Source organism: Nocardia sp. CDC153, assembly GCF_035818515.1.
In the GTDB taxonomy this organism is placed as follows: domain Bacteria; phylum Actinomycetota; class Actinomycetes; order Mycobacteriales; family Mycobacteriaceae; genus Nocardia.
The window spans coordinates 1-56275 of sequence record NZ_JAYKYU010000011.1; the positions used below are offsets into that span (position 1 = coordinate 1).

Annotated in this window: 57 protein-coding genes and 1 rRNA gene (1 of these 58 cut by a window edge); 23 read left to right on the forward strand and 35 right to left on the reverse strand. The window is 67.0% G+C overall.

Features of this window, described 5'->3' with window-relative positions; genetic code table 11:
• The 4 genes from VMT65_RS37865 to VMT65_RS37880 all read right to left on the reverse strand — a co-directional run.
• Window positions 1-120: ribosomal RNA gene (locus tag VMT65_RS37865) — 16S ribosomal RNA — on the reverse strand; the annotation flags it as partial.
• 546 nt (window positions 121-666) lie between these two features.
• Window positions 667-1950, reverse strand: coding sequence for a tyrosine--tRNA ligase (gene tyrS / locus VMT65_RS37870; RefSeq protein ID WP_326313574.1), 1284 nt, complete (start codon window positions 1948-1950; stop codon window positions 667-669).
• 188 nt (window positions 1951-2138) lie between these two features.
• Window positions 2139-2567 carry a DoxX family protein gene (locus tag VMT65_RS37875; protein WP_326313575.1) on the reverse strand — a complete coding sequence of 143 codons (429 nt, stop codon included), beginning with the start codon at window positions 2565-2567 and terminating at the stop codon, window positions 2139-2141.
• Window positions 2568-2670: 103 nt separating this feature from the next.
• Window positions 2671-3342, reverse strand: coding sequence for a FadR/GntR family transcriptional regulator (locus VMT65_RS37880; protein ID WP_326313576.1), 672 nt, complete (start codon window positions 3340-3342; stop codon window positions 2671-2673).
• Between the two features lie 219 nt (window positions 3343-3561).
• Between VMT65_RS37880 and VMT65_RS37885 the strand changes: the two genes are divergently transcribed.
• Window positions 3562-5184 (forward strand): 2-isopropylmalate synthase, encoded by a 1623-nt coding sequence (locus VMT65_RS37885; protein WP_326313657.1) that lies wholly within the window; start codon window positions 3562-3564, stop codon window positions 5182-5184.
• Window positions 5185-5367: 183 nt separating this feature from the next.
• Here VMT65_RS37885 and VMT65_RS37890 read toward each other — a convergent pair whose 3' ends face one another.
• From VMT65_RS37890 to VMT65_RS37910, 5 genes are all read right to left on the reverse strand, one after another.
• The gene (locus tag VMT65_RS37890) at window positions 5368-5937 is read right to left on the reverse strand and encodes a Clp protease N-terminal domain-containing protein (protein WP_442790394.1); all 570 of its coding nucleotides are present in this window, start codon (window positions 5935-5937) and stop codon (window positions 5368-5370) included.
• A 140-nt stretch (window positions 5938-6077) separates the two neighbouring features.
• Window positions 6078-6701, reverse strand: a complete 624-nt coding sequence (locus tag VMT65_RS37895; protein ID WP_326313577.1) for a DNA-3-methyladenine glycosylase — start codon at window positions 6699-6701, stop codon at window positions 6078-6080.
• Between the two features lie 70 nt (window positions 6702-6771).
• Window positions 6772-7041 carry a DUF3761 domain-containing protein gene (locus tag VMT65_RS37900; RefSeq protein ID WP_326313578.1) on the reverse strand — a complete coding sequence of 90 codons (270 nt, stop codon included), beginning with the start codon at window positions 7039-7041 and terminating at the stop codon, window positions 6772-6774.
• 122 nt (window positions 7042-7163) lie between these two features.
• Window positions 7164-8096 carry an RNA polymerase sigma-70 factor gene (locus VMT65_RS37905; protein ID WP_326313579.1) on the reverse strand — a complete coding sequence of 311 codons (933 nt, stop codon included), beginning with the start codon at window positions 8094-8096 and terminating at the stop codon, window positions 7164-7166.
• 17 nt (window positions 8097-8113) lie between these two features.
• Complete coding sequence (locus tag VMT65_RS37910; RefSeq protein WP_326313580.1) at window positions 8114-9307, reverse strand: NAD(P)/FAD-dependent oxidoreductase; 1194 nt, start codon at window positions 9305-9307, stop codon at window positions 8114-8116.
• Window positions 9308-9483: 176 nt separating this feature from the next.
• Between VMT65_RS37910 and VMT65_RS37915 the strand changes: the two genes are divergently transcribed.
• Entirely contained in the window at window positions 9484-10203 is a 720-nt protein-coding gene (locus VMT65_RS37915; RefSeq protein ID WP_326313581.1) for a DsbA family oxidoreductase, read from the forward strand.
• A 39-nt stretch (window positions 10204-10242) separates the two neighbouring features.
• Here VMT65_RS37915 and VMT65_RS37920 read toward each other — a convergent pair whose 3' ends face one another.
• Window positions 10243-11478 carry a low temperature requirement protein A gene (locus tag VMT65_RS37920; protein WP_326313582.1) on the reverse strand — a complete coding sequence of 412 codons (1236 nt, stop codon included), beginning with the start codon at window positions 11476-11478 and terminating at the stop codon, window positions 10243-10245.
• Between the two features lie 263 nt (window positions 11479-11741).
• Here VMT65_RS37920 and VMT65_RS37925 point away from each other — a divergent pair, with 263 nt between their 5' ends.
• Together VMT65_RS37925 and VMT65_RS37930 are read left to right on the forward strand one after the other, a co-directional pair.
• The gene (locus tag VMT65_RS37925) at window positions 11742-12476 is read left to right on the forward strand and encodes a response regulator transcription factor (RefSeq protein ID WP_326313583.1); all 735 of its coding nucleotides are present in this window, start codon (window positions 11742-11744) and stop codon (window positions 12474-12476) included.
• The gene (locus VMT65_RS37930; protein WP_326313584.1) at window positions 12466-13500 is read left to right on the forward strand and encodes a sensor histidine kinase; all 1035 of its coding nucleotides are present in this window, start codon (window positions 12466-12468) and stop codon (window positions 13498-13500) included. Before VMT65_RS37925 ends, VMT65_RS37930 begins: the two co-directional genes overlap by 11 nt.
• Here the strand turns inward: VMT65_RS37930 and VMT65_RS37935 are convergent.
• From VMT65_RS37935 to VMT65_RS37950, 4 genes are all read right to left on the reverse strand, one after another.
• On the reverse strand, window positions 13424-13879 hold the full coding sequence (locus tag VMT65_RS37935; protein ID WP_326313585.1) for a hypothetical protein: 456 nt from the start codon (window positions 13877-13879) through the stop codon (window positions 13424-13426). The genes VMT65_RS37930 and VMT65_RS37935 overlap by 77 nt on opposite strands.
• Window positions 13876-15000 (reverse strand): molybdopterin-dependent oxidoreductase, encoded by a 1125-nt coding sequence (locus tag VMT65_RS37940; protein ID WP_326313658.1) that lies wholly within the window; start codon window positions 14998-15000, stop codon window positions 13876-13878. The genes VMT65_RS37935 and VMT65_RS37940 overlap by 4 nt, the downstream gene beginning before the upstream one ends.
• Window positions 15001-15119: 119 nt before the next feature.
• Entirely contained in the window at window positions 15120-15842 is a 723-nt protein-coding gene (locus VMT65_RS37945) for a TIGR04282 family arsenosugar biosynthesis glycosyltransferase (RefSeq protein ID WP_442790399.1), read from the reverse strand.
• 23 nt (window positions 15843-15865) lie between these two features.
• Window positions 15866-16531 (reverse strand): glycosyltransferase family 2 protein, encoded by a 666-nt coding sequence (locus VMT65_RS37950; RefSeq protein ID WP_326313587.1) that lies wholly within the window; start codon window positions 16529-16531, stop codon window positions 15866-15868.
• A 124-nt stretch (window positions 16532-16655) separates the two neighbouring features.
• On the opposite strand from VMT65_RS37950, the gene VMT65_RS37955 reads away from it, so the two are divergent.
• Window positions 16656-18041, forward strand: coding sequence for a hypothetical protein (locus tag VMT65_RS37955; RefSeq protein WP_326313588.1), 1386 nt, complete (start codon window positions 16656-16658; stop codon window positions 18039-18041).
• A 39-nt stretch (window positions 18042-18080) separates the two neighbouring features.
• Here the strand turns inward: VMT65_RS37955 and VMT65_RS37960 are convergent, their stop codons facing one another.
• Window positions 18081-19139 (reverse strand): NAD-dependent epimerase/dehydratase family protein, encoded by a 1059-nt coding sequence (locus VMT65_RS37960; protein ID WP_442790395.1) that lies wholly within the window; start codon window positions 19137-19139, stop codon window positions 18081-18083.
• Between the two features lie 199 nt (window positions 19140-19338).
• Here VMT65_RS37960 and VMT65_RS37965 point away from each other — a divergent pair, with 199 nt between their 5' ends.
• The 4 genes from VMT65_RS37965 to VMT65_RS37980 all read left to right on the forward strand — a co-directional run bounded on the left by VMT65_RS37965 (window position 19339) and on the right by VMT65_RS37980 (window position 22412).
• Window positions 19339-20073: an ABC transporter ATP-binding protein gene (locus VMT65_RS37965; protein WP_326313589.1), complete on the forward strand. Its 735-nt coding sequence runs from the start codon at window positions 19339-19341 to the stop codon at window positions 20071-20073.
• Between the two features lie 50 nt (window positions 20074-20123).
• Complete coding sequence (locus tag VMT65_RS37970; protein WP_326313660.1) at window positions 20124-20873, forward strand: ABC transporter permease; 750 nt, start codon at window positions 20124-20126, stop codon at window positions 20871-20873.
• The gene (locus VMT65_RS37975; protein WP_326313590.1) at window positions 20870-21481 is read left to right on the forward strand and encodes a TetR/AcrR family transcriptional regulator; all 612 of its coding nucleotides are present in this window, start codon (window positions 20870-20872) and stop codon (window positions 21479-21481) included. Before VMT65_RS37970 ends, VMT65_RS37975 begins: the two co-directional genes overlap by 4 nt.
• Window positions 21482-22076: 595 nt before the next feature.
• The gene (locus tag VMT65_RS37980) at window positions 22077-22412 is read left to right on the forward strand and encodes a hypothetical protein (RefSeq protein WP_326313591.1); all 336 of its coding nucleotides are present in this window, start codon (window positions 22077-22079) and stop codon (window positions 22410-22412) included.
• Window positions 22413-22697: 285 nt separating this feature from the next.
• On the opposite strand, the gene VMT65_RS37985 is transcribed toward VMT65_RS37980, so the two are convergent.
• Genes VMT65_RS37985 through VMT65_RS37995 form a run of 3 tightly spaced genes read right to left on the reverse strand, consistent with a single transcriptional unit; the run spans window position 22698 to window position 25631 of the window.
• Entirely contained in the window at window positions 22698-22919 is a 222-nt protein-coding gene (locus tag VMT65_RS37985; protein WP_326313592.1) for a Trm112 family protein, read from the reverse strand.
• A gap of 10 nt (window positions 22920-22929) precedes the next feature.
• Window positions 22930-23433, reverse strand: a complete 504-nt coding sequence (locus VMT65_RS37990; RefSeq protein WP_326313593.1) for a GtrA family protein — start codon at window positions 23431-23433, stop codon at window positions 22930-22932.
• On the reverse strand, window positions 23430-25631 hold the full coding sequence (locus tag VMT65_RS37995) for a hypothetical protein (protein ID WP_326313661.1): 2202 nt from the start codon (window positions 25629-25631) through the stop codon (window positions 23430-23432). The genes VMT65_RS37990 and VMT65_RS37995 overlap by 4 nt, the downstream gene beginning before the upstream one ends.
• A gap of 409 nt (window positions 25632-26040) precedes the next feature.
• Here VMT65_RS37995 and VMT65_RS38000 point away from each other — a divergent pair, with 409 nt between their 5' ends.
• A complete protein-coding gene (locus tag VMT65_RS38000; protein WP_326313662.1) occupies window positions 26041-27075 on the forward strand; it encodes a glycosyltransferase in 1035 nt (344 codons plus the stop codon).
• Window positions 27065-28204: a dTDP-4-amino-4,6-dideoxygalactose transaminase gene (gene rffA, locus VMT65_RS38005; RefSeq protein ID WP_326313594.1), complete on the forward strand. Its 1140-nt coding sequence runs from the start codon at window positions 27065-27067 to the stop codon at window positions 28202-28204. Before VMT65_RS38000 ends, rffA begins: the two co-directional genes overlap by 11 nt.
• 43 nt (window positions 28205-28247) lie before the next feature.
• Here the strand turns inward: rffA and VMT65_RS38010 are convergent, their stop codons facing one another.
• From VMT65_RS38010 to VMT65_RS38020, 3 genes are all read right to left on the reverse strand, one after another.
• Entirely contained in the window at window positions 28248-29012 is a 765-nt protein-coding gene (locus tag VMT65_RS38010; RefSeq protein WP_326313595.1) for an aquaporin, read from the reverse strand.
• Window positions 29013-29362: 350 nt separating this feature from the next.
• Window positions 29363-29932, reverse strand: a complete 570-nt coding sequence (locus VMT65_RS38015) for a flavoprotein (RefSeq protein ID WP_326313596.1) — start codon at window positions 29930-29932, stop codon at window positions 29363-29365.
• 37 nt (window positions 29933-29969) lie between these two features.
• Entirely contained in the window at window positions 29970-31130 is a 1161-nt protein-coding gene (locus tag VMT65_RS38020; protein WP_326313597.1) for a helix-turn-helix domain-containing protein, read from the reverse strand.
• 208 nt (window positions 31131-31338) lie between these two features.
• On the opposite strand from VMT65_RS38020, the gene VMT65_RS38025 reads away from it, so the two are divergent.
• Both VMT65_RS38025 and VMT65_RS38030 read left to right on the forward strand, forming a co-directional pair.
• On the forward strand, window positions 31339-31572 hold the full coding sequence (locus VMT65_RS38025) for a hypothetical protein (RefSeq protein WP_326313598.1): 234 nt from the start codon (window positions 31339-31341) through the stop codon (window positions 31570-31572).
• Window positions 31573-32072: 500 nt separating this feature from the next.
• Window positions 32073-32441 carry a hypothetical protein gene (locus VMT65_RS38030; protein ID WP_326313599.1) on the forward strand — a complete coding sequence of 123 codons (369 nt, stop codon included), beginning with the start codon at window positions 32073-32075 and terminating at the stop codon, window positions 32439-32441.
• A gap of 269 nt (window positions 32442-32710) precedes the next feature.
• Here the strand turns inward: VMT65_RS38030 and VMT65_RS38035 are convergent, their stop codons facing one another.
• Window positions 32711-32920: a hypothetical protein gene (locus VMT65_RS38035; RefSeq protein ID WP_326313600.1), complete on the reverse strand. Its 210-nt coding sequence runs from the start codon at window positions 32918-32920 to the stop codon at window positions 32711-32713.
• Window positions 32921-33067: 147 nt separating this feature from the next.
• Window positions 33068-33475 carry a hypothetical protein gene (locus tag VMT65_RS38040; RefSeq protein ID WP_326313601.1) on the reverse strand — a complete coding sequence of 136 codons (408 nt, stop codon included), beginning with the start codon at window positions 33473-33475 and terminating at the stop codon, window positions 33068-33070.
• 824 nt (window positions 33476-34299) lie between these two features.
• On the opposite strand from VMT65_RS38040, the gene VMT65_RS38045 reads away from it, so the two are divergent.
• Window positions 34300-34797 (forward strand): hypothetical protein, encoded by a 498-nt coding sequence (locus VMT65_RS38045; RefSeq protein WP_326313602.1) that lies wholly within the window; start codon window positions 34300-34302, stop codon window positions 34795-34797.
• Window positions 34798-34936: 139 nt separating this feature from the next.
• Complete coding sequence (locus tag VMT65_RS38050; RefSeq protein WP_326313603.1) at window positions 34937-35512, forward strand: hypothetical protein; 576 nt, start codon at window positions 34937-34939, stop codon at window positions 35510-35512.
• A gap of 450 nt (window positions 35513-35962) precedes the next feature.
• On the opposite strand, the gene VMT65_RS38055 is transcribed toward VMT65_RS38050, so the two are convergent.
• The 9 genes from VMT65_RS38055 to VMT65_RS38095 form a co-directional block, all read right to left on the reverse strand.
• A complete protein-coding gene (locus VMT65_RS38055; protein WP_326313604.1) occupies window positions 35963-36172 on the reverse strand; it encodes a hypothetical protein in 210 nt (69 codons plus the stop codon).
• Between the two features lie 21 nt (window positions 36173-36193).
• Window positions 36194-36637 (reverse strand): hypothetical protein, encoded by a 444-nt coding sequence (locus tag VMT65_RS38060; RefSeq protein WP_326313605.1) that lies wholly within the window; start codon window positions 36635-36637, stop codon window positions 36194-36196.
• 360 nt (window positions 36638-36997) lie between these two features.
• Window positions 36998-37783, reverse strand: coding sequence for a MerR family transcriptional regulator (locus VMT65_RS38065; RefSeq protein WP_326313606.1), 786 nt, complete (start codon window positions 37781-37783; stop codon window positions 36998-37000).
• 19 nt (window positions 37784-37802) lie between these two features.
• The gene (locus tag VMT65_RS38070; protein ID WP_326313607.1) at window positions 37803-38597 is read right to left on the reverse strand and encodes a CPBP family intramembrane glutamic endopeptidase; all 795 of its coding nucleotides are present in this window, start codon (window positions 38595-38597) and stop codon (window positions 37803-37805) included.
• A gap of 142 nt (window positions 38598-38739) precedes the next feature.
• Window positions 38740-40269 (reverse strand): serine hydrolase domain-containing protein, encoded by a 1530-nt coding sequence (locus tag VMT65_RS38075; protein ID WP_326313608.1) that lies wholly within the window; start codon window positions 40267-40269, stop codon window positions 38740-38742.
• Between the two features lie 383 nt (window positions 40270-40652).
• Window positions 40653-41171 carry a hypothetical protein gene (locus tag VMT65_RS38080; protein WP_326313609.1) on the reverse strand — a complete coding sequence of 173 codons (519 nt, stop codon included), beginning with the start codon at window positions 41169-41171 and terminating at the stop codon, window positions 40653-40655.
• Window positions 41172-41395: 224 nt separating this feature from the next.
• A complete protein-coding gene (locus tag VMT65_RS38085; RefSeq protein WP_442790396.1) occupies window positions 41396-41773 on the reverse strand; it encodes a GNAT family N-acetyltransferase in 378 nt (125 codons plus the stop codon).
• 420 nt (window positions 41774-42193) lie between these two features.
• On the reverse strand, window positions 42194-42616 hold the full coding sequence (locus VMT65_RS38090) for a hypothetical protein (RefSeq protein WP_326313610.1): 423 nt from the start codon (window positions 42614-42616) through the stop codon (window positions 42194-42196).
• Between the two features lie 116 nt (window positions 42617-42732).
• Window positions 42733-43827 (reverse strand): serine hydrolase domain-containing protein, encoded by a 1095-nt coding sequence (locus tag VMT65_RS38095; RefSeq protein ID WP_326313611.1) that lies wholly within the window; start codon window positions 43825-43827, stop codon window positions 42733-42735.
• A 223-nt stretch (window positions 43828-44050) separates the two neighbouring features.
• Here VMT65_RS38095 and VMT65_RS38100 point away from each other — a divergent pair, with 223 nt between their 5' ends.
• A complete protein-coding gene (locus tag VMT65_RS38100) occupies window positions 44051-44752 on the forward strand; it encodes a GbsR/MarR family transcriptional regulator (RefSeq protein WP_326313612.1) in 702 nt (233 codons plus the stop codon).
• 197 nt (window positions 44753-44949) lie between these two features.
• Here VMT65_RS38100 and VMT65_RS38105 read toward each other — a convergent pair whose 3' ends face one another.
• Window positions 44950-45495 (reverse strand): hypothetical protein, encoded by a 546-nt coding sequence (locus VMT65_RS38105; protein WP_326313613.1) that lies wholly within the window; start codon window positions 45493-45495, stop codon window positions 44950-44952.
• Window positions 45496-45713: 218 nt separating this feature from the next.
• Between VMT65_RS38105 and VMT65_RS38110 the strand changes: the two genes are divergently transcribed.
• Genes VMT65_RS38110 through VMT65_RS38120 form a run of 3 tightly spaced genes read left to right on the forward strand, consistent with a single transcriptional unit; the run spans window position 45714 to window position 47417 of the window.
• A complete protein-coding gene (locus tag VMT65_RS38110; RefSeq protein WP_326313614.1) occupies window positions 45714-46070 on the forward strand; it encodes a hypothetical protein in 357 nt (118 codons plus the stop codon).
• Entirely contained in the window at window positions 46051-46578 is a 528-nt protein-coding gene (locus VMT65_RS38115; protein ID WP_326313615.1) for a DUF6879 family protein, read from the forward strand. The genes VMT65_RS38110 and VMT65_RS38115 overlap by 20 nt, the downstream gene beginning before the upstream one ends.
• Window positions 46575-47417: a helix-turn-helix domain-containing protein gene (locus VMT65_RS38120; RefSeq protein ID WP_326313616.1), complete on the forward strand. Its 843-nt coding sequence runs from the start codon at window positions 46575-46577 to the stop codon at window positions 47415-47417. The genes VMT65_RS38115 and VMT65_RS38120 overlap by 4 nt, the downstream gene beginning before the upstream one ends.
• Here the strand turns inward: VMT65_RS38120 and VMT65_RS38125 are convergent.
• The gene (locus tag VMT65_RS38125; RefSeq protein ID WP_326313617.1) at window positions 47414-47947 is read right to left on the reverse strand and encodes a GtrA family protein; all 534 of its coding nucleotides are present in this window, start codon (window positions 47945-47947) and stop codon (window positions 47414-47416) included. The genes VMT65_RS38120 and VMT65_RS38125 overlap by 4 nt on opposite strands.
• A gap of 171 nt (window positions 47948-48118) precedes the next feature.
• Between VMT65_RS38125 and VMT65_RS38130 the strand changes: the two genes are divergently transcribed.
• Window positions 48119-49537 carry an FAD-binding oxidoreductase gene (locus VMT65_RS38130; protein ID WP_326313618.1) on the forward strand — a complete coding sequence of 473 codons (1419 nt, stop codon included), beginning with the start codon at window positions 48119-48121 and terminating at the stop codon, window positions 49535-49537.
• 70 nt (window positions 49538-49607) lie between these two features.
• Here VMT65_RS38130 and VMT65_RS38135 read toward each other — a convergent pair whose 3' ends face one another.
• Entirely contained in the window at window positions 49608-52553 is a 2946-nt protein-coding gene (locus VMT65_RS38135; protein WP_326313619.1) for an AMP-binding protein, read from the reverse strand.
• A gap of 398 nt (window positions 52554-52951) precedes the next feature.
• Here VMT65_RS38135 and VMT65_RS38140 point away from each other — a divergent pair, with 398 nt between their 5' ends.
• From VMT65_RS38140 to VMT65_RS38150, 3 genes are all read left to right on the forward strand, one after another.
• Window positions 52952-54358 carry a family 2B encapsulin nanocompartment shell protein gene (locus VMT65_RS38140; RefSeq protein ID WP_326313620.1) on the forward strand — a complete coding sequence of 469 codons (1407 nt, stop codon included), beginning with the start codon at window positions 52952-52954 and terminating at the stop codon, window positions 54356-54358.
• Between the two features lie 15 nt (window positions 54359-54373).
• Window positions 54374-56107: a family 2 encapsulin nanocompartment cargo protein terpene cyclase gene (locus VMT65_RS38145; RefSeq protein ID WP_326313621.1), complete on the forward strand. Its 1734-nt coding sequence runs from the start codon at window positions 54374-54376 to the stop codon at window positions 56105-56107.
• A gap of 67 nt (window positions 56108-56174) precedes the next feature.
• On the forward strand, window positions 56175-56275 hold the beginning of the coding sequence (locus tag VMT65_RS38150) for a geranyl diphosphate 2-C-methyltransferase (protein ID WP_326313622.1). The gene runs 772 nt beyond the window's last position; 101 of the gene's 873 nt are visible here — the first part of the coding sequence; it begins with the start codon at window positions 56175-56177; its stop codon lies beyond the right edge, outside the window.

Here is a 56275-nt window from a genome sequence, read left to right on the forward strand (position 1 = left end):
CACCCACGTGTTACTCACCCGTTCGCCGCTCGTGTACCCCGAAGGGCCTTACCGCTCGACTTGCATGTGTTAAGCACGCCGCCAGCGTTCGTCCTGAGCCAGGATCAAACTCTCCGTTGAAGACTCTCAATCCAACTGCCGAAGCAGCGAATCGGAAGAATTAACCAGAGTCCGAAAACCTTGGCAAGAAAACGCCAGCTCGGAAATTAAGCTGACTAAAAATGTCCAACCACCCTCACGGGGGTGAGAATGATTGGAACCAAATAAAATATTTGGCACTGACATTCATCGACACACTATTGAGTTCTCAAAGAACACACGCACACACCATCGATCCGAGTTGATCGGATGTCCAGTGAGGCAACTTTTCCAGCCTAGCCCCGGGTCTCCGCAGAGTCAAGGACCAGTTTTCGGCTGGAGTGTTCGTGTCCGGCGCTCCTCGTCCAACCTCGTATCCGCTTCCGATTTCCAGCCTCTGAGCTGGGGGTTTCGGTCCCGGTCGGTGTCCGTGTCGCTCTGACCTGGAATAAGTTACGCGCCGGATAACGCGAGGTCAAATCCGCTGGTCGCCAAGGCGTTTGCGCTGGTCAGCCGGTTGGGAAACCGACCGATCGGCCGCCTGGACCACGGGGTTGTGGCCCAGGTCATGCCGATCTTGTTTGCCTATCAGGCTTTTGCGCGCCGGACGCCCGCGAAGTTCTTCTTGCCGCGCCGCAGTACCAGCCAGCTGCCGTGCAGGAAGTCGGCTTCCGAGGGCGTCCATTCGAGGTCGGACACCTTCTCGTTGTTCACCGATGCGCCACCCTCATTGACGGCACGCCGTGCGGCACCGCGGCTTTCACACAGACCCGACTCGACCAGCAGGTCGACGATGGTCGTAGCCGACGTCGCCTCCGCGATCTTGCCGTCGACCGCGGCTTCGGTGAGCGCCGCAGCCAGCGTCGACTCGTTCAGCTCGCGCAGTTCACCGCGACCGAACAGCGCCTGGCTGGCCAGCTGCACCGAGCGGGTGTGCTCCTCGCCGTGCACCAGCGTCGTCATCTCCGCGGCCAAACGCTTCTGCGCCTCGCGGGCGTGCGGGCGCTCGGCGGTCGCCTTTTCCAACTCGTCCAGTTCCTCCCGCGAGAGGAAGGTGAACCAGCGCAGGTAGCGGACCACGTCGGCGTCGGCCGTGTTCACGAAGTACTGGTACCAGGCGTAGGGGCTGGTCATCTCCGGGTCCAGCCAGAGGCTGCCGCCGCCGGTGGACTTGCCGAACTTCTTGCCGTCGGCCGAGGTCACCAGCGGCACGGTCAGCGCATGCACGTGCTCGCCGTCGACGCGGCGGTTGAGTTCCACGCCCGCGATGATGTTGCCCCACTGGTCGGAGCCGCCGACCTGCAGCGTGCAGCCGTATTCGCGGCGCAGCTGCAGGAAGTCGTTGGCCTGCAACAGCATGTAGCTGAACTCGGTGTAGGACATGCCGTCCGACTCCAGGCGGCGCTTGACCGTGTCCCGGGCCAGCATGACGTTCACCGAGAAGTGCTTGCCGATATCGCGCAGGAACGAGACCGTGCTCAGATTGCCGGTCCAGTCCATGTTGTTGGCGATGATGGCCGCGTTGGGGGCGTCGCCGAGGTCGACGAAGCGCTCGAGCTGGGACCGAATGCGGCCCGCCCACTCGGCGACGGTGTCGGTGGAGTTCATGGTGCGCTCGCCGACATCGCGGGGGTCACCGATGAGACCGGTCGCGCCACCCGCGAGCACGATCGGACGGTGTCCGGCCCGCTGGAAGCGCTTGAGCGCCAGCAGGGGGACCAAGTGTCCGGCGTGCAGGGAGGCCGCGGTCGGGTCGAAACCGGCATAGAGGGTGATCGGTCCCTTGGCCGCGGACGCGCGCAGGGCATCCAGGTCGGTGGACTGCGCGATCAGTCCGCGCCAGGTCAGTTCATCAATGATGTCGCCGCTCACGCTTCCCTATCTTTCCGCACGTGAATGAGTAGGTTGCACAGGCCCGGGGTAGTGGAGAACGACTCCGGCCCGCCGATCGGAGGATCGGCGGGCCGGGCAGCGAATTCGAGTGGATGACCACCGAACGCCCCGAGGCCCACTGCCGAGTGTCATCGGCAGCGGGCTGGGGGTCTAGCGAATATCGGCGCTCACTTCACCAGGTTGGTGAAGGTGGAGAAGGAGGCGCGGCGCTCGTAGGCGATCCAGGCGAAGACGCCGACCAGGATCAGCGGGAAGGGGGCCAGGGCCGGAGCGCCGAGGATGAAGGCCTGGGTGGCGGCGGCGCAGACCATGGTGACCGACAGGCCCGCGGCGGCCGGGCCGGTCAGGCGGCGAACCATGAGGCCGATGCCGCCGGAGACCTCGACCAGGCCGGTGAAGTACATGAACCAGTCACCGAAGCCGATCTGGTGGAAGATGCGGACGGCGTCGGCCTGACCCATGAACTTCGGCAGGCCCGAGGCGAAGATGAAGAAGAGGCCGAGGACGATCTGCAGGGTCCACAGGACGCGGTTGCGGACCTTGCCGGGGGTGGCGGTGGTGGTGGCGACGGTCTGGGTGGCGGCGATGGCGGTCATCTGAATGTCCTTTCGGGGCTTGTCTGTTCGGTGTCGAACTCGCTTGCTCCATAGGACGGGGGCCGTCGCGGAAACTCATCGCCGGTGCGGAGAAGTTTTCGGGCTAGCGGTCGAAGGCGGCCTTCAGCGAGGTCAGGTGCACTCGGCTGGCGGTGGCGGCGGCCTCGGGGTCGCGGCCGCGGATGGCGTTGTAGAGGTCTTCGTGCGCGCCGTGGTCGGCGGCCGGGGCGCGCATGGGGCGGATGCGCAGCATGTCGATCATGGCGTGCCGCGAGCGCGGGACGAAGGCGTTGAACAGCTCGAGCAGGATGTCATTGTGGGCGGCGGCCACGACGGTGCGGTGGAAGGCGGTGTCGGCGTCGACCAAACCCTCGACGGAATCACCGCTTTCGGCGCGGGCAGCCAGGGCGCGCAGCATCGAACGCAGGTCCGCGGGAGTCCGGCGGCGGGCGGCCAAGGCCGCGCCCTCGGCCTCGATGGCAATGCGGGCCTCGATGACGGTGACGATGTCGCTGCGGCGCAGGACGGTGTCCCAGTCCTCGGCGGCGTCCAGGGCGGTGACGAAAACGCCCGCGCCCTGGCGACTTTCGAGGACGCCCTTGCCCGCGAGTTCGCGAATGGCCTCGCGCAGCGTGGAGCGGCCGACGCCGAGCTGCGCGGCGAGGGTGGTCTCACCCGGGAGACGGTGGCCGAGTTCCCACTCCCCCTCCCGAATTCGGGTCAGCAGGACCTCGGCGGCCTGCGCGGCGAGCGGGTGCCGCTGTACCTGCGCCACTTTTCGTCGACCTCTCTACTTGTCTGAGGAGTGAATCCCCTCTAGTCTAGTCCACATGCTTACGGGTGCCCTGCTTCTCCTTCGCCGCCGCGGCGGGGTCTGACCAGACCGGCACCCCGCTAGCGGGCTCGCTGTGCTGCGCCGGTCACACCCTTCCGACGCGAAAGCGAAATCGCCGTGAGCACTCCCTCGAACTGGAATCGTCAACAGCCCTCCGTCATGCCGTCGCATCGGTATCGCGATGTGTACCAACGGGTTTCGGTCCCGCTGACCGAACGTGAATGGCCGACCGAGCGAATCACCGCCGCACCCTTGTGGGTGCCGGTGGACTTGCGGGACGGCAATCAGGCCCTGGCCGAGCCGATGGATCCCGCGCGCAAGCGACGGTTCTTCGACATGTTGGTGGCCATGGGCTACAAGGAGATCGAGGTCGGCTACCCCAGCGCCTCGCAGACCGACTTCGACTTCGTGCGGCTGATCGGATCGGAGCGACTGGCTCCCGCCGACGTCACCATCGTCGTATTCACGCCCGCGCGACGGGATTTGATCGAGCGGACGGTGGAATCGATTCGCGGGATTCCCAATGACGTGGTCATCCACATGTACACCGCCACCGCGCCGACCTGGCGGAATGTGGTGCTGGGCAAGACGCGTGAGGAGCTGGCCGAGCTGATCACCGCGGGCGGGCGGGACGTGCTGGAACTGGCCGGAGACATGCCGAATGTGCGATTCCAGTTCTCGCCCGAGGTCTTCATGCTGACCGAGCCGGACTACGTGCTGGACATCTGCGATCGCATGACCACGCTGTGGGATGCCACACCCGAACGCCCGGTGACCTTGAACCTGCCCGCGACCGTCGAGGTGGCGACGCCCAATGTCTATGCCGACCAGATCGAATACATGCACCGCAATCTGGCCCGCCGCGACAGCGTGATCCTGTCGGTGCACCCGCACAATGACCGCGGCACCGGCGTGGCCTGCGCGGAATTGGCGGTGCTGGCCGGGGCCCAGCGGGTAGAGGGTTGCGTCTTCGGCAATGGCGAGCGCACCGGCAATGTCGATCTGGCGACGCTGGCCTTGAATCTGCATGCGCAGGGCGTGGATCCGATGATCGACTTCTCCGATATCGACGCCATTCGCCGCACCGTCGAATACTGCACCCGCCTGCCGATTCCGGATCGCCACCCCTACGCCGGTGATCTGGTCTACACCGCCTACTCTGGCACCCATCAGGACGCGATCAAGAAGGGCTTCGCCGAACACCGCGAGCGCGCCGCCCGCCTGGGTCGGCCCGAGCGCGAAGTCCCTTGGGAGGTCCCGTATCTGCCCATCGATCCGGCCGATGTGGGCCGCTCCTACGATGCCGTCATCCGCGTGAACTCCCAGTCCGGCAAGGGCGGCATCGCGTATCTGTTGGAATCCGAATACGGCCTGACCCTGCCGCGTCGCCTGCAGATCGACTTCGCCCGCCATGTGCAGCGGCACACGGACACCACGGGGACCGAGGTGTCGGCGAAAGCGCTGCGGGAGCTGTTCATCGCCACCTATGCGGGCACGAACCCGGAGGACGTGACCGACGTGGAGATTCCTTCGGTGGCAACGGCAGAGGAGATGACCGCGTTCCTGGTCGAACAGGGCTACCCGATCGAGGTGCTGTCGGTGACCACCCAGACCCCGGCCCCGACCTCCGATTCCGACCCGACTGTCATGACCGCGTACCTGGAGTACCGCAGTCCCGACGGAGTGGCCTGGGCCTTCGGCGAGGGCGAAACCGCCTCCCGCGCAACAATTGCCGCGATTCACCGCGCTGCCACTCGAGCACGAGCAACCGTCCCGGCCTGAGCGATTCACGACACCCCCGACCCGTCGCCCCGCCGCATGAGCATGGGCGCGATCAAGATCAGGGAGTTCCTGACGCGGAGATTGCCCGAATTCCCTCCCTGGGAGCTCCTTGATCTTGATTAGTTGGGGGATGCGCTGGGCGTCGTGGCGAGAGCGCAAGGTGGAGAACTGTCGGCTGGGCGGTCAGCCGAAGACGTCGCCGGGGGTGGTGCCGGTGTCGGGGCCGAGGCGGCGTTCCAGTTCCGCCACTCGCGCTTCGAGGGTCGAGAGGCGTTGGTAGAGGTTGGCTTCGGACGGGGGTGGCGGGTCGTCGCCGGGGGCGTTGCCGAGGGCGGAGATGCGGGCGCGGACGGCGGCGGGTTCGGCGCCGAGACTGATGAGGATTTGCGGGGCGATGCCCTCGCCCTCCGCCACCAGGGCCAGGAGAATGTGTTCGGGGCCGATGTAGTTGTGGCGCAGGCGCATTGCCTCGCGCAGGGACATCTCCAGGACCTTCTTGGAGCGCGGGGTGAAGGGGATGTGGCCGCTGGGCGGGAGCTTGTCGTGTTCACCGACGGCCTGGCGGATGCGTTCGCGCACACCGGAGACATCGAGGCCGAGGTCGCCCAGGGCGCGGGCGGCCACCGGGTCGTCGCCGACGAAAACCCCTAGCAGCAGGTGTTCGGTGCCGATCCAATCGTGGCCGAGCAGGCGGGCTTCCTCCTGCGCCAGGACGATGGCGCGGCGGGCGGTGTCGGTGAACCGTTCGAACATGGGGCTTCCACCTTGGGGAGAGCAGTCGATTCACCCACCGTAGTCCTCGCGGCGCACGCGGCAGGCGTTCTCGTCGGGCCGGATCTTGGGCGCGAGGTGGATTCCGGCCACAAGCATGCCGGAATGACGGTGGAGCGAGGCTATGCGGGGCGATCGAGTTTCGGGGCTCGGGGGCTGCGGCGGTAGGCGGAGACGGCCGGGGAGTCCGGGAGCCACAGTCGCCAGGGGCGGTCGGCGGCCAGGCTGACGCCGACGCGGGGGCCGGCGGAAATGGCTGCGACGTCGGTGATTTCGGGGGCCAGCTCGAGGCGGATAGGGGATTTCGCGGCGAAGAGGTGGGTTCCGTAGTCGTTCAGGGTGATTCCGAGGGCGCTGCCGACATTGCCTGGGCCGCGGGCGAGGTCGGCGTCGGTTTTGGCCGCGGGGCGGCGGGCCCGGGCGATGTCGAGGCCGTCGGTGATTTCCCCGGCGCGGATGAGGACGGCGCTGGCGGTGCCGTCGGGTCCGCTGGTGACGTTCACGCAGGTGTGCATGCCGTAGCTGAAGTAGACGTAGAGAACGCCGGGCGGTCCGAACATCACGCTGTTGCGGGGCGTGGGTCCGCGGTGGGAGTGGGCGGCCGGGTCGGGCCAGGGGCCGGCCGGATCGCCGCCGTAGGCCTCGACCTCCACAATGCGCATACCGACCGCGCCGGACCACAGGGTGCCGCCGAGCAGTCTGCGCGCGGCGCGCAATGGTTCGACGGCAAGTTCTTCGGCACCCACGCCGACCCATTCTTCCGGAACGCCCGCCCGCCGACGGCGGCGGGAGGGCGCCCGGGTCAAGAGGACACGGTCACAGCCATTCGGCGACGCCGCCGTGGCCCGAGCAGGTGCCGCGCCGGTGCTGGCTGAAACTCCAGGTGCCGTCCTTGCAGTGGGCGGTGGCCCCGTCGGGCGCGACGGGCGACTGTTCCGGGCGCGGCACGCAGTTCCCGTCGACGTTCTCGTATTCGCTTGCACCGCAAGCGGTATGCAGCACGGGGACGGCGGTGGCCGGGCCCGCGAGCGCGGTGCTCGCACCGATGAAGGCCGCGGCGGCCCAGGGCAGGATATGTAGCGCCATCCGGCGCGTTGTCTGGCCGATCAATTCGAAATCCCTTGCAGAAAAACGATGCTGAATCGGAAGCGAACGCCCCCGACGAGCGCCGAATACTACGGGACCACCAGTGGCTCAACGCCGAATTCCTATCCGCCGACCGATTCGGCGGCCGATTCACCACCGACCCGCCGCTGAATACCGGCCAGTTTGTCTGGATTGACTTGGAAGCGAATGTTTTCGATGTGGCCGTCACGAATGTCGAAAGTGAGCGCGCCGACCCGGTAGTCGCCAATAATGGCGAGCACGCCGAGTTCGCCATTGATGGAGGCGGATTCGAGACGGATGCCCGCGCTGATCGGTTTCGCCATCGCACCCAGCAGCCACCGCGCCACGTGGTCCGGCCCGTACAGCGGTCGCCGCGCCGCGGTCACCTTGCCGCCGCCGTCGTTCCACAGCGTCACCTCGGGGGCCAGCAATTCCATGAGCGCGTTGACATCTCCGCCCTGGGCGGCGGCCATGAATTTCTCGGTGACCTCCGTCCGAATAGACGGGTCGGTATCGAATCGCGGCCGCCGCGAATGCACGTGATTCTTGGCGCGATGCGAGATCTGGCGGACGGTCGCCTCGGGTTTGTCCAGGAACCCGGCGATCTCGGCGTGCGAGTAGCCGAAGACCTCGCGCAGCACGAACACGGCGCGCTCGACGGGGTTCAGGGTCTCGAGGACGACCAGCATGGCGGTCGACACGGTGTCGGCCATTTCGGTCTCCTGTGCTGCGTCGGTCGCGGTGGTGAGCAGGGGCTCGGGCAACCAGGGCCCGACATAGGTCTCGCGGGTGGCGCGGGGCGAGGTGAGGCGGTTGAGCGCCAGATTGGTGACGGTGCGGACCAGGTAGGACTTGGGGTGGGTGACCGAATCCCGGTCCACCTCATGCCATTTGATCCAGGCGTCCTGCAGGACGTCCTCGGCGTCGGTGACGGTGCCGAGCATCTGGTACGCGGTGCCGAACAGCAGTCTGCGATGCGCGACGAAGGGATCGATGTCGCGCTCATCGGCGAGCGTCGGGTCGTGGTCCTGCATGGGACTCATTCCTACCGTCAATCGCGTCGTGCGGTCTCGCGGGTGGCGCGGCCACCGTTCGACAGCTGGGCCCGCATGGTCATGTGCTTGCTCATCTTGAAGGTCGGGACCGGGCTGCCGCTCACCATCGCCTTGTACGCGCAGGCCGCCTTGCCCTTCAGGTACCAGCGGTTCGGGGTGTCGTCGGCATGGGTGAACTGGATGACGGCGTCGCGGCGGCCCAGGCTGACCGGCTGGTGGAAGTAGCCGATCCGGAAGGGCCGCACGGCCTTTCCGCGCAGCCGCTCGGCCAGGGTGTCGGCGGCGTAGGCGGCGCTGGCCATGCCGGTCTGGCAGGTGCCGTGCACCTGACCCCACGCCATGCGGATGGCGGCGGCGTCGCCGATAGCGTAGATCTCCGGGTGCGAGACCGAGCGCAGGGTGGGGTCGGTGACGATGAGTCCGCGCTCGTCGACCGCGATTCCGGCCTGCGCGGCCAGCGGCGCGACCTTCACCCCGGTGGTCCACAGGGTCAGATCCGAGGCAAGGATCTCGCCGGTGTCCAGGCGCACCGCGTCGGGCAGCACCTTGGTGACCCGCACGCCGACCTTGCGCACGATGCGCAGCCGATCGAAGGCGCGCTCCATGTGGGCGCGGGCCTTGTCGCCCATCATCGCGCCCGGCTGCTGCGCGCTGACCAGGGTGACGGTCAGGTTCGGGTGCGCTTCGGCGATCTCGGTGGCGGCCTCGATGCCGGTCAGTCCGCCGCCGACCACGGTGACCGTGCCCGCGGCCGTGGCGATTTCGGTCAGCCGCTCCGAGAAGCGGTGCGCCAGACGGGGATCGTTGAGGGTCCAGGCGTGCTGGTCCGCGCCGGGGACGATCGAGGTGTCGGTGCTGCTGCCCAGCGCGTAGACCAGGTTGTCGTAGGCCAGTTCGGTGGCGTCGTCGAGGGTGACGACGCGGGCCGCGGTGTCGATGGCGACCGCGGCGGCCCGGCGGAAGACCACGCCCGAGCCGTCGAGGATGGCCGGGATGCGGTAGTCGGCCAGTTCCTGCCCGGCGGCGATCTGGTGCATGCGCAGCCGCTCGGTGAAGCGGTCCGAGGGGTTCACCAGGGTGATCTTCACGTCCTGCTTGCGGGTGCGCCGGGCCAGGCGGATGGCGGCGAGCATGCCGGTGTAACCCGCGCCCAGAACGACGATCCGCTGAGTGGTGGTGTTGGCGTTCATCTTTGGCTCCGAAGGCTTGTTCCTTGGTGGTCGGGCATGAGACAGGACAGCCCCCGCGAACGTGACAGCTCGCCATTGTGAACTGGATCACAGCGGAACATTCGGGGCCGGCTACCGGCTGGCATCAGGGTGGCCGGGCCCTCCGGCCTGCGAAAACAGCGTCGGAGTGAGGTGTGATGGCCGTACAGGTCGAGATCTGGACCGATATCAACTGCCCGTTCTGCTATCTGGGCAAGCGGCGATTCGAGGAGGCCCTCGCGGCGTTCCCGCATCGCGACGAGGTGACGGTCGTGCACAAGTCCTTCGAATTGGACCCGACCCTGCCGCGCGACCACAGCGACGCGGTGGTGCCGCACATCGCGGAGAAGTACGGGATCAGCGAGGCGCAGGCCGCGGCCAATGAGCGCGGCATCGGGGCGCAGGCCGAGGCGATGGGGTTGACCTATCTGACCTCCGGCCGCGACTTCGGCAATAGCTTCGACATGCATCGGCTGCTGCACTTCGCGCACGAGCAGGGCAAGCAGGAGCAACTGCTGGACGCGTTGTACGCGGCCAACTTCGCCCAGGAAGAGCCGCTGTTCGGCGACGCCGAGCGGTTGGTTCGGGTGGCGGTGTCGGCCGGATTCGAGGAGTCGGCCGTGCGGGCGGTCCTCGACGACCCGAACGCCTACGCCGACGCGGTGCGCGCCGACGAGGCCGAGGCCGCGCAGCTGGGTGCGCGAGGTGTGCCGTTCTTCGTGCTCGACCGCAAGTACGGGGTGTCGGGCGCGCAACCGTCGGAGGTGTTCGCGCAAGCCCTCGCCCAGGCGTGGAGCGACCACGCGCCCAAGCTGGAGATCGTGGCCGACGGCGACGCCTGCGGTCCGGACGGATGCGAACTGCCGCAACGGAATTGACGAGTCACCCGCCGCCTTGCCGTGGCGGCGGGAGTCGCGCTACGACTGCTGGTTTCCAGTGACGCTACCGTTTCGGTACCGGGCCAGCAGGCGGCCGAACGGCGACTCGGCGGGGATCACGTACCAGCTGTCCTCACCGGTTCGGATGGAGATCACATCGTCGGCGATGACGAAGCCGTACGCCACCACGATCAGTACAACGAGCTGCCCCCATGCCACCCAGGCGATTCCGACGGGCGCGGTGGCGAGGACGCAGGCCGCGGCGACCAATCGCCACCACGGGCGGGGCAGGCGCAGCGCCAGACGGAATGCGCACTGGCCCAACAAGAACAGGGCCACGCCGCCCGAAAGCGACAGTGCCGCAGCCTTGCTCGCGGGCTGGTCGCCGTGCGCGATGGTCATGGCGAGCCCCGCGGCGGTCAGGATGATGCCCAGCAGCAGCACGATGAGCGCGTAGCCGTAGGCGAGCACCGCGGGCCGCACGCGCTGCGCCTCCGGCAGCGCCGCGAGCGCGTGTTCGCCGCGTTCGTCATCGAAGCCGAAATAGGCCCACCACAGGACGTATCCGAGGGTCAGGCCGAGCGCCACGATCGCGACCAGGCCCACCGTCAGGTCCTGACCGCTCAGATTTGCGCCGATGGCGACCACCGATTCGCCCAGCGCGATGATGACGACCAGGCCGTGCCGTTCACAGAAGTGGCTGGGGCGCACCACGAATCCCTCGGTCCGGACCAGGTTCGGCGAGAGTACCTGGGTGAGGACCGCGATCACCCACAGCAGCGTGCGCATCCGATCCTCGGCGAGGCCTCCGGCCATCACCAGGAGGGCGGAGAGCAGGTTCAACGGCGCGAGACGCAGGATCGCCGAGGTGGCCCCGGCCGAACCCGAGGTCGCGAACATGGCGGTGTGGACCGTGTTCACCAGGAAGTAGGCGAGACCGAACGCCAGCCCGGAGCCCTGGAACGCGCCCGGAATGGAGATGGCCAGGACGAAGAACCCGAACATCCCGACCAGCAGAAACGTGCGGCGGGAGGTGCTCTTCGGCGCGACCTCATTGGTGAGGTACACGAACCCGCTGTACATCCACCAGATGATCACGAACATCAGTGCCACATGGCCGAGTTCGACCCAGCCGGGATGGTGGGTGAAGACATGGGTGAGCTGTGTGATGGTGAAGACGAACACGAGATCGAAGAACAGTTCCAGGGTCGAAACCCGGACCTGCCCGCCCTCCGCTGCCATCTCCGCCGTCGAACCGGACATATCGCTGGTCACGTCCAGAGCGTAGAGCCGACACCGCTCTCGCACCGCATGCGCCGCGCCCGCGCCCGCCCCCTCGCGCACTCGCCCCCCCCGCATTCGCACCCGCCAATCCCGCGCGCTCGCGGCCGTGCCGACCGATCCGAACGCGGGCGCAAGCCGATCCGTCCGTGGTGCGGGCCGATCTTGGGCCCGGGCGCGATGACAAATCTGTGACGGGGTGCGAGGGAAGGGCCCGGACCAGGCGATTCGGGCACGGTGGCGCATAGGGTGGGTTGATGCGGATTCTCGTGGCCGATGACGATCCGGTCGTGCGTGAAGTGGTGCGGCGGTACTTGGAGCGCGATGGGCTCGAGGTGGTGGAGACCGCCGACGGGCCCGCGACCGCGGCGGCGCTGGCGCGCAATGACATCGATCTGGCCGTGTTGGACGTGATGATGCCCGCGCCGGACGGGATCGAATTGACGCGGGCGGTGCGGGCGGGGGCGCATCCGGAGACGCCGATCATTCTGCTGACGGCGCTCGGTGAGGAGGACGACCGGGTGATCGGATTGCAGGCCGGGGCGGACGATTACGTGACCAAGCCGTTCAGCCCGCGCGAGCTGGCGCTGCGGGTGGCCTCGGTGCTGCGGCGCGCGCATCCGCCGCAACCGGTCGCCGAGGAGGTGTTGCGCGGGGACGGTGTCGAGGTGAATCGGGCCGCGCGGACCGTGGTGGCGGCGGGGATGCCGGTGGAGTTGACCGCGCGGGAGTTCGATCTGCTGGCGTTTCTGCTGGCGCATCCGCGGCGGGTGTTCAGCCGCCAAGAGTTGCTGGCCGAGGTGTGGGGCTGGAATTTCGGGGATCTGTCGACGGTCACCGTGCACGTGAAGCGTTTGCGCGCCAAGCTGGGTGCCGCGCACCGGATCGAGACGGTGTGGGGACGCGGCTACGCGTGGGGTCGGGCCGAACCCGACAGAGATGCCGTACCCGAGAGAGAAGCGACAGCGGAGGAGGCGACCGGTGCCGACTGATACGTCCGGGCTGATCGGATATGCCCTGGCGAGCACCCTGCCGGTGGTGGCGGTCGGCGCGCTGCTGTTGCGCTACACCCGCAATCGCGCCGTCACCACGAGTCTGGCCGTGCTGGTGTTGATTCCGACACTGGCCACCCTGTGCGGGGTGGTGGCGGTCAGCGGGCTCATGTTCGGGGCCGAATTCGAGCGCACGGCCGTGGTTTTGGCGGTGGTCACCGCGGTCACCGTGCCCGCCGCCATTCTGTTGGGCCGGGCGCAGGCGCGGGCCATGGTGTGGGAACGGGAGATGCTCGAACAAGAGCGTGCCGCGGAGCGGTCGCGGCGGGAGCTGGTGGCGTGGGTCAGCCATGATCTGCGCACGCCGCTGGCCGGTATTCGGGCCATGGGTGAGGCCCTGGTGGACGGGGTGGTGGCGGAGCCGGGCGAGGTGCAGCGGTACGCGGAACGGATTGTGCGCGAGACGAATCGGCTCTCCTCGATGGTGGACGACCTGTTCGAGATGTCGAAGATCAATTCGGGGGCGCTGCGGCTGGAGCTGGAGCCGGTGGATCTGCGCGAGGTCGTCGACGAGGTGCTGGCCGCCAATCAGCCCACCGCCGAGCGGGCCGGAATCACCCTGGCCGCAACACAACCCGAGGACAAGCTGCTGGTGGCCGGGAGCGACCGGGCGCTCGGGCGGGTGCTGACCAATCTGGTGGCCAACGCCATCGCGCACACCCCGCCGGGCGGGCGCATCGATATCTCGGCCGGATCGGCGGACGGGTGGGCGTGGGCTCGCGTCGATGACACCGGGCCCGGTATCGCGGAAGCCGATCTGCCGAGGATTTTCGAGGTCGCCTATCGCGGGAGCGCGGCCCGCTCCCCCGGCGCGGGTGAACTCGGCAGCAGCAGCGGAATGGGGTTGGCCATCGCCTCCGGATTGGTGGCCGCGCAGCACGGGGAGATCAGTGCCCGGAACCGTTCGGACGGTGCGCGTTTCGAGGTGCGGCTGCCACTGCTGGAGTCCGGCGAGCGGTCGTGAGCAGGTAGGCGGCCACCCCGGCCCAGACCACGGCCAGGCAGATGAGCAGGCCCACAGCGTAATTGCGGTCCAGGATGGTCTCGTTGCCCGGGACCGCGCCCTCCCGGCCGAGCACGGGGATCGCGATGAGTACCAGTGCGAGACTGCAGAACCCGCCGACCGCGTAGGCGGACCACCAGCGCGGCGGGAGCACGGCGTGGCCGAGCGTACCCAGCAGGGCGGCGGCCGGTCCGAAGAGGAGGTTCTCGGCGAGGATCGCGCCGATGAACCAGGTGGCAACCGATTTCAGATCGGCGGTGCTCATCTTCAGCAGCAGCTCGACACCGTAGGCTGCCAAGCCGATACCCAACGCGCCCAACAGGATTCGAATGAAGGTCATGACAGTTCCTCGATCGACTTCAGCCATTTGGTCTGCAGGACGCCCGGGCGGTTCGGGGCGATCAATCGGCACGGATAGCCATGGTCGAGGGTGAGATCCTCGCCATTGAGACGCAAGGCGATCAGGGTCGAGGAATCGGCCGCGAAGGTGTGCGGCAGCACCGAGGAGCCGTAGATGCCGGTCGTCTCCAGGGAGACGAAACGGACGTCACCGCCGCCGTATTCGCCGGTTCGGGCCAGCAGATCCCGCAGCCGGACACCGGACCAGTGGCCGGTCGCGCTCCAACCCTCGACGCAGGCGATCGGCAGGACGCTGTCGTATTGCGGCATCGCCTCCAGGTCGGCGCGGGAGAAAGCGCGTTGCTGGCCACCGACTTTCACCATCAGTTGGTATTGCGGTGAGCGCGCGGTCTCGGTGACCGCGGCCGCCGCGGCCGTCCGGTTGATCGGAACACCCTGCGGGCCTTCACCACTGCGCGGGGCGAGCAGGGAAACCCAGCGCAGGAAGGGCACCGACTGCCCGGCCACGGCCAGACCCGCGACCACGGCCCCGAGCCCCGCGGCGGCGAGAACCGCACGACGTGAGACACCCGCTCGCGGCTCCTCGGGCTCGCTCACCGGACGTGAAAGCGCCTGTCGCACCACCGGAAGTTTCACCGCCAGGTGCACGACCACCGCGCCGAACGCCACATAGGCCATCGCGTGATGGGTCGTGGTGAAGAAGAACTTCCACGGATAGAACTGCGCCGTATTGAACAGTCCCGTCACGATCTGGAACAGCACCGCGCCGATGAGCACCGCCACCGAGGCGCGCTCCAACGCCTCCGGAAGGGCCCGCCGCACCGACGGTTTCAGGAAGAACCGCGGATACACCGACCACAGTTTCACCAGCAGCAGCGGAATCATCATGACCCCGACCGTCACGTGGGTGCCCTGGGTGACCCGATACAGCCACACGGGATGCGTGGGCCACCAGAACCAGTCGGGCGGATGCTGGATCAGATGGCTGATCAGCCCGGTCACGAACAGGATCGTGATTCCCACCCCGAGCGCGATCCCGACCCGCGCCGCCACCGCGGTGGAGCGGGCCGGGGACAGCCGTTCGGACAGCGGAGGCGGCAGCAACAGGGTGGGCCGCCCGCCCCCTTCGGATGCGGGGTCGGGCGTCTCCACCGTCGTGACGGCGTCCGCGGCTTCGGTGTCTTCGGAGTGCACCGCGGGCTCCTTTCGAGCGTCGAATCTCAGAGTGGTACAGGGGTTTTCGTCGTCACCAGTTCGGTGACGGTGCGGGCGAAGCGGCCTCGGGAGATGGCCGCGACCGCGATGGCGTCGTCGTAGGTGTCGACATCGGTGAGGGTCGGTAGCGCGTGGACCCGGAAACCGGCGTGGCGCAGGGCGGTTTCGGTGAGTTCGCCGGTGCGGTCGGTGGACATCGGAATGTCGGTGAGCAGGTGCGCCGGGCGCGGGTCGGTCAGGCCCAGCGCCCACCAGCCGCCGTCGGTGGCCGGACCGAGCACCGTGTCCCCGGTCGCGGCCAAGCGGACGGCCGAGCGGGTGAGCAGGTCGGCGTCGGCCTGCGGGGTGTCCATGCCGATCTGGAGCACGGGCACACCGAAATCGGCGGCATCCAGGTGGGCGTTCGCGAGACGTTCGCCGAAACTGTCGCCGCGCTGCGGGACCACGGTCACGTCGCGCAGAGCGGCGGAGAGTTCGACGGCGCGTTCGGCGCGGTCGAGGTCGCCGGTCCAGGCCACGATGCGGTGGCGAATACCGCTCTCGCGCACCGCGTCCAGGGTGTCGAGCAGCGCGCAGGCCGCCAGGTAGGCGGCGTCCACGGGCGAGAACTGCGGTGTCAGACGGGTTTTCGCGAAACCCGGGATGGGTGATTTCGCCATGATGAGCAGGGTGGCGGGCACGGTCTCGGCCGCGCCGAGCGGACCGTCGACGCCGGGCCGGGGGAACATGATCTCGGTGGGTTCACCGGATGTCATCGCACGCTCCAGAAGTCGCGGGCGGCACGCAGGGTGCCGCGCCAAGAGCCGGAGACCTTGGACTCGCCGTGAGTCCGCGGCCGATAGGTGATGTCGCGTTCCAGCACCAGCCAGCCCGCCCGGGCCGCGCCGGTCAGCAGGGCCAGCGGGTAGCCGGAGCGGGCGTGCAGGTGGCCGAGCGCCTGCAGGCGGTCGCGGCGGGCCACCCGCATGGCGGCGATATCGTGCACGTTCAGTCCGTAGTGGCGGCGTAGCCGGAAGGCGAAGGCCCAGTTGCCGATTCGCGCGTGCAGCGGCAGCGCGCCGGGCACGGCCGGGCGGCGGCGGCCGACCACCATGTCGACGCCGGGGCCGAATTCGGCCACCAGGCGCGGTAGCTCGCCCGGATCCAGGGAGCCGTCACCGTCGAGCACCGCGACCAGCTCGGTGCGGGCGGCGTCCACCCCGGCGTGCACGGCGCTGCCGTAACCGGGGGTCGACTCGGTCACCACGGTCGCGCCCGCGGCGCGCGCCACCGCGGCGGTGCCGTCGGTGGAACCGTTGTCCACCACGATCACCCGGTATTCCGGGGGAATTGCTGACAGTACGCCGGGTAATGCGTCCGCTTCGTCCCGGCAGGGGATCACCACCGTGACCCCGGGTTCGGAGTCCCACTCGGTCATGGCCTCGACCGTACGGCCAACCGGGGTGTTTCGACCCCGGGACACGCATGACGAAAGTATGACAAGAGCAGGCAGAATGGCGATCCGGACAGTTCCGGCGGGTTCGGGGCCTAGGGTTTCCGGCATGGCGAACGCTTCCGCGACGAGGGTCGCGCGCTACGTCTCCACCCGCGTCGACGGCTACTGCGCCCTCGCGGCCTTCCTCCTCGTGCTCGCGGCCTTCGCGATTCCGCGAATCGAGGGCAAACCATGGCGGGACAAGCTCTACGCCGGGGCCGCACCGATCTTCGGCGGCTGGCTGCCGCACCTCGGGTGGGGCACGATTCCGGCGCTCGCCATCGCGGCGGCCGTGGTGCGGTTCGGACCCGGGCTCGCGCAACGGCTGTCGTGGGGGCGGTTGTTGGCGGCCACCTGGGCGACCGCGGCGGTGTGGGCGTTCGCGCTGGCCATGGTCGACGGCTGGCAGCGCGGCTTCGCGGGGCGGCTCACCACCCGCGACGAGTATCTGCACGAGGTGGGCGGCGTGCACGATATCGGGGCCATGCTGCGCGGATTCTCCGGGCGCATCCTGGATTTCCAGCCCGATTCGTGGACCACGCACGTGTCCGGGCATCCGCCGGGGGCGCTGCTGGTGTTCGTGCTGCTGGACCGGATCGGGTTGGGCGGGGGCGCGTGGGCCGGGCTGCTGTGTCTGCTGGTGGGGACCAGTGCCGCGGCGGCGGTGCCGTTCGCGATTCGGGCGCTCGGGTCGGAGCATCGGGCCCGCGCCGCAACGCCTTTCCTGGCGTTGATGCCCGCGGTCATCTGGATCGCGGTGTCGGCGGACGGGCTGTTCGCGGGGGTGGGTGCGTGGGCGGTGGCGTTGCTGGCGCTGGCGACCCGGTTGGGGCGGGGGTGGATCTTCACCGCGCTGGCCTCCGGGCTGCTGTTCGGGTTCACCCTGTTCCTGAGTTACGGCCTTGTGCTGATGGCGGTTCCGGCCGCCGCGGTGCTGCTGGCGCGCTCGTTCCGGCCGCTACTGCCCGCGCTGGCCGGCGCGCTGGCGGTGGTGGCGGGTTTCGCCGCGGCCGGATTCTGGTGGCTCACCGGCTATCACCTGGTGGTGGAGCGCTACTACCAGGGCATTGCCAGCACGCGGCCGTACTCGTACTGGGTGTGGGGCAATCTCGCGGCGACGGTGTGCGCGGTGGGACTGGCCACCGCCGCGGCGAGCTGCCGGGTGCTGGTCGAGCTGGAGGTGCTGCCCCCGCAGCCGATCCGACACTGGTTGCGGCGCTGGCGCTCCCACGTGGATCCGGCGGCCGTGGTGGCGGCCGCGGGGATCGTGGCCATCCTGGTGGCGGATATCAGCGGGCTGAGCAAGGCCGAGACCGAACGCATCTGGCTGCCGTTCGACGTCTGGGCACTGGCCGCCACCGCCCTGCTCCCCCGCCACAGCGCGCGCTTCTGGCTCGCGGTGCAGGCGGCGGGGGCGCTGCTGATCAATCACCTGATCCTGACGAACTGGTAGCCGCCGCGGGCGAATTCACCGCCAGGTCGGCGCACCGGTTCACCGCCAGGTCGGCGCACCGGCTCCGGCGGTGGTGCGCAGCGGGGCGGTGGCGAACTCCGCCAGGCCGGTGCCGGGGGTGGTCTCGGCGACGAAACCCAGTGTGCGGCGGGCCCGTTCGGGGCTGGCCACGATGTGGCGGACATCGCCCGCGCGGTAGTCGCCCGTGATCACGGGTTGCTTGCCGCCGCACGCGCGCGCCAGGATCGCGGCCACCTCGCCAATGGTGATGGGATTGCCCGAGGCGATATTGAGCGGCGTGAACGCGCCCATCGGGTGTTCGAGGGCGGCGACATTGGCGGCGGCGATATCGCGGACGTGGATGAAATCGCGGGCCTGCGTGCCGTCTTCGAAAACGCGCGGGGACTCCCCCGCCTCGAGCGCGGACCGGAAGATGGCGGCCACCCCGGAATACGGTGTGTCCCTGGGCATATCGGGGCCGTAGACATTGTGGTAGCGCAGCGCCGTGACCGTGCCGCCGGTGGCCGACGCCCAGGCCAGGGCGTAATGCTCCTGCGCCACTTTGGATGCGGCGTAGAGGCTGCGCGGTCGCAGCGGCGCGTCCTCGTCGATCGGTGCCCAGGTCAGCGGGCGGCCGTCGGGGCCGCGGTGATCGAAGCGGCCGTGGTCGAGGTCGTTGCGGGTGCGCGGGGCCGGATCCGTCGGCGCGCCCGAGGAATCCACGTACCGGCCCTCGCCGTAGACCACCATCGACGAGGCCAGCACCAGGTGGCGGCAGTGCGCGCGCTGCATGGCCGCCAGCAGCACGGCCGTGCCCAGGTCATTGTGGCTGGCGTAGGCGGGCGCGTCCTGGGCGCTGACCCCCGCGCCGACCACGGCGGCCTGATGGCAGACCACGTCGATGCCGCGCAGCAGCTCGTCGAGGCGGTCGGGATCGCGCACGTCCACGCGCGCGATGCCGGGCGGGGGCACGGCGGCCGGGCCGTGGGCGGCGGCGAGCATGAGGTCGGCCGCCACGACCTCGTGGCCGACGGCCAGGGCCGCGCGGTGAATGTGCGAGCCGATGAATCCGGCCGCGCCGGTCAGGAGTACACGCATGGGCCCGATTCTGGGCGTCCGCGCCCCCGAACACGCCCGGACCGGCCGAGCTCGTCCGGTTCGTCATGGTTTCGTCAGACGCCACTCGACCGGATCGGCCCGCCGGAGCGCGACACGCACCCGGGTCTTGCCTCGGGCGGCGGCGTGGCGCACAATTCATCACGTAGTGAATTCAACACTCGATGAATTGAGGGTGACCGTGACGGCGCCAGCGACAACATCCGATGCCATCGCCATCGAGCACCTCGAGGTGCGGCGCGGTGGGCATCAGGTTCTGCAGGACATCACGCTGACCGTGCCCCGGGGCAGCATCACCGGGCTGCTCGGGCCGTCGGGGTGCGGCAAGACCACGCTCATGCGCAGCATCGTGGGCACGCAGATCATCGAATCCGGGACGGTCAGCGTGCTCGGCGAGACGGCCGGGTCGCGGGGGCTACGGCGGCGGGTCGGGTATGTGACGCAGGCTCCGAGCATCTACGACGATCTGACCGTGGCCGACAATGTCGCGTATTTCGGTGCGCTGTACGGGGCTTCGCCCGACGGGGTCGAAACCGCCTTGGCGGCAGTGGGTCTCACCAGTCATATCGATCACCGGGGCAGCGAGCTGTCCGGTGGCCAGCGCACCCGGGTGTCGCTGGCGTGCGCACTGGTGGCCGATCCGGAGCTGCTGGTGCTCGACGAGCCGACCGTCGGGCTCGATCCGGTGCTGCGTGCCGATCTGTGGGAGCAGTTCCACGCGCTCGCGAAACAGGGTCGGACGCTGTTGGTTTCGAGTCACGTCATGGACGAGGCCGAGCACTGCGATCGGCTGCTGCTCATGCGTGAGGGTCGGCTGCTCGCCCAGCTCTCCCCCGCCGAATTGCGGTCCGACACCGGCGAATCCAGCCTCGAGAACGCCTTCCTCAAGCTCATCCGAATGGGAGAAGAACTGTGACCGCGACCTTTTCGGCACGGCACGCGGCGCGCCCGGCCGGGCCGCGCCCGCTGGGCTGCTACACCGCCACCACCGTGCGCATCCTGAAGCAGTTGCGGGCCGACCGCCGCACGGTCGCCATGATCGTGCTGGTGCCCGCGCTGCTGATGACGCTGCTGTATTTCGTGTACAAGAACTATCCGACCATGCCGCACGCGCCGCGCCTGTTCGACCGGATCGGCATCACCATGCTCGGGATTCTGCCGTTCGTGGTCATGTTCCTCATCACCGCGATCGCCATGCAGCGCGAACGGGTTTCGGGCACCCTCGAACGGCTGATGACCACGCCGCTGGCCAAGCTGGATCTGCTCGCCGGGTACGGGACCGCGTTCTCGATCGCGGCCGCGGTGCAGGCGGGCGTCGCCTGCCTGGTCGCCTTCTGGCTGCTGGGGCTGAACGCGGCGGGCAGTCCGGGTCTGGTCGTGCTGATCGCGGTGGTCGACGCCGTGCTCGGGGTCGCCCTCGGCCTGCTGGCGAGCGCGTTCGCGCGCACCGAGTTCCAGGCCGTACAGTTCATGCCCGTGATCGTGCTGCCGCAATTCTTCCTGTGCGGCCTGCTGGTCCCGCGCGGCCAGCTGCCCGGCTGGCTGGAGGCGATCAGCAATGTGCTGCCGCTGAGCTACGCCGTCGACGCCCTGCAACAGGTCTCCACCCACACCGGAGCCACCGGTCAGATGTGGCGCGACATCCTCATCGTCGCCGTCTTCGCCGCCGTCGCACTGGGTTCGGGCGCGGCCACCCTACGCCGCCGCACCGCATGACCGACACCAACGGCACCCGCAGCGGGCGGCGTCCCGGCAACTCCGGCACCAAGGAGGCCATCCTGGACGCCGCCCGCACGCGGTTCGCCGCGGTCGGGTTCGTCAAGGCCTCGATCCGCTCCATCGCGTCGGCCGCGGGCGTGGATCCCGCCCTGGTGCACCACTATTTCGGCACCAAACACGAATTGTTCGCCGCCGCACTGAAACTGCCCATCGACCCCAACGACATCCTGTCGCGCTTCCGCACGGTCCCGGTCGAGGAGCTCGGCGAAACCATCGTGCGCACGGTCGTCACCATCTGGGACTCCCCCCTCGGCGTCCCCGTCGTGGCGGCCTTCCGCGGCCTCCTCCTCGGCGACGACCCGGCCCTGGCCCGCACCTTCCTGCTGGAAATCGTCCTGAAAGAGATTCAGCCCCGCGTGGATTCGCCCCCGGGCACCGGTGCCAAACGCGCCGCCCTGGCCGCCTCCCAACTGGCGGGCCTGTTCCTCACCCGAAAGATCCTGCACCTGGAACCGATCGCCTCCATGCCCGCCGACGAGCTCGCCGCCACCGTGGGCCCCACCCTTCAGCGCTATTTCACCGGCGATCTCCCCCTCCAGGATTGACCGGCGGCACCCACCCTTGCCGCGGCGGCATCCATCCCTGTTGCTGCGGTGCGCCCAACCCTGCGGCGCGACGCCCATCGGCTGCCATCCCGGATGCTGTTGCGCGGCAGGCGTGTACGGGGTGCGATAGCGCGGGGCGGATGCGAATGCGGCCATCGCCAGCACCGTCGCGAGCAGGGCCAGGACAGTCGCGGCGAAGATCAGCCAGGTGCCCACGCCCAGGTCGCCGAGGCTGACGGGGCCGAACAGTTCCTGGTCCACGGTATCCAGGGACAGGAGCAGCCCGATCGCGAAAAGCGCGGCGGCGCTGGCGGATCCCGCCGCCTTACCGTGCCCCACGAACAGCAGAATCGCGGCGATCAACCCCACCACCGCACCTAGAATCAATGGCGCGCCCAGGAATTGGAACTTCTCGCTGTAGCTCCGCCACATGGTCGTGCCGCCGAGCTGGTGGCAGAACGACGCCGCCACCAGCAACCCAGCGAGGGGAATCAGCAACAGCCCCACCGCGATATCGAGTCCGCCGGTCCGGCGGCGCAGGGGTCGCCCGTAACCGTCCAACGGCACCGCGGAACCCGTGCCCTTCCCACCGGCCATGGCACCGACCAGCGCGACCACGCCGGCGATCAGGGCGATCACGAAGATCCAGAAGGCCGGTCCCACAGTCGTGGAAACGGTGCTGTCCGTGCTCAGTAGTGCCGACCAGACGTCGATCACCACGGTCACCGCCAAGCCGACCGACATACCCGCGCCCACCACCGCGATCGCGCGAACCAATCGGGACCGGGTCCCGAAACCGGACAGCAGCAGCACGCCGCCGAGCGCGGCCAGCACCGCCACCACGATCATGGCGATGCCGAGCAGCTGCTGGGTATCGGACGTGCCCACGATGTCGGAGGTGAATGTCCATGCACGCCACTGCTCGTGGTAGGTGGGGAGGCCGAGCGAGGCATCGCCCGTGGACCGGAAGTCCGCCAGATTCAGGAACGACCCGACCACGAAGAGCACCGCGATGAGGATCATCAGACCGCCCGCGACCATGTCGAGGCCGGACCTGGCCGGAATCGGCGAGACTCCCGGCCCGGGTGCCGCCGATGGATTGTTCGAAAAGCCCGCCGGGCCATACGGATTCTGCACGGGCCCTACTCCCCCGAAATTGTTCACCCGGGAACCATAGTGCAGTTCCGGGCGCGCAGCCGCGCGGAGGAGCGGTCGGTCAGGCCTGGCTGAGGTAGAAGGTGTGGTCTTCGTCGGAGACGTCGCGGGCCTCGTCGATGAGCAGGACGGGGATGCCGTTGTCGACGGGGTAGGCGCGGTGCAGGCGGGGGTTGTAGAGGAGGGGGTCGCCGGTGGCGGTGTGCACGAGGTGCAGGGGGCCCTTGTCCTGGGGGCAGGCGAGCAGGCTCAGCAGGGTGGCGTCCAGGGTTTCCTCCGACATGACCGACAACCTACCGGTCGGCGTCCGCGGGGGCGGAATCGGTGCGGCGGAAGCTGATGTGGCGGTGGCCGAAGAAGCTCGCCACCGCGACCAGGCCCATGACGACGACCGCGGCGGGCTTGGCGGGGGCGTGCAGCAGGGAGACCGCCAGCTGCAGCAGCACCATGTTCAAGACCATGCCGACCGCGTTCACGCCGACGAAGGCGACGAAGTCGCGCAGCACGTGGCCGCGGACCCGGAACACCAGGGTGCGGTGCAGCACGAACGCGATCACCATGCCGACCGCGTACGCCAGCGCCACCGACAGCGCGGCGGCCACGTCCTTGGACACCACGCCGTTCAACACGGTGAGCCAGAAGATGGTCAGCGCCATCCCCATCAGCGTGTTGAAGCCGCCGACCAATGCGAAGGCGACCTCCTGGCGACGCACCAGCCGTAAGAGCGGTCCGGCCGGGGCGGTTTCGGGCTGTTCCATGGCCGGGTCCTGGGTCAGCGAGTGGCGCGCCTCGGTCATTTCGCCGAGCCCACCAGTCCGCGATCCGGATCGTCGATCTGTTCGACGGCCGGTGCGCCCCGGCCGCGGCGGCGCGTGCGCAGGTAGAGCCACTCCAGCACCCCGATACCGACGAGTCCGGCCGCGGCACTGCCGATTCCGATCTTCCAGCCCGGCGGACGCCAGCTCAGCTCCAGCTCGGCATTGTCGGTGCCCGCCGGAATGTCCACGGCCACGAAGACTTTCGACACGGTGTGGAACGGGATCGTCTTGCCATCGAGGGTGACGCGGTAGCCGGGCCAGGCCAGTCGCGCGAAGGTGAGCCGCCCGCCGGTCTGCGAGGAAACCCGCACGGTGCTGGTGCTGTCGGTCTCCTCGATCGAGGTGGCGGTGACATCGTGGGCGTCACCGATGCGGCCGTTGACGGTCGAGATGGGGCCGCCGTCGCGTTCGAGCACCCAGATGTACTTCTCATGACCCGGGACGTCCACGAAATGCCAACCCTCGGGCGCGGGTTGGTTGCCCGCGTCGGGGAACATGGCCTTCTGCAACACGACTCGGTCGATGAGCATCAGGTCCGCCAGCGTGCGCCCGGTGGTGGGTTCGGGTGCGAACAGTCTCCGGTAGGAGTCGGGGCAGACACTGGAATCCCATTCCATGCACAGCATCTGCATGAAGTAGAAGTAGCCGTTGGGCGTGTACCCGTTGACGTAGCCGTCGCGTTCCAGGTGTTTGGCGTAGTTGCCCCACACCAGCGACCCGTACGCGCCGTCCAGGCTCTTGTCGGCGGGCTGCAGCAGTCCGCGGTTGGCGAGCTGAAGGGTCGTCCCGCCGTCGAACTTCGGGAACACGGCCATGGCCTCGTTGCGGTTGGCGGGCAGATTCCACGACATCGGGGTGGGCTGCACCCACCACACCTGGAACCAGGCGATGGGCACCATGGCCGCGATCACCAGCGCGGTGGCCGCCGAGACGCCGCGGGTGCGGCCCAGCCACACCACGCCCAGCCCGACCGCGATCACCACCGCCGCGGAACCCAGATGCCAGAGCACATCGTGCGGGTCGGCGGAGAAGGTCCGCACCCACAGCGCCAACACCAGCACCAGCGCCGCGATGACGCGCTTGCGGCGGTCACGCAGGGTGCCGAAGCGGCCCAGCAGCACGCACACCAGCACCAGCAGTCCCAGCGCCAGCATGGGCAGCACGCGGGCGGGCCAGCGCAGCGGGCCGACGGTGCCCGGTCCGGCCGTCCACATCAGGGCCATCAGCGCGAACAGGGCGATGGCGACGAACTGCTTCCAGTGCCGTTGCGCGGCTTTCCAATCCACGAACGCCAGCGCCGGAATCAGGAACCAGGCGATGTAGGTCATGGGCAGCGGCTGGATGTAGCCCCACCAGGAGGTGAAGGCCGGCAGCGTGGTGGGCAGGCTGGGGTTCAGCGATTCCGACCACGGCACCGTCAGGAACTGGTCGTTATTGATCTGCGAGTTGCCCCGCGCGGTCACCTGCGCCGACAGCATCGACGGCAGGAAGGTGAGCAGACCCGCCAGGCCCGCCGACACCGCGGCGGCGATCAGGCGCAGCAGCGGCGCGAAGGACTCGCGCGGCCGCGTCCGCAGCGCGCCGCCCTGGCAGACCAGATATCCGACGGCCACCGCGAGCAGCATGAGCACGGCCTCGACGGCCGGGAACACGTACTGCACCGAGATCGCCAGATACAGGTAGACGAAGACTGGGATCGGCCCGCCCTGCCCGCGCAGATAGCGCTCCGAGGACGCCCAGGCGTGAATCATCCACGCGGTCCCGGCCATGGCGGTGAACCAGCTGGCCTCGTCGAAGAACAGGAAGAATCCGGTGAACGGCATGGCCACACCGGCGACCGCGGCCCACTGCGGGCGCGCGCCGTACACCAGGCACACCCGGTACACGCCGAGCCCGGTGATGATCGCGTAGATCAGCTTCACGATGGTCGCGTACACCACGAGGTTCGGCACCGAGGGCGCGATGAAATCGATCAGCAGCTGCGGCGGGTTGAACAGTCCCGCTTCCTCATTGGTGTAATTGCCCGTCATCCACTGCTCGGGAATCAGCAGCGGGAAGTGGCCGTCGCGGAAGGCCCGGCCGAAGAAGACCCACAGGCCGGTGTACTGGGATTCGGTGTCGTCGGTGAAGAAGTGGCGGGGGTTGGCCAGGATGACGGCGAGGTAGCCGAGGGTCACCCCGATCGCGGTGATGAATCCCCAGCGGTAGACCGCGCGTCGATCGGCGCTCAGGCCGCGCGGGCCTCGCTCCGCCTTCGCGCCCGGTCCGGATTCGGTGGCCCCGACCACCTTGGAAATTGAGCTCTCCACCACGAGTTCCAGACCCTACAGGGCGGCGGTGTCGATGGCACTTACGCGGGCCGTCGGCACAGTTGGGTGATTCGTGACGGACCAGCTGGTTCGGTTGTCGCGTCGAATGCCCGAACCACCAGCGTGTTAGAGTTCAGCGCGGCTCAGGCGCTGTTTTTGGGCACCGAGTTCCGGCACACACCGTCATCGAAAGTACATTCAGCTGATGCCGATTCCGTCCGCACGCACCTCCGCGAGCGACCCGAGCGTGACCTCCGGCCCCGAGCGGGCCGCGCGGGTGCACGCCATCTCCGTCGTGGTGCCCGTGTACCGCGGCGAGGACACGATCGCCTCGCTGGTCAGTGAGCTGGACAAGCTGGGCGAGCCGGTGAGCACACCGGCCGGCGCCACCTTCCGGGTCGAGGAGATCGTGCTCGTGCACGATCACGGTCCCGACCGGTCGGATGTGGTGTTGCAGGAGCTCGCCGAGACCTACCCGCAGGTTCGCGTGGTGTGGTTGAGCCGCAACTACGGGCAGGACGCCGCCACCATCGCGGGCATGGCCGCCGCGCGTGGCGACTGGACGGTCACCATGGACGAGGACGGGCAGCACGATCCGGCCTTCATCGCCGACTTCCTGGACGCCGCCCTGGCGCAGCGCGCCGATCTGGTCTACTCCAAGCCGGTCAACACCCGGCCGCACGGATTCCTGCGCAATATCACCTCGCGCGGGGCCAAGCTGGTGCTGGCGACGCTGTTCGCCTTCCCCGACTCGACCCGGTTCGAGAGCTACCGGCTGATCCGCGGCGACATCGCGCGGCAGCTGGCGCAGGTCGCCTCCAACGGCGTGTACCTGGATGTGGCGCTCACCTGGGTGGTGGGCGAGGTGGCGCAGGTGCCGGTGCAGTTGCGCGCCGAGGGCCGCGAGGAATCCGGCTACAACTATCGGCGGCTGTTCTCGCTGTTCTGGAAGATGGTGCTGTGCAGCGGAACTCGCGGCCTGCGTCTGGTGAGCCTATTAGGCGTGACGCTGGCGCTGGGCGGGCTCGGCATGGCGGGGTGGGTGGTGTACCACGCCCTGACCGACAGCGGCACCGACCCCGAGGGCTGGGCCTCGCTCATGACGGTGCTGCTGCTGTGCTCGGGCGCGGTGCTGTTCTCCCTCGGCCTGATCGCCGAATACCTCGGCGTGGCACTGCATGTGCTGGTCGGCAAGCCACTGTATCTGACCGTTGACACTCCGACGCCGCGGCCGCAGCAGCTGCGCGGCGACGATCGTTACGACTCCGAATTCGAACCGGCAGCCAGGGGGATCTCCGCGCGTGAGCAGTGACCGCATCATCTTCAGCCGCCCCTTCCGCGCCGCGCGCGAGCTGCCGAACATCGAGGCGGTGCTGTCCTCGGACCACTCGCACGGCGACGGGCCGTTCACCGCGTCGGCCACGGCGAAGCTGCGCGAGATCACGGCCGCGCCGTACGCGCTGCTGACCACCTCGTGCACGCACGCGCTCGAAATGGCCGGGCTGCTGCTGGAACTCGGGCCCGAGGACGAGGTCATCGTGCCGAGCTTCGCGTTCACTTCCAGTGCGACGGCCATGGCGCTGCGCGGGGCGACCGTGGTGTTCGCCGATATCGATTCCGAGACCGGCAATCTGGATCCGGAATCGGTGGCGCGGGTGATCACGCCGCGCACCAAGGCCGTCATGGTGATCCACTACGGTGGTGTGGCCGCCGATATGGAAGGCCTACAGCGGCTGGCGGATTCGCATGGATTCGCCATTATCGAGGACAATGCGCACGGGCTCGGCGGCTACTACAAGGGCCGTCCGCTGGGCACCATCGGCACCGTCGGCGCGCTGTCGTTCCACGACACCAAGAACGTGCACTGCGGTGAGGGCGGCGCGGTGCTGCTCACCGACGAAATCCTCATGGCGCGTGCGGAAATCATTCGCGAGAAGGGCACCGACCGGGCCCGGTTCCTGCGCGGCGCGGTGGACAAGTACTCGTGGCAGGACATCGGATCCTCCTACCTGCCCAGCGAATTGAACGCCGCGGTGCTGGACGCGCAGCTCGCGGAGTTCGAGACCATTCAGGCGAATCGGCATCGGGTGTGGAATCACTACGCGGCCGCGCTGCCGGACTGGGCCGCGCGCAACGACGTTCGCCTGATGTCGGTGCCGTCGGATCGCGACCACACCGCGCACCTGTACTACCTGCGGGTTCCCACCGAGCACCGCCGCGACGACCTGATCCGGCATCTGTCCGGGCTGGGCATCGTGGCGCCGTTCCACTACATCCCGCTGGACTCCTCCCCCGCCGGTCTGAAGCTCGGCCGCACGCCGTTCCCGTGTGTGCGCAGCGCGGAGTTCTCCTCGACGCTGGTGCGGCTGCCGCTGTGGCCGGGGCTCACCGAGGAGCAGTTGACCCGCGTCGTCGACGGGGTCACCGGCTTCACCGTGTAGTTGCGTGAAAGTCCGGTCCACGGCCGGACTTTCACGGTTTCTCTCAGTCCCTGCCGTTGCGCTTCGCGCCGAAGATTCCGGCGTAGGCGAGCGCGCCGATCGCCCCGCCGATGAGCGGGAACACGATGAACGCCCACAGCTGCCCCCAGGCGTCTTCCTGGAAGGGCGCCGAGGCCAGGCTCCGCGCCGGATTGATCGACGCGTTATCCACCGGAATCGCAACAAGATTCGTCAACGCCAGCGTCAAACCGATGGCCACACCCGCCAACGCGGTATCGGCCACCTTGTCGGTCACCGCCAGCACGACCAGCACCAGCAGCGCGGTCATCACCACTTCGACCACAATGACCGACCCCAGCCCGTAGCCGTCCTTCCCCGCCGCATGGGGCCCGTACTCACCCCACCCATTGGCCGCCAGCCCATCGGTATCCCGCCGGTAATCCGGCAACCCCTTCGCGACGGCGAAGACCAACAGCCCACCCACGAGCGCCCCCACCGCCTGCGCCGCCACATACAGCGCCGCGGCGACCACGCGTATCCGCCCCAAGAGCAAATGCCCCAGTGTCACAGCAGGATTGATATGACACCCCGACACCCGCCCGAGCGCATAGGCCAGGCACAACAGCGTAAATCCGAACGCCAGCGAAACCCCCAACGCCCCGACCCGAGACCCTGCCAGAACGGCGGTCCCCACCCCACCGAACACCAGCAAAAATGTCCCCACCCCCTCCGCCGCCACTTTCCTCCCAAGCGAAACCTCCCCCCGCTCAACATCTCCCGTCACCACGCCACCAGCAGCAATAGCCATAACCACCCACCCCTTCGAGGTAAGCAGCATCGAATTCCGATGTTGTATAGGGTTTTCCGATCACCGGCGCCCAAGCGACCGCCCGCACACCGGCCACACCAACACCACGCCCCAACCCCCAACCTGGTTCACCGCCGGGTGATCGGTCAATCCTGCTGCTGCGTCATCCTTCGCGAACTCCGAGCCTCATCCAGCCGTTGCCCGACCATATCCGCCAGCAGCTCTTCCTTCCCCGCGGCCACGGCCTCCTCCCCGCCCGCCCGCTCCACAAATTCCCCACGGATCTCCCGCCACCGCGAGTACTCGCTCATCGCGGACCCTCCAAGTCTTTATCGACTCTTGTGCCGTGATCAGATTCGCGTGTCGTGCTCCGAGTCGACCGCCAGCCACGGATGCTCCAGGAGTGCGGCCCATGCCTGCGCCCATGGGAACCCATTCAGAATCCCTTCCCCCGCACCGGGTGAATGCGGTTCACCCGCGACCATCGTGACGCCCCACTCGGACAGGTTGGCGATGGCATTGCCGATGGCGGGGAAACTTCGTAACGCCGAGTTCGTGGAGGGAACGGCTACGACCGGCATACGTTTGCCGACCGCTTCCACCAGCAGGCCGAGCGGCAGCGTGTCGGAGATACCGGCGGCCCACTTGGCCAACGAGTTCGATGTGATCGGCGCGACGATCATGCCGTCGGCGGGCGGAAACAGGTCGGGGGTGCCCGGGTCTTTGTATCGGCTGCGTACCGGGTGTCCGGTCTTGGTCTCCAGGGCGTCGGCGTCGATGAACCGGCTGCCTTCGGGGGAAGCTATGACGCACACGTCCCACCCGTCCGCCTGCGCAAGGTCTATGAGCTTGTCGATATCGCGGGCAGGCGGTGCCCCGGTGACGATGGCGTAGAGGACTGGTGCGCCTTGATCGTTCATAGCTCCCTATGGGTCGTTTGGATGATGAAATCGACTGTCACAGAGGAGAACCGAGCCAGCTGGCGAATCCGGCAAGAGTGTCGGTTCGCCGACGCTCGGCCGCTGCGATGCCGTACAGCGTTTCCCGGACCGCCGGGTGCAGGCGGGTCTGCTGCGGTGCGGCCGCGCGTGCCTTGTTCAGCGCGGCAAGTGCCCGTTCCGGCTTGCCGGACATCAGCCAGGCACGGGCATTGTCCTGCCAATGATGCCCGACCCGTGTCGGTGCACGATGGCCGACGGGGATCGACAGTCCCGCGCCCTGCACTGCAGCCCGGTTCGGATCACCTGCCTCCAATTCGACCGCATGCGCGTGGATCTCGACGTTCACCGGACCGAATGCCGTCACGTACTCGTCTGTCTCTCCGGTCTGGGCAGCGATCCCGCGGGCCGCCTCGATGTGGTCCATGGCCCCCGAATAGTCCAGTCGCCTGGCCTGATTCACCGCGCCTACCAGGTGCGCATACCCAGCCAGCACTGGTGATCCGTGCGCGGAATCGGTAGCCGTCACGACGGTCTCGATCAACCCGTCCGCAACTTCCGACTCGCCGTAGTGAGTGAGCATGCGCGCTCGGTCCAACATCGCCATGGATCCCCAGCCAGGATCGTTCCCACTAGGGGCGTAATGGTCGGCCAAATCCAGGGCAGGAAGAACAAGCGCGGGACGCCCGGTCCGCCGTATCGCCCACCCCGCCAGCAAGTACGCATTCGCGAGCACCGTGGACACGTGCGCGCGGTCCTCCCCGCTGCTGTCGCGAACCGCGCCGTGAATCCGGCGAATCAAGCCTGGAAGCTTCTCGATTGTGTCGAGGGTGCGATCACGACGGTACAGCCGTTGCGCAGCGGCGAGGTCGGCATCGATTCCAGCCATCGGGCCGGGTTCCACCGCGCGAACATATCGGCCCTCGGCCAGCAGCACCGACAGTTCGTTGACCGCGTCCGAGAGCGGTTTCCCATCATCGTAGGGTGCGCCGGTCAACTGCTCCGGGGTGATCCGCAGCGCTTTCGCCACCGCGGAGATGAACCCGGGGCTCGCTGGTTCGCGACCTTGCTCCACGGCCTTCAACATCGACAAGCTGTAGTTCGCGCGGGCCGCCAGTTGCCGTTGACCGAACCCGGCGATCTTGCGTTCAACTGCGATCCGTTCACCGACATGCCCCATGAACCGAGCCTAGATCGAACCCGGGCCACGCTCTAGCGCTATTGCCGGGCTGCGCTGTCCCTTTCCTGTCCCTTCGTGCTCTTGTTCGGCGCGAATCTCGTACATGCCAGTGACGAGAGGGGTGGTCATGAGAACACAGCCGACAGCAATCGGGTGGATAGACCCTGACGTGTCCGGGGTTGCGGCGCACTGGGATCAAGCGCAACTGGTGAGACTGGCACGACGTCTCGGCTACACATTGATCTGGCCGCCCGAACAAACAGTCCTGTCCTTCGTCGACCAAGTACGTGAAGCCGACGTGGATGCCGTCCTGGTGCCATCGGCCAAGCACCTGGACGCGCTCACCTTGGACCGTCTCATGCAACTGGCCGATGTGGAAACAGCCATCCCACGCGAGACCTTCGCCCGCTACCTCGCAGGAGGGTACGGATGTCCTGCCTGACCCCACTGACCCTCCCAGACCTGGCCGTACTCGGAGCGCTCTTCAGCGCCGGAAACCCATTGTCCGCCAGGGAAATCGCCGACGCCGTAGCGAAACCGGCAGCTGACCGTCCCGGAATGCATCTCACCACCAGCGCCATATGCCGCATCACCGTGCGTTTGCGGGCGCGGGACCTAATCAGGACCACAGGCGGGGCGACCAGCCAGCGCTGGCATCTCACCGAACGCGGCCGAGTCCTGTGGGCGACCAAGGGAAACCGATTCACCCTGTGACCCACGAGAGCGGCGCCTCACCGATCGGTGGTGGATGTCTGATCTCAGGATATCGGTGAATCTCGACGACGACCGTAGCGAGCTGTACTGGCGAAATCCGACGTCGCAATCGGATTTCGCATCCACCGTGGCCGCTTCGAACCGCGCACTATGCGGCAGTAGCGGATGCTTAATTGTGGGCTGTGCCTGAGAGTTGGGCCGGTCGGTCAGCCCAGCTATCGTGGCCAAATGGGGCATCCCGGTTCGCAGTACTACAACCCAGATCTAACGCCGAACGAGATAGACACACTGCTCCGCACTAACTACTTGCTCGTCCAGGCCAGCCAGGCAGCGCTAGGTCTCATCAGCAGTGAAATCGTCGGCATGGCCGTCGAACCGCGCCCCGGTGCGATAGTGATCCACGTGGCGGCCACGCGGGAAACACCGGCGCTAGCAGAGGACCTCGACGACATCGTCAGCGATCTGCACGCGCTTCTGTCCGGCGGCCCCGAGCAAAACTCGGTCATCACCACTCAAGTGCACCTCGGCTGGCCCGATGCTACGTGGCATAGCGGCTCGTACGCACCGTTCTACATTGCCAAACCCGACAACGACTGATGCCGTTGCTCTCTCCCGCGGACCTGCCGCAGATGTCAACGGATTGGGTTCGCTGGCCGGCCAGCCTTCTCAAGCCGCCCGATTCCTAGGCAGCGTCGATCGGTAGCGACCGCCAGGCGGCGCGACATTCGGCAATGCCGGACTCCAGTCGGCCTCGGACCAACACCGCATTTGATCTTTCGTCTCGCCCGCGCTGGCCTATCGAGTCAGCGCGGGAAGCGGCATGAGGGGATGTCTTTGACCAAGGCGGCCGGGGCTACTGCGGGGCGCTATTTGTCGAGGCTTCGGATCTGATCGGAGCGCGCACTGAAGGTCAGGATGGTCGCTCCGGTTCCCTCTTCCTGGTAGTCGAGCTCGAACTCGTCGCTGGTGTAGAGGTCGAGAATGAAGCAGATCGCTCCCCGGGGCACGCCGAGATCTTCGAAGTCGTCGGTGGTGATCGCAACGCGATCGAACTGGCTGAACACGATGCCTCCCATGCGGTTTGCCTTGGCTCTCGGCTACTGCGATCCGGGCCAATGCCCCCGAGCCGGACGTCCTGCTTCCACACATTCGCGGTGAGCCCCACTTGGTGCAACGTGGTGAGGCCAGAGACAGCATCTTTCAGAAGGCGGTCCGGATCTGCATCACTCGACGATCCCGTGTGCCAGGGCATCACCGAGGTCGACGGGCAGATGCGCACGCTCATCCTTGTGGTTTCCTCGCCACATGATCTCGCCCCGGATCGTGTAGCCGGCAGCTCCTCGTGGCTCGTAAATATCGTAGGCGCCAAGCTCGAAGGCGAATTTCTTCGGATCTTCCACCGGCCCAACAATGATCGATTCACTTGCGCGAGTATCACGCACCAGGCCCTGGATCATCTGCTCCTTACTGTCCCGGTAGACCAGGTAAAGCAGCTCACCATCCACCCAGGACGCCAGCGGGACGATCTCGCCGATCCCGGCGTTCTTCATGCGCTTATTGAGCCGCTGCAAGTAATTCTGCAGTAACCGCAACACCTCAGAACTGCGCTCTTCCGCGCTGGAACCTGCCATCTGCCACCTCCTCGAAGCCGGGTCAGGGTCGACCACCACCCTAGAACCAGCCTCGTAGGCAGCCCGAACCTCACGCCCGCGCGTCGGTCAGGCCCCAGGCCAGACCGTCCGGTGGGTCAGATTTGAGGTGGAACAAACGGGTCCAGAATGAGCCCGAGTTGGCAGGGCCCGCGGCGGGCCAGAACGACCGGGTCGCGGCAATGTAGTGCGTTGGGCGTAGCGCGCCGGAAGCTATGGGATGGCGTTGTCGCTGACTAGAACGTCGCCTTCCTCGATGTCCGAAACCTGAAGTTCAGGGATGAGCAGATTGACCGGCCAGGGTTGTTCCGGTGCCAAGTTCCTCATTTGGACACCCCCGACAGCCGTGCACTTGGCCGATGGCCCGAGCCTGCCATCGGCTCGCACTACTCGTAGGCGATCTCCGACAGCTACTTGTCCGGTGTCGATATGTCCAGTGACCGTGGTACCGAGACTGGCCAGGTCGTACGCACCCTTGACGATGAACCGAAGCTGGTCATTCTTCGATGTGCCGCTAGTCATTCCACGATCATGTATCGCCTGGGTCCAGTCCCAAATGTGCCACTCCGTGCCCGATGAATCAGCGCGACCAGCGGCAGTTGAGGATGTTCGCGGGCTGGTCGTGTTAGACCTTGATCTCGCTTAGGCTCCAAATCAGACTTCTGAAGGTCTCGGAAGACGGGGATCGAGGGATGTAGATTCTGGAGTTTGCCGACCGATCGTGCACGGCCCATCGACCCACAAGCAGGTGACCGATCGCTCTTGCCGCGGTCACCGGCTGCGGCACCAACACCAAGGCACCCACAGTGAACGAACCCGCCCCCATCTCCCTTGACTACGCTACGGTCGCCGACCTGACCAGCGATTACCGCATCGGCCTCGAAGTCTGGCCGATCAAACCCGACCCTGACTGGCCTGCGGGCACCGTGTCCTACTGCTGGGTGCAACCAGGCGGGCCGAGCGCCATCAATGTCACCATCGAGCCAACGGCAACGTCGCCGGATATGTTCGCGCAGATCCGGGCCGGACAGATCTACACCGGCAACTACCCGCCGTACGAGATCATCGACACCGACCGCCTGCGCGCCGCCGACGCTGTTGGCGCCCTCATCGTCGATCAGGATTCCGGGGACACCGATGCCGAGATCGGCAGTATCCGCCAGGTCACCATTCACACCCCACAATTCAAGATCATCGTGGTGGCGTGGAAGGCAGCCCAGATCATCGAGATCGGCACCCGCGTCGCCGAGAAACTGAATTGCCCTGATCCGGTGGGCGACGCATCGTGCACCAGTTTGTCCTGAAGTCAGATCGGTCCGTTCGCCGGCCGGAGCAGCGGCGGTCCCGAATCGAGCGCTCAGCGGCATGAGCGTGCGCTCCGGCGATCAGTCGAGTCCTTGATACCTTCGTGCTTCCGAGGCGAGTTTGGGACGAGGTGAACGGGTGGGACTTGACTACAGCTATGAGGTGTACGTTCACCGCGGTTCCGCACGTCCGCTGTTGGAAGCCGTGAAAGCCCGCTGCACGCCCAACACCGATACGACTACCGCCGTCGAGTTTCCCGACGGCCGGGTTGTCCTGCCGTGTACCTCCGGTTTCGCTGCGGGGACCACAATCAGCTTCGACGCGACCGCGGCGGGCAACAGCCGACTCCTCGAGCTGGACTTGTCGATGTTGTTCCCTGCAGACGATGAGCTGCTGAAGTGGGATGAAGACAGCGCCCTGGAACCAAGTTCAGGTGACGAGCGTCTGTGCCGAGTCGGATACATCTACCTCTCCGTATGGGACGCCTCGCCGTTCCTGCCGGACCATCTCTGCTTCTACTTCATGGCCGCGACGACCGATATGAGCCGATTGTTCGCCCGCTCGGCGTCGATCCGCAGGTGGTTCGCAGACCTGACGTTCAACCTCGGCGGCCCCCTGTGTCTGCTCGACCTCGAAGAGAAGGGCCGAATCGCCATAACCCTCGGGTCACGCGATTGCCAACTGAATGTCGATTGGAACGGCCTCTACCTCTGACACAAGCGTATCTCTCAACCAGTTGCATAAGCCCAAACGAAACGCACGGCACTCGGCTACTTGCGTGCACTCGCCGGCCGAGTCCGCGGCTGGTTTCCGAAGGCCCGGTTGCGGCTGTTCCGGACGTTTGGAAATGAGCGGGGCTAGGGTCGATCACATGGGCCTTCTCCTGACGCTCGTTGCGCTGGCCGCAGTGCTAATGGGGTGCTGGTGGATGTTCCGGAATATCCGCCGTCGGCAACGACGTGGCGAGCTAACCAACGCGCCACCGCGGACATACGGAGATCTGATGCTCCCGGGGTACGACCTGACCGAGAGTCGGGCCGCCGAGAACTACATCGAACAGATCGACAAGGACGACCGGCCTCCAGGTTTTCGGCTCGGAGACAAGTGACCTCACCAGCCTTGTAGCGGCATGAGGGGATGTCTTCGGGGCGGGCCCCGAGGGCACTATTTGTCGAGGCGGCGGATCTGATCGGAGCGCGCACTGAAGGTAAGGATGGTCGCGCCGGTTCCCTCTTCTTGATAGTCGAGCTCGAACTCGTCGCTGGTGTACAGGTCGAGAATGAAGCAGACTGCGCCGCGGGGAACGCCGAGATCCTCGAAGTCGTCGGTGGTGATCTCAACGCGATCGAACTGGTTGAACACGATGCCTCCCATGTGTATTGCCTTGGCTCTCAGCTACTCCGATCCGGGCCAATGCCCCCGCCCGGGACGGCCTGCTTCGACCCACTCGCGGTGGGCCTCGACGGCATAGCCGAAGATCTTGGAGAGCTGATCGCCCGTGCGACGCAGCAAGGCGATTCCGAGCATGTCGGCGGGGTCGTAGAAGCGGGCACGGTACTCAGCGTCGATGACCGAGCGAATCCCCCTCGTCGGCGGATGGGGCGGTAGGGCGACCCAGTTGCCCTCGACCTCCCGGCGGAACGTTTCACCGATGAAGTAGCAGAACCGCATCGCCATCGGGAACTCCTCACCGGTGAACGCCTGCTGCTCGGAACTCCACCGCCGCAGTGCCTCGCTCTCGACGACCGCAAGCCCTTTCCAGGACCACAGCGTGTCCAGGTTGTTAAGCTCTGGCACATCGGAGACGATGAACTCGATCTCCAACGCAGCTTCTTGCATCCGCAGCCAGGCTCGGAAACGCTCGTCGTGTTGGAGCCGCCGAAACCCTTCGGTCTGCCGTATCGGCTTAGCCCTCGTGCTCATCGTCGGGTCCCTTCCGGGCGCACTTCTCGTTGGTCGGAGTTACGTGACTCTGCTCTATGCGGAGCCTATGAAGGGCTCCGGGCAGCGCATACGTTGACACGCACTTCGGCATGAGTGCGCTCCGCCAGGCGACCGTGAGGCACTCTGCCCGTTGATCTTCCGCTGTGTCGCGCTGACCGGTTCGGTCAGCGCGCCAGGCGGCAATGTAGTGCGTTGTAGACGAGGCGGCGGGCGGTGGTCGCGGGGGCGATGCGAGATCTCCTGCGCTCGCGGATATCAGTGAGTCTCCGGTCTCGGGATTCGAACGCCGGAGGCGCGGAGTCTGTCTTCGAAGACTGCCGTCGCCCGCGCCGTGGCCGAGGTCCTGTCCTCGCCGTGGCGGGCAATCATGGTGTAGCGGGTCGCGGCGTCGGTGCCAGCCTGCAGGGCGGTCACGACTTTCAGATGGTCAGGGTTGGCGAGGAAGTGGTCGGCTAGGTCGATGGCGAGTGCGGCGGCGCGGGGATCATCGGGGTCCCATTCCGCGGCGGACGCGGCGCGTTTGATGAGAGCGACATAGCTGGGATCGTCGAGGGCGTGGTCGAGGTGGGTCAGATAGTCATCGAAGCCTTCTGGGACAAGGGCTTTGGCCAGCGCCCAGCCTTCGCGGGCGGTGGCGATCTCGTCGGTGGGGAACCCGAGTTGCGACATCCGGTCCAGTAGTGCGACGGCGCGGTCGCCCAATAGTGCTCGATCACCGTCGGCGAGTCTGTGCAGGGCGTCCCGGCGTGCGATCATCTCCTCGATTCGCTCGGTGAGCCCGCGCTCGACCTCGACGAGCGCGGCGGCGAACCGGTCGGTGTCGGCGTCGAGCAGCGGCCCGATATCGGCCAGCGGCACCCCGGCGGCGGCCAGCGCCCGGACTCGGACCAGCCGCAGCAGATCATCGGATCCGTAGCGCCGGTACCCGGAGCTGTCGCGGTCGGGCTCGGTGACCAGGCCGAGCTTGTGGTAATGCCGCACCGTCTTCACCGTAACGCCGACAAAGGCCGCCGCCTGCCCGATCGTGACTCCATTCCGCATGGGTTCAGCCTGCCTTGTCTCAGACCAGGCCCAGCACAAGGGCTGCGGTGCCGAACGCGGCCACGATCGAGGTCACGCCGACGTGCATCCCGATCGAGAGCCGAATGTCGTTGTACCGCCAAGCGCACCAGTAGCCAGGGAAGGTGAAGATCACGCGCGAGACGAAGACCCACGGCGACCACAGGTGATACAGCGCGAACAGGACAGTACTGACCACCGGCGCCCACATGCGCAGATGGGCAAGCCGGGGCAGTAGGAAGCCACGGAAGTACACCTCCTCGAGCAGCGGCAGCGTGAACCCGGTCAGGGGCAGGCAAATCAGCGTCGTGACCAGCAGTGTCGAGTGCGAGTATCCATGTAGGTCGAGGTAGGTGTTGTTGCCGCTGCCACCGGTATTCGCGTAGGGGAGCCAGGTGAAGAATAGTTTGAAGAAGTCGTTCAACGGCGCGAGCACGACCCCGAGCACCATCATCCACCCGATGAGCGCGGTCGCCATCGCGAGAAGCTTGCCACGCGGAACAGGTCTGCCGGTGTACTGCAGCACCCCCTCCAGCGACAAACGGCCGTTGCGCTGGTAACCCAGCCACACCAGCCCGGCTTGGATCGGGATCAGGATCAGGCACAGTGCGATTGCCCAACCCAGGAAGGCCGGGCAGCCGACAGCCCTGGTGAGGGGTTCGCCGAGAAGCAGGTAGGCGGCGACGATCAGGACTCCAGGGACCAGATGCAGTGCGACCGACAGCGGCAGGGAGTGACGGTCGTCGACCAGCCGCTCTGCTATCAGGCTCGGTCGTGTGCCTTCGATAGTGGACATAACGAGAACTCCAAGGACAGTGCAGGATTGGATGTGCGGGATAAGCTCGGAAGAGGCAACCGAGGGCCGCGGAGGTCACCGCGGCCCCGTCTCGGTTTCGAGGCGAGCGATCCACCTGTCAGGGCAGGCGAGTGACGGTCGCTCAGGTGGTCGGCTGGCCGGGATCGGCCTGGCCGCCGCAGAACACCTCGTTGACCAGGCGCTGCTGCGCGGACTGGAACGGTCCCGCGATGGACATCGAGGAGTCGTCCACACAGGTCAGCGATGCGGTCATGGCCTTGCTGCCATCGGGTGTGGAGTACATCAGCGTCGCGAAGCCCGCATGGCCGCCGTTGTGGGTGATGACCGTTGCGCCGCAGGCGGTTTCCTGCACGAACACACCCAGGCCGTATCCCATGCCCGGAATACCTGTCGGCAACGGCGTGCGCATCTCCACCAGCAGTTCGGTGGGAAGGAGTTCGCCGCCGTTGAGGGCGGAGATGAAGGTGGCCAGGTCGCGGGTGGTCGAGATCATGTCACCGCCGCCGGGGTTCCAGGACGGGTCGTGGCGGGTGATGTCGACCGGCGACTGGCGGCCCTCGTACCGGTAGTAGGTGTGGGCGTGCGGTTCGGGGATCTCCGGGCCGTCGGGCACCACGGTGTTCGACAGCGCGAGCGGCTCCAGGATCAGCCGCCGCATCTCCTCGGTGAAGGAGCGGCCGCTGACCTTTTCGATCAATAGTCGAGCCAGCGCGTAGTTGGTATTGGAGTAGCTCCAGCCGGTGCCCGGCTCGAATCGCAGAGGCTTGGACAACGCCAGTTCCACCAGCTCGTGTGGCCGGTAGGTGTGGAACCGGTCGTCGACCCACTGCTCGCCCCAGGGCGTGCCCGGCGCGGGAATCCCTTCCACAATCGTCCCGTCCGGGTAGAGCTCGCCGGTGAAGTTGAAGATCCCACTGGTGTGCTGCAACAACATTCGCACCGTGATCCGCTCGTCCATCGCGAGTTCGGGCAGATAGGCGATCACCGGGGTGTCCAGCCCGAGCGTGCCTTCGGCCACCAATGTCAGCACCAGGGCCGCGGTGAAAGTCTTTGTGTTGCTGGCGATGCGGAGGTGTCCATCGATCGGCGGCGGTGTCATGCCACCCAGCTCGGCCGCTCCGGCACTACCGGCCCACTCACCGCGCTCGTCGCGCACACGCACCGAAACCCCGATGAAACCCGAATCGACGATCTCCTCGATCGCACGCCACAATTCCGGGCGATCCTGCCCGGCAGCGGACGTGGCGGTCGATCGGGCGGTTTCGAGAGCGGCGGTGACCTTGCCGGCCATCTCCGCCATGGCGGAACTTGGGTTACCCGAATGGTTCTGAGCCGCTTCGACGGCCCGCAGAACCGTGCCACGGAAGTTGTCGGACTCCGCCGGAACCCGCTGATCGAGGATCTGCATCGCCGCGGTCAGAGCGGGCAACACCCGGTCGGCGAGTTCGGCGACGGTCGTGCCGGTGAGCTCGATGTCCTTGCTTCGAGCCGTGAGCACGTGCCCGACCAGACCGGTCGCCGACGTCAGGGCCAGGACCGCATTCGCCACCGACTTGTGAGGTGTACTCGAGGCAGCGGCCATCAGTGAGATAGTGCCGTACGCGGCGGTCCGTAGGGTGCTCTTGTCCTGGTCGGAAAGGGTGATCGTCATGGTGGTCTGCTCCTCGAAGCTGTGATGTCCCGTCGGCGTCGTGCCGCTGCGCCGAGCTTCCACCTTGACCTCGGGTCAACCTCAACCGTGATCTGACTCACAACAATCCGGCTACGACGACACCCGAACCCCGAAGTTCAGCTCTTCCGGAGTCGGGCTCGTCGGCGCATCTTCATGCGGATCCCGGCCTCGCCTCGATACACCAAACTCGGCATGAGCGCGCACTGCTGGTGGCCGTACGGCGCTCTGCCCGTTGATCTTCCACGCACCCGCGCTGGCCGGTTCGGTCAGCGCGGTATGCGGCTAGTGCGTTCCGAGGGCCAACCTGCACTTGTTCAAGGCGTGATCAGTCGATAGCGCCCGCTCCTCGGAGTTCCCGAGCGCTATGTCCCAGGCTCGAAACGCCAGCGCTGGTGTTCGCCACCGCGAGGGGCCATGATCAGCTCGGCCTTCCTGAGCATTCCCGCATTGCCCGGTGCATAGGTGATGACCTGCTCAGGCTCACCCTCCTGGTAGATGTATCCGTCCTCGGTCTGCAAATGAGCGGCATAGATAGAACCAGCACCAACCATTGCCACGACTTCCGGGCCGTCGTCGCCGGGGCCGAAATTCATAGGATCGGCCTTGATGCGGAGGGCGAAGCTTCCGCGGACGTCTTCTTTGACAGTGTTGATCAGCAGGGCTCCGTCGGTGTACCAGCGTTGTCGTGGCTCCCCGGTGACCGCGAGCACCTCAACGGAGGGATCTCCGGTTTGAGTGGCCATACCGTGAATCTCGTTGTAATCCTGGCTGCCGCTGGTCTTGCTGACGATGCCGGGCTTGGTGGTGAGACATAGTCCGGAATCCATCTCGACGATCCGGAACTCACCCGAAGGAAACCCGTTGGTTTGTGAGCTGGTCATGAATACCACCATTCATCCTGCGTGGCAAGGGATTCCACGCACAGCGGCGTACCGTTCCTGGACAGCTCCAGTATGCAACCGCAGCGGTCGATCACAGCCTGGATCGGCCATGTTGCCAAACGGTCGTAGCGACTCAGCTCCCGCCCATCCGTCGAACACCGCCGACGGAATCGGTAGTTCTCCAGCAGGCCAACGTGTTACATCCGATCAGCGGGTCAAGCCACCTACTCCGTCGGAAGGGTGAAGAAAGTGACGGGTGAGGCGGTGCCGCCGATCGCGTGGTAGAAAGCGAGGGCATGTGCGTCGTCGTTGTCCGCCGGGACGAAGACTTCATGGATGCCCGCTGCGGCTGCGGCGGTGCACAATTCCCGCACCAACCGCGTCGCCACCCCGCGCCGCTGAAAGTCGGGACGCACCGCGAGGTCGTAGATGAACAGCTCGGACGACTGTGCCCGGGTCATGGGCAAGGTGTGGGCGGTTATGCCGCCCACGACATCGGTACCGGCGATGGCCGCCAGCGCCCAGAAGGATTCTCGGCCGAGGAGATCGTCCAGATACTGCTCGGTGAGTGGCTCGCCGTCCTCGCCGAACACCTGGGTCATCAACGCCACCATGTCACTCGCGACGCCGGTATCTCCGCGAACAAGCCTCTCGACCTTGAATTCGTCCACACGGTGATCGTTCCACGCGGGTCGCCGGACGGGTAGACCCCGAAACCCCGGCCGGTGGTCGAGATCCCCTCTCACCCCTGGTTGACCTTCAGAGAACCCCTGCGCATGGCACCGACCTGCACTGCATTCGGCTACTTAGCGCGCACGGGCGGCTCGTCCGGTGCAGCGGCCGGAAGATCAAAACCGGTCGGCCCCAGTGATCTTCGAGGCCGACCGAGTGGCCGGTTCGGTCAGCGCTGTCCGCGGCTAGCGGGCACTGAAACGGCCTGAGCTCACTTCGGGTCGGCCATCTTCATGTTCGATGTGTCATCCCGTGAGGTTGATGCCGTGGTGGTGATCTCGAAGGCGAGGTCAGAATCCGCAGGAGTCGCCGACGGCGTGGATGGCCGCGGTGAATGTGGCGTCCCGCGTCACCCCGTCGAAATCGTCGAGGTCCTCCGTCGTTGCGAGGCGATTCAGCTGTACCGCAGCGATATCGAGTGCGTCTTTCAGCGCGCCCTGGTCCGCGACGGCCGCGGCTGCGCCGAATTTCGCTGCGGTGTCGGCGTATATCGGCCGCAGGTCCGCGATCGATCCTCTGCCTCCGAGTGCTCCGATCCGCTCGACCAAATCGGTCCACGCCGCGTCTACGGCGGCGCAGGTCGCCCTATTCTCGACCGCGCCTGCCGTAGCGGCAACCGCGGTGAGCCCACAGGCGGTAGCGACCAGCGCCATCGTGACGAGAAGTGTTCTCCGCATCGGCATTTCCTTCCTTTGCTTCGAACCTACAGCCATGGAACCAACCTCATGAGACCTCATAGCCAGGTCACTCTGGCCTTCGCGGACCGCCCGGGACGCGGCATAGTGCGTGGTCGTGGCCGGTTGAGGTTTGCGGGTGAGGCCGGGGGTGCTCAGGATTGGGTGGGGAAGGCTGCGGTGAGCAGTTCGGGGAAGATGTCCAGTGGTGGCATTCCCCAGTCGCCGTTGACGTTCTGGGTGAGGATTCGCTGTCCGTCGCGGGTGCCGTAGAGGTAGGTCCAGGTGCCGGTGATCATGCCGCCGTGACCGTAGACGGTGGTGCCGTTGGGCAGGGTCACCGAGGAGATGCCGAGGCCGTAGCTGTAGCCGTCGAGCCATTTGCCGTCAGGCACCGGGGTCATGGTGAGCATCTCCTCCAGCTGCGCCGGCGGCAGCAGCCGGCCGGACAGCAGTTCGCTGAGGAAAGTGTTGAGATCGGTTGCGGTGGAGATCAATTCACCGACTCCGAAGCCGTACGTGGCGCTCAGGTCGGTGACGTCGTGCACAGGTGCGTCGATGTCGGGCAGCATCAGTTTCGAGTAGGTGCGGCCGTGTGTTCCGCGGATTTCGGTTTCGCTGCCCGGTGCGTAGGTACCGGTCAGGCCCAGTGGGCGGGCGATCCGCTGGTCCAGGACGTCGGCGTAGGTTTGGCCGGTCACCTTCTCGATGATCATCGCGGCGAGTACGAAGTTGGTGTTCGAGTAGCCCCAGTCGGTGCCCGGTTCGAAGTCGGCCGGATTCGAGGTGGCGAGGTCGATCAGCTGGTCGGGCCGGTAGACGTCGAATCGATGCTCGAGCATGGCCGGGCTGTAGAACCGTTCGATCATGGTCGGGTCCAGGGTGTAGCCGAAGATCCCGCTGGTGTGGCCGAGTAGCTGACGGATGGTGATGCGGGTTCCGTCGTGCCCGTTACCGCGCACCAGGCCCGGCAGCCATCTGTCCACGGTGTCGTCGAGGCTGAGCTGGTATTCCGCCGCCAGCTGCAACACGATCGTGGCCGTGAAAGTCTTGGTGACACTGCCGATTCGGAACTGGTCTCCCTGTCGTGGTGCACGACCGGAGCTCAGATCGGCGACGCCGGCCGAGGCGAACCAGGACTGCTTGCCGTCGCGGATCTCGGCGAACATGGCGGGATAGCCGTTCTCGGCCACCGCCTGGTCGAGAACAGTCCGAATGGTAGCGGTGGGGGTGGCCGGGCTGGTGGTCATCGTGGGCTCCTTCGAGTCGGATTTCGTCTTCGTGATGAGAGAAAAGCTATGTTGCGTTCGCGATCTCGGCAATCAAAATCCACGGGCAATGAGGCATATTTACTGGTTGTTTGTATGAAATCGTTGCAATGAAACTGCCGGTTAATGCGCCGCGCTACTCTCATCGTGTTGCAATGAGACAGGACGAGCGGCCGGCTGATCGCCGGACCGAAGGAGGAATCCGATGCCTGGAGGCCGACTCACCCAGCAGGAACGTCGACAGATCGCCGCCGGGCTGTCCGAAAAGCTGTCCTACGCCGCGATCGGCAAACGCCTGCAACGTCCCACGTCGACCATCACCCGCGAGGTGATGCGCAACGGCGGACCCAACGACTATCGAGCCGATCGCGCTCATCACCAGTCCGGACTTCGCGCACGCCGCAATCGCCGCGCGCACCAGCCGATTCCGGATGCCTACCACGACACCGACGGACGCGATCCCCACGCGGTGCGCGAGTTCACCGCTCACTTCACCACGCTGCTGGACAACACCGGCATCCCGCGCATGATGGCCGGTGTGCTGGCCTGCCTCTACGCCACCGACAGCGGCAGCCTCACCTCCGCCGAACTGGTCGCCCGACTCCAAGTCAGCCCAGCATCGATCTCCAAAGCCGTCGGCTACCTCGAAGCACAAGAACTGATTCGCCGCGAACGCGACCCCGCCGGCCGCCGCGACCGCTACGTGATCGACGAAGACGTGTGGTACCGGGCCATGCTGGCCAGCGCCCAACTCAACAACCTCGTCGCCACCGCAGCCCGCGACGGCGCCGACACCCTCGGCCCAGCCACACCCGCCGGAATACGACTACGCGCCATGGCCCAATTCCTCGGCGATGTCGGCCAAGACCTCATCGAATCCGCCCAACGGCGCCGCACCGGCGAATAGACACCCGACCATCAACGTTCCCGAACGCGCACGCCCGACAACGCCGGACTCGCGCCAACCGCAACCTACTCACGCTCATCGGCTCATTACAGCTCACTATTGTCAGCTATCGTCAGACTGCTGGCGAGTTCTGGTCACCATCCAGCTTTGACCCGCTCGGCCTCTCGGATCCGGCCGAGATCTTGAGGCAAGACAGGTTAAGCGCCATCGGCTTTGACCGGTGGCAGGTCCTGCAGCAAGGGCATGGCTCGCCGGGCGTAGGTCTGCTCGGGGTGGACGGTGACGACATCCAGTTTTTGCACCAGTGAGCCCGGGGGCTCGCCGTCGTCGAAGTGCTTCAGCGACGGGACGAATACCGCTTCCGCGTCCAACCGCGTCGCCTGCGCTTTCAGCCGTGCCAGTGGCGGGCGATCGGAGTTGGGGTCGTAGATCACCATGTCGGCGAAGTCGTAGCCGTAACGCTTTGCCAGGCTTCGTATCTCGGACTCGTCCCATTGTTGACCGATTCCGGATACGTCGGTTCGCAGGTATCCCAGAGCCGTTGGCTTGTAGCGCATTTCCGCCCCTTGGTCGTCGTGGCCGTCGAGCGCGATGTGTCCGTGAATTTCCAGGTAGAACCCGCAGTGGTTGTCGTCCTCGCTTCCGGTGGCCTGTAGTTCCAAGAACCCACCGGGGAAGGAGAAGAGTCGCGAGCGCGGCACGGGCTCCTCCGCTTGTTCTTCCGTGCGAGGGTCGTCGTTCACGGTCCGCTCCTTGTTGCCGTTGGTGAAGCGGGTTCAGGGCCGGGTTCCAAGGCTGGAACCGGCAGAACCGACGCTAGGTATCGGGCTGGGGGGCGGGCTATGAGTTTGCACAATCTTGCTGGAAATCGTTCATACAGAAGCGAAATAGGGCAAGACCGGGGACCATGGAGAGGTGTTCGGAAAGACCGTGCACACCATAAAGTCAGGGGGCAAGAATCATGCGCGGCAAGATCACTGGCCTGACCTTCCTCGGCAAAGGAGGCTCCGAAGTCACCGGATGCCCGAGCCTGTACGCAACCGAACTCGACAACGGCCAGCGGGGGTACCTCGCGCAAGGCTGGAAGACCGGCCGACCCGAAGTGGTCGAAATCCCGCACCTGCTACTCGGATTCGCTGAACCGGAGACATTCGTCGGCTCCACCATGACCGACACCGGTCGGGGCACATTCACACTCACAGGCGAACCGATCACCGACCCCGAAGTGCTCGCCCGGCTCGACCTGGCCGCCAACGAAACCGCTATCGAAGTGCCGATGCTCAGGAGGACGTACTACGGTGCTGCACCTACGGAATGACTGGTCAGTCTGGTTGGACCTTTTCCATGGATGCCAGAAGCACGCCTTCCACCTCGAGGTCCGAGACTCCTACGGTGTGCCGCAAGAGTCCGAACGGCTCCGCCGCTTCCTCGCCGGTGAACCGGACCTGATCGACGATTATAAGAGCTCGTGGGTCACGCTCGTTCAGGAGACGACTGCGCGGGGTGTCGAGATCAGCCGCGTACGAGTCGTGACGGTTCCGCACTCTGGCTATCAGCGGTGGCTGTTGTCGGTCACCGGGGGCAATGTCGAGGCAGGCGAAGACATCCGCTACCTGCCACGCCACCTTGCCGGGGAAGTCCCGCCGGATGACTGGTGGCTGTTCGATGATGAACGGGTTGTGTTCAACCTCGTTGACGAGAACGGCTCTCAGGCGTCGGCGGGCATGGCCGTGACCACTGATCCCCGGATAGTCGAGTACTGCCGGAGTGTGAAGCAGCGGCTATGGGAGTTGGCGACGCCGTACGCCGAATACGTCAAGAAATGACAGGAGTCGATGAAGCACGGGAAGCTCTCGGGGCGCAGCTTCGGGAGCTTCGCCGTCGCGCTGGCTTGTCCGGACGACAGCTCGCGGCCCTGGCTGGCTGGCATGAGTCGAAGGTCTCGAAACTCGAATACGGGCGGCTCAAACCGTCCGACAATGACATACGCGCCTACTGCGAGCACGCGGACGGGGCCGATCAACTCGCGGACCTCCTGGCCACCCTCCACAACATCGACACGGCCTACATGGAATGGCGGCGGGTCCTCGCTACCGGTGTGCAGCGTCGGCAACAGAAGTCCGTGAAGCTCGAAGCCGAAGCAACGAATCTTCGCGTCTACACCACCCAGGTCGTTCCCGGACTACTCCAAACCGCCGAATACGCCGAAGGCATCTTCCGACGACATATCGAGTTCTACCGCGTCCCCGATGACCTGGACGCAGGCGTGTCGAAACGAATGGAGCGGCAACGCATCCTGTATCAACGTGACCATCGATTCCACTTCCTGATCACCGAGCAGGCGCTCTACACGACCGTCGGGAACGATGACGTAATGAGGGGGCAGCTCGACCGGCTCGCGTCGATCATCGGCATGCCGCGCATCACGGTGGGCATCATCCCGGCCACAGCCGAAGCACTCATCGTGTCAACGAGTTTCGTCATGTTCGACAACCGCATGGTGATGGTTGAAGGCACGGCTGCGGAACTGACCATCACCCAGCCGCGAGAGGTGGCAATCTACGGTCGGGCGTTCAATGTTCTTGCCGGACAGTCGGTCACCGGTGAAGACGCGCGGTCGCTGATCCGGAAGGCATTGGCTCACCGACAAACCCGCTCGGGTTAGAAGACGAAGCCGCGGAGGGCTAGGAAGCGGGCGGCGCCTACGGCGGCCATGATGGCGATTACGGCGGTCGCTTGGGTGATCGGGTCGAGGGTGGGGGCCCAGAAGGAGAGGGCTGCCAGGGCTGCTGTGGTGATGAGGAGGCCGATGAGGGCTAGGGCGCCGGATTCGAGTTGGGCTGTGTACCAGGTGACTCGGGTGGTGGCGTTGAAGGTTAGGCGGCGGTGGAGTTCGTTGGCGATGACGGTGCTGACGATGGAGCCGACGATATTCGCGAGGAGGGCGTTGACGGGCGTAAGGACCATGAAGAGCAGCACATAGCTGATGTTGCTCAGGCCGCCGACCAGGGCGAAGCGGATCAGTTGGGCGAGGGGGTGGGGGCTGCGGAGGTGGGTGGCGGCGCGGGTCAGGTGACGGTGTGCGGCGGTGGGGAGCAGCGCGGCTGCAGCGGTGGTCCGGTCGATGAGCTCGAGGAGCATCGGGTCCGCGTAGGCGTTCCGCGGGCCGGGGGCGGCGAGTGCTGTGCTGTTCACGCTGATGACTGTCGCGCCCCGGCCTGACACCGCTCTGACGCCGACCTTACGTCGAACTGACACGGCCTGGCGGAGGTTGGATCAAGCTACGAATTCCGCTGAGGCCGAGGTGGTTCGGCATAGTCGGTCGCATGATTGTGGCCGCTGTCGCACGGCGAATAGCGTGGCGTGATGACGGAGATCGACAGGGACGATGTCGTCGCGCGGCTGCGATCGGCCCTCGGGTCAGAGGTGCGAGTGCCGGGCACGGAGGGGTATAGCAGTGCCCTCGCGGCGGTCTTCTCCCCTGAGGCTGCCCGGCGTAGGCCCGCCTGTGTGGTCACGCCCCGGACTGTGGACGATGTCGCGACGGTTCTGAGGATCGCGACCGCCGCTCGGGCGGGGGTGACGGTGCGTGGCGGCGGCCTGAGCTCGACCTGTGTCGCGGATGGGCTTGTCATGGTGGATCTTTCGCGGCATTTGCGCACCGCCCGCACCGAGGGTGACCAGGCGGTCATCGGCGGTGGCGCGACGATGGGCAGCATGATGCGCGCCCTCGCTCCCACCGGCCGCGCGGTGCCCATCGGCGTCACCGGGTACGCGGGTCTGGGGTTGGCCACGCGCGGCGGGATCGGTCCGCTGACGAGATCGCTCGGGCTCACCGTGGATCACCTGACCGGAGCCGAGATCGTTCTTCCGTCCGGCGATATCGTCCACGTGTCGGAACGAAGCACGGGTGCGGACGCCGATCTGTGGTGGGCGGTGCGCGGCTGCGCACCCGCGGTCGGGGTTGTCACCTCGGCCGAATTCCGCACGCATGTCATGGAACCGGTCCGAATCGACCGCGCGGTGGTCGGCCTGGACGCGCTCGCCACGTATTTCCGCGTCGCCCCCGAACTACCGCGCCACACCAGCATGAGCGCCGTCCTCGGCTACACACCCATGTCACCGGACGAACCGGTCCTGTTCCTCTACACCGTCTGTGCCAGCAACCGAGAGGACGCGATCGGCCGAGCACACGCGGCAACCTCGGCCGTCATGGCAAGCGCGAACGGCTCGCCGCTCTACCGTTCGCAGACCACCGGCAGCTATCCGGTCGAGCTACCCGAATTCGCCATTCCCGGCGTCGGCGGCGCTGAGCCCGAACCGATTTCGCCGCCCGATCCACGCCGCCGCGCGCAAGGCTCGTTCCTCGGCAAGGCGGTCTTCTCGGGCACGACTCTCGACCCGGAGCTCGCCGACGCCCTCGCGGATCGCATTCGCGCCGCGCCGACCCGGGCCTGCCGCATCGACTTTCAGCACACCGGCGGGGCGCTGTCCGGTATCGACGACACCGCCACCGCGTTCTGGGGCCGCACCGCCGAATGGAGCATTCCGATCAACGCGATCTGGGACAACGAGGCCGACGGCACCGCCTGCGCGAGCTGGGCACACGACACCCTGCGAGCCCTGGACGCCCACACCCTCGGCGTCTACGCGGTCGAGCTGCGACCCGGCCTGCCCGAAACCGACGCCGAGACACGGGCTGCCTACGGCGGCAACCTGACTCGGCTCCGAGCACTTCGACAGCGCCACGACCCGACCGGGACAATCGCACCCCAGCTCCTTTGAGCCCTACGACTTCGATCCCTACAGCGAAACGCGCCCCGTCCGTATCGGACGGGGCGCGTTCGGATTTCGATCAGCCGAACAGGCGCGAGGCCAGGTCGGGGGTGAGGATTTCGTAGGACTCGGTGGTGCGGTTGTACCACCAGGTGCGGTCGTCGGGTTCGGAGCGGCCGGCCGCCTGCACCGCTCGGGTGGAGGGGCGATACGTTGAGCTGCGGGGGATTTCGTCCACGACGTAGACGATGTCCGGGCGCTGGTCCGGGGACAAAGCGCGGACGGCTTCGGTGACATCCTTGGGGGCCAGGCTGTAACCCTTGCGGATGCTGACCGCGGCGACGGCGAGGACGCGGTCGCCCGCCGGGAGGGCGAAGGCCACCTCCATGTCGACGGCCGTGATGTCGTTGAGCACGTCGACGATCGGCTGGGTGTACACCGGGCCGCGCGGGGTCGGGATGACGGTGTCGCGGCGGTCCATGAGCCAGTAGTCGCCGTCGGAGTCGCGGCGGAAGAGGTTCTCGGTGGGCATCCAGGCGTCGCCGGGGGCGAAGACACCGCGCAGGCCACCGGCGGACAGATCGACGGCGTCGGTGACGGTGCCGATGAGCAGGCCCACCTCGTTGTCGGCGCAGCGGCGGGCGAAACCGGTGTCCTCGACCTGGATTTCGTCGGTCAGCGGATCGTAGGCGATGAGTTCGACCTTGGCGGTGCCGGGCACGGGACGACCCTTCGAGCCGATCTTCGCGCCGGAGACATTGGCCAGCACCACATCCCCCTCGATGGAGGCGTAGAACTCGAGCACCTTGGCGGGCGCGAAACGCTCCTCGGTGCGCCGCCACAGCCCCGCGGGCATGCCCGACCCGATGAACAGGCGGATCGGATGCGGATGCCCGTTGGGGAAGGAATCGGTGTCGAGGATGTCGCGCATCATGGTCCAGGTGTAGGTGACCACGGTGACGCCGTAGCGATGCACCTCCTCGGCGAACCGCGCCGGTTCCAGCGACCGCGCCAACGCGATCCGGCTGCCGCCCGCGACCGCGCCGCCCAGGCTCACCAGCAGCCCGGACGAGTGATGCAGCGGCGCAAGGCAGTACACGGTGTCGTGCCGACCCAGATCCGCGGCCGAGGCGGTGCCGAACGCCGAGAGCGCCCACCGGTGGTTGGTGACGTGCTTGACCTCGAACTTGTCCCCGGTCCCGGTGACGAGAATGAACGCCAGCTCGCGCGCCAGCCCCGGATTCGGCCGGTACCAGGCGGGCAGCGTCACCGCCGCCGGGTCGATCTTCTCCAGATCCACCACGTCGGTCCCGGCGGGAATGTCGAGCCCGCGCGCGTCACCGCCGCCGAGCACCAGCACCCGATGCCCGGTCGCGCACGCGTTGCGCAGATTCTCCGGATCGGTGATGAGCAGCCGCGTCCCGGTCAACTCCGCGACCTTGGACAGCTCGCTGCCGGGTGCGAGCAGCACCGCGACCGCGCCGAGCCTCGACAGCGCCGCGACCGCCGCCAACGCACTGGGCCGGGTCTCCATCACCACGCCGACCCGCATGGCCGGACGCACCCCGACCGAGATGAGCCCGCGCACCACATTGTCGATGCGCTGATTCACCGCCTGCTGGGTGTGCACGCGATCGTCGAACAGGAACAGCTCGCGCTGCGGGCCCCGCCGCGCCTGCTCGGCGAGCAAGCGGCCCAACGAGATTCGCGTGTGCGGCTGGATCATGCCGAGTCGGGTCAGGCGCGGCAGCGCGCGGGCGGCCTCACCGGTGAGTTCGACGGTGCCGCGCAGCGTCTGCCCGGCCACGCCCTCGATGGTCTTGCCGAGACTGGTCCCGGCCTCGGCCAGGCTGCCGATGGCGTGCACGGCGCGGGTGATCCCGGTGCGCGGACCGCTGCGCACCACCTCGGTGCTCATCGGCTCGACGGCCGCGGGCAGTTCGCCGCGCCCGGACACGTAGTTCACCCAGTCGCGCACCACGGGCCAGGTCTGGCGGGTCGCGGTCGAGCCCGACACCAGCCCGAAATGCCCGGCCACAATGCTGGCCTCGTACACCTCGGCATTGGGCGCGGCCCGCACGATCCCGCGCACGGCGGCGGGCTGCCCGATATCGTCGACCTCGCCGACGAACGCCAGGATCGGGCACTTGATCTCGGCCAGCGAGATCAGCTGGTCGCGGATGACGAAGCCGCCCAGCATCATTCGATTGTGCTTCACGAACTGCTGGAGCAGATCGGTGAGCGCGGGCCCCGGATACCCCAGCCAGCCATCGGCTTCCAGGAACCGGCGCTGACGCTCCTTGGGCAGCAAGGCCTCCCGATTGTGCAGCTGCCGCAGGAAGTCGATGCGGGCGCGCGCGGTCTTCACCGGGTCGAGGGCCTGGAAGCCCAGGCGCACCATGGAATCGGTGATCGGCAGCCGGTTGAGCACGTGGTCGGTGAGGAAGTCGGCGGCATCGGACACCAGCCCGTGCGGCAGCCCGAACGGCATGCCCGCCACGGCATCGACCGGGCTACCGAAGGTGACAATGGACTCCACGCCCTTGCCGTCGCGGTAGGCCGCGGTCTGGTAGGCGAACATGCCGCCCTGCGAGTAGCCCATCAAATGCACACCGCGACCGGTGATTTCGGTGACGGTGTCGATGGCGCTGGAGACCGCCAGCACGTGGTCGGCGAGGTCGCGGTCCCAGCCGCCCTCCTCGGTGGCGGGCGAGCCGAAATCGACCACCCAGCAATCGATTCCGCCCTCGTGCAGAATGCCGACCGCCCCGTCGGCGGCATTCACGTCCCAGATCTCGGCGGTGACCATGATCGGCGGCACCAGCACCACGACCGGTCGGTCCGGAACGGTGTCATCCGGGAAGTAGTGCCGCAGGCGGTACATCCGCTTCCGCTCCACCACCTCGTACGGCGACGATTCGATCTCGTGAACCAGCCCCCCGAACCGGATCACCTCGAGCCCGTTCTGCGCGGTCGCGACGAGTCGCTCGATCGGACCGACAACGGACCTCGTATTGAATTTCACGGCTTCACTCCCAGACTTTTCCTGGCCTTGACCAGCGTCACCCGCCCCGACGCGTCCCGATGAGCTTGCCATAGCACCACCCTACTGCGCTGGCGCTGTGACCAGCACCATGCGGGCCACCCACCCCGGGCGGCATCGAGTAGGCCACCACAACAAACCGGCCGTTCGGGGTTTACGGGATACAGCAACATTCCAGGCATCATGTTTTGGCATTTCGGTACGTCGCGATGCCCGGGGGCCTACCATCGGTATCGCTGGAACGCACTGTCGCGCTTGTCAATTCATACGTTTTTCAACAAACGCTGTGACTATTTTCTGCAGGCCCCTCGTGCCTGTTGCTTCGCCGTGGAATCAATCGCCCGCATTCGCGGTGTCCTATTCGACGTGAGGACCGCAGCATGACCATCGAAATGCCCCTCGAGACCACCAACGGCACCCGCAAGTCCCTCAGCACCGCCGCCGCCCACCAGCTCGCGCACACCACCAAGTCCGAACCGCAGATGCAGGGCATCAGCTCCCGCTGGCTGACCCGTTCGCTGCCGTGGACCCAGGTGAAGGGCGGTATCTACCGCGTCAACCGGCGTCTGACCCACACCGTCGGCAATGGCGAGGTGGAGTTCATCATCAACGGCCCCAGCGCCCGGGTGATCCCGCTCGAACTGCAGGAGCTGCCGCAGCTGCGCGGCTTCGACGACGAGGAGATCCTGGCCACCGTGGCCGGCCGCTTCGAACAGCGGGATCTGCCGCCCGGCACCGTGGTCGCCGAATTCGGCAACCCGATGGATCAGGTGCTGCTCATCGTGCACGGCAAGCTGTCCAAGATCGGCACCGGCGAATACGGCGAGACCACCAAGGTCGGCATCCTCGGCGACGGCGATTTCTTCGGCGACGCCACCCTCACCGATCCCGACGCCATCTGGCCGGTGACGGTCAAGACGGTCACCGCCACCACCATGCTGGTGCTCAGCCGCTCGACCCTGGAGCAGCTCAACGAGCAGATCCCCGCCCTGCAGCAGCATCTGTCCTCGATCGCGGAGGCCCCGGCGCTGCCGCAGAACAAGTACGGCGAGGCCGAAATCGTCATCTCCTCCGGCCATTCCGGTGAACCCGTGCTCGACGGCACCTTCGTCGACTACGACGCGCAGCCCCGCGAGTACGAGCTCAGCCTGGCCCAGTCCGTGCTGCGCGTGCACACCCGTGTCGCCGACCTGTTCAACGACCCGATGGATCAGATCGAACAGCAGCTGCGCCTGACCATCGAGGCCCTCTACGAGCGCCGCGAATACGACCTGGTCAACAATCCGGACTTCGGCCTGCTCCACAACTGTGATCTCAAGCAGCGCATCTACTCCGAGTCCGGCGCGCCCACCCCCGACGATATGGACGAGCTGCTGTCCATGCGCCGCTCCACCAAGCTGTTCCTGGCCCACCCCAAGGCGATTGCCGCCTTCGGCCGCGAATGCACCAGGCGCGGAATCTATCCCGACCCGGTGGAGGTGGACGGCCACCGCGTGCCCGCCTGGCGCGGCGTGCCGATCTTCCCGTGCGGCAAGATCCCGGTCAGCGACAGCCAGACCACCTCGATTCTCGCCATGCGCACCGGCGAGAAGGATCAGGGCGTGATCGGCCTGCACCAGACCGGAATTCCGGACGAGTACGAGCCCAGCCTGAACGTGCGATTCAAGGGCATCGACGATCAGTCGATCATCTCCTACCTGGTCAGCTGCTACTACTCGGCCGCCGTCCTGGTCCCCGACGCGCTCGGCATTCTCGACAATGTGCTGGTCGCCCGTCAGTCCGACTGAGCGAGGTGTCCCGTCATGTCGGTGCTCTCACGCGCCGCGGCTCCGCCTGCCACCTCCGAGGTGGCGGCGGCCGTCGCCGCCCTGCTGACCAATCTCGACACCGCCGCACCACCGGTCCTGCTCGTGGTTTCCGACGCCGACGCCTCGGAAGCCGCTGCGGCCCTGGATGATCCCCGTCTCGGCGCTCCCGAATCCGCCGAGACCCACACCCCCCGACGGCTGCTCGGCCCCTCCGGCCTCGGGGCCCCGAGCCTCGTGATCGACCTACCCACCCCCCAGGCGATCACGGAGCTCGCGGGACAGGCATCGCGTCCGCCCTCGCCTGCGGGCGGCGCGGTGCCGACGCCCCCACTCCCGAAACCCACTGTCCCCCAAGCCCTGCGCCGCATCCCCCGCGGCCTGGGATCGGCCCGACTCCCCGCCCCGCCCACCGAACCCCCCACCGCGGTGACACCGCCGCCGGAGGGCGGCCGACCCGCCCGGCGGATTGCCAACGGTCCCACCGGGATCGGGACGACATCCGCGAACCGCCGGGCCGGGAAGGCCGCGCCCCCGGCGCCGACGACCGCATTGGCCGCCGCGCCCGAGGACACGAGCCCCGCCGACGCGGCGACGATCCTGCCGGATCCGAAGCGGGCCGCCGCGGCGACCGTCGATGCGGCGCAGGCGGTTCCGATCTCGGTGGCGGCCAGGCCCGGCACGGCGTCGCCCGCGACCGGCCGGGTGTCGCCCGGCGGAACCGGGACGAGGTCGGCGGCGCGGGCTTCGGCGATTCCGGCGCTCTACTGCCCACCGCCGGTCCGGGACAACCCGGTGCTGGCCGAGGCGGTGAATGTCGGGATCATCGCCTGGGCCGAGGAGATCGGGCTGTACGAGGGGCGGCTGGATGATCTGCGCAAGGCCGATTTCGGCCGGTTGATCATGCTCGCGCATCCGGACTGCGATGATGCGGACCGGTTGCTGGCCGCCGCGAAATGCGCGGTCTCGGAGTGGTCGGTGGACGACTACTACTGCGAGGAGGACGCCAGCGACATCGCGCCGGACGGCAGCAGGTCCAGCGCGGAGGCGGAATTGGGGCCGCGGCTGGAATTGGCCGCGGCCGCCATGGATCCGGTGCACCTGCCCGCCCGCTACCAGGTCAAGGTGGAGGAGGCCCTGCAGAGCGATCCGATTCTGCGGGCCTTCCGCACCTCCTTCGAGCATCTGTCCCACTTCGCCACCCCGGCCCAGGTGGCGCGGCTGCGGACCGAGATCGCGGGCTGGTTCATCGCACTCGGCGCGGAGGCGGGCTGGCGGGCGGCCAAACGCATGCCGCCGGTCTGGGAATACCTGCTGAACCGGCAACCGCACAGCTTCCTGCCGTGCATGGCCCCGATCGACGCGGTCGGCGGTTACGAGCTCTCGGCCGCGGAGTACACCGATCCGCGCATGCGCCGGGTGACCACCACCGCCGCGCTGGCCGCCCAGATGGTCAACGACCTCTACTCCATGGCTCGCGAAGACCTTTCCAACGGAAGGGAATTCAACCTCCCCACCGTGCTGGCCGCCGAGGAGCGGTGCTCCCGCCGCGAGGCCGTCCAGCGCACCGCCGAGGTGCACGACGAGCTCATGCATCGTTTCGAGGCCGAGGCGAGTCTGCTCGCGGCCACCGGATCCCCGGAGCTGCGCCGCTTCCTGACCGGCCTGTGGGCCTGGATGGGCGGCAATCGCGCCTGGCACGCCGACAGTCGCCGCTACCAGGACGACTGAGCCCCAACCTTTTTCGCGCGCAGCACGACCAGCGTCATATCACCCCCATTCGAGAGGATGACCTGCAATGACCGCGCTCCACCCCCGTACCGACGACGTCCTGAAAACCGAGTATCAGAAATCGGTGGCGTCGTACTGGAACAACAACCCCAATGACGACCGGGTGAA

Bases quoted from the DNA above. Each gene is read 5' to 3' on its own strand.
- VMT65_RS37990 (WP_326313593.1), bottom strand. From the start codon at position 23,433: ATGACCGAGGCGCGCCACTCGCTGACCCAGGACCCGGCCATGGAACAG.
- VMT65_RS37955 (WP_326313588.1), top strand. From the start codon at position 16,656: ATGGCGAACGCTTCCGCGACGAGGGTCGCGCGCTACGTCTCCACCCGC.
- VMT65_RS38030 (WP_326313599.1), top strand. From the start codon at position 32,073: ATGGGGCATCCCGGTTCGCAGTACTACAACCCAGATCTAACGCCGAAC.
- VMT65_RS38060 (WP_326313605.1), bottom strand. From the start codon at position 36,637: ATGCAAGAAGCTGCGTTGGAGATCGAGTTCATCGTCTCCGATGTGCCA.
- VMT65_RS37985 (WP_326313592.1), bottom strand. From the start codon at position 22,919: ATGTCGGAGGAAACCCTGGACGCCACCCTGCTGAGCCTGCTCGCCTGC.
- VMT65_RS37975 (WP_326313590.1), top strand. From the start codon at position 20,870: ATGACCGACACCAACGGCACCCGCAGCGGGCGGCGTCCCGGCAACTCC.
- VMT65_RS38010 (WP_326313595.1), bottom strand. From the start codon at position 29,012: ATGGCTATTGCTGCTGGTGGCGTGGTGACGGGAGATGTTGAGCGGGGG.
- VMT65_RS38055 (WP_326313604.1), bottom strand. From the start codon at position 36,172: ATGGGAGGCATCGTGTTCAACCAGTTCGATCGCGTTGAGATCACCACC.
- VMT65_RS37950 (WP_326313587.1), bottom strand. From the start codon at position 16,531: ATGACCGAGTGGGACTCCGAACCCGGGGTCACGGTGGTGATCCCCTGC.
- VMT65_RS38035 (WP_326313600.1), bottom strand. From the start codon at position 32,920: ATGGGAGGCATCGTGTTCAGCCAGTTCGATCGCGTTGCGATCACCACC.
- VMT65_RS38110 (WP_326313614.1), top strand. From the start codon at position 45,714: ATGCGCGGCAAGATCACTGGCCTGACCTTCCTCGGCAAAGGAGGCTCC.
- VMT65_RS37915 (WP_326313581.1), top strand. From the start codon at position 9,484: ATGGCCGTACAGGTCGAGATCTGGACCGATATCAACTGCCCGTTCTGC.
- VMT65_RS37900 (WP_326313578.1), bottom strand. From the start codon at position 7,041: ATGGCGCTACATATCCTGCCCTGGGCCGCCGCGGCCTTCATCGGTGCG.
- VMT65_RS37905 (WP_326313579.1), bottom strand. From the start codon at position 8,096: ATGCAGGACCACGACCCGACGCTCGCCGATGAGCGCGACATCGATCCC.
- VMT65_RS38145 (WP_326313621.1), top strand. From the start codon at position 54,374: ATGTCGGTGCTCTCACGCGCCGCGGCTCCGCCTGCCACCTCCGAGGTG.
- VMT65_RS38065 (WP_326313606.1), bottom strand. From the start codon at position 37,783: ATGCGGAATGGAGTCACGATCGGGCAGGCGGCGGCCTTTGTCGGCGTT.
- VMT65_RS38140 (WP_326313620.1), top strand. From the start codon at position 52,952: ATGACCATCGAAATGCCCCTCGAGACCACCAACGGCACCCGCAAGTCC.
- VMT65_RS38020 (WP_326313597.1), bottom strand. From the start codon at position 31,130: ATGGGGCATGTCGGTGAACGGATCGCAGTTGAACGCAAGATCGCCGGG.
- VMT65_RS38080 (WP_326313609.1), bottom strand. From the start codon at position 41,171: ATGACCAGCTCACAAACCAACGGGTTTCCTTCGGGTGAGTTCCGGATC.
- VMT65_RS37925 (WP_326313583.1), top strand. From the start codon at position 11,742: ATGCGGATTCTCGTGGCCGATGACGATCCGGTCGTGCGTGAAGTGGTG.
- VMT65_RS37910 (WP_326313580.1), bottom strand. From the start codon at position 9,307: ATGAACGCCAACACCACCACTCAGCGGATCGTCGTTCTGGGCGCGGGT.
- VMT65_RS38090 (WP_326313610.1), bottom strand. From the start codon at position 42,616: ATGGCTGTAGGTTCGAAGCAAAGGAAGGAAATGCCGATGCGGAGAACA.
- VMT65_RS38085 (WP_442790396.1), bottom strand. From the start codon at position 41,773: ATGACCCAGGTGTTCGGCGAGGACGGCGAGCCACTCACCGAGCAGTAT.
- VMT65_RS37885 (WP_326313657.1), top strand. From the start codon at position 3,562: ATGCCGTCGCATCGGTATCGCGATGTGTACCAACGGGTTTCGGTCCCG.
- VMT65_RS38095 (WP_326313611.1), bottom strand. From the start codon at position 43,827: ATGACCACCAGCCCGGCCACCCCCACCGCTACCATTCGGACTGTTCTC.
- VMT65_RS38130 (WP_326313618.1), top strand. From the start codon at position 48,119: ATGACGGAGATCGACAGGGACGATGTCGTCGCGCGGCTGCGATCGGCC.
- VMT65_RS37980 (WP_326313591.1), top strand. From the start codon at position 22,077: ATGGCACCGACCAGCGCGACCACGCCGGCGATCAGGGCGATCACGAAG.
- VMT65_RS37935 (WP_326313585.1), bottom strand. From the start codon at position 13,879: ATGACCTTCATTCGAATCCTGTTGGGCGCGTTGGGTATCGGCTTGGCA.
- VMT65_RS38100 (WP_326313612.1), top strand. From the start codon at position 44,051: ATGCCTGGAGGCCGACTCACCCAGCAGGAACGTCGACAGATCGCCGCC.
- VMT65_RS38015 (WP_326313596.1), bottom strand. From the start codon at position 29,932: ATGAACGATCAAGGCGCACCAGTCCTCTACGCCATCGTCACCGGGGCA.
- VMT65_RS37890 (WP_442790394.1), bottom strand. From the start codon at position 5,937: ATGTTCGAACGGTTCACCGACACCGCCCGCCGCGCCATCGTCCTGGCG.
- VMT65_RS38120 (WP_326313616.1), top strand. From the start codon at position 46,575: ATGACAGGAGTCGATGAAGCACGGGAAGCTCTCGGGGCGCAGCTTCGG.
- VMT65_RS37960 (WP_442790395.1), bottom strand. From the start codon at position 19,139: ATGCGTGTACTCCTGACCGGCGCGGCCGGATTCATCGGCTCGCACATT.
- VMT65_RS37945 (WP_442790399.1), bottom strand. From the start codon at position 15,842: ATGTTCCCCCGGCCCGGCGTCGACGGTCCGCTCGGCGCGGCCGAGACC.
- VMT65_RS38075 (WP_326313608.1), bottom strand. From the start codon at position 40,269: ATGACGATCACCCTTTCCGACCAGGACAAGAGCACCCTACGGACCGCC.
- VMT65_RS38040 (WP_326313601.1), bottom strand. From the start codon at position 33,475: ATGGCAGGTTCCAGCGCGGAAGAGCGCAGTTCTGAGGTGTTGCGGTTA.
- VMT65_RS38070 (WP_326313607.1), bottom strand. From the start codon at position 38,597: ATGTCCACTATCGAAGGCACACGACCGAGCCTGATAGCAGAGCGGCTG.
- VMT65_RS37875 (WP_326313575.1), bottom strand. From the start codon at position 2,567: ATGACCGCCATCGCCGCCACCCAGACCGTCGCCACCACCACCGCCACC.